The following is a 57,671-nucleotide window of genomic DNA, read 5'->3' as shown; positions in this document are numbered from 1 at the left end:
TCAAAACGGAACCCTTTACATTGTGCCAGCAGGCTCTTTTAATTTTACAATCCGTTTGTACCTCTATTTTCTTTCAATGACCATTACACCTTTAAAAAACACCCTTTTAATCTTTTCCACATCTGTTATCTGGAGTCCGGGAATGCCTTCTGCTACGAGGAAGTTGGCGTCTTTTCCTGTTTCCAGACTTCCGTATTTGCTTTCTTTCCCTAGTATTTTCGCTGGATTGACTGTTAATAGTGCTAGAATTTCATTTTCCGTATAATTATTTTCTTCAAGTAATCTCATAGCTGGATGAGCGATCAGCATTAAGGTGTCAGGGCCCTGCATTTTACTATCATGAAAAGGGAGCCATGTGGTTCCTGGATAAGGGGGCAGATATGCGTCTGTTGAAATGGAAACTGGAATATTGTTTTTAACAAGTGACAAAATGTTTTCCGGAGAGTTAGGTTCCAAATGAGTGCCGCCCATAGGTGTGGCAACAACGGAAACGTTCTGAGTTGCGGCTTTTTCAATTAGTTCATATGTGATGCCATGTGCATGGTGAAGAACATCTATGCCCACATCCAAAGCCATACTGATTCCTTCTTCTCCGGCTACGTGCGCTCCAATCCTTTTCCCAGCCTGCTGGTAGATATCTGTAATTGATTTTAATTCTTCAACAGTATAAATGATTTCTCCTGCCCTCGGGACTTGATCGGCAGTGAAATTGGCGGGAGTTGCATTAATGAAGATATTCTCACCTGGATACTCACTTTCTGCTGCAATCCTTTTTACTAGGTCGGGATCCGATAAAGTCCGTTGATCAACCGGCCGGGACTGTGTGACGAATGTGAAATGAGCCATTTGTTCAAACCCAATTGAGATGCTAGTTGCCGCAAATGTAACATCAAGGGGTAGACCTTTGATGGCATTTTTGTAATCAGTTATAGAAAAGTTACATAGCGGATGTCCACAAACCTGTTCCCCTAATGCTGTTATGCCCGATGATAATGCTTTTAACAGGATTGCTTTTCCCGCCATGAAATGAGTTACCTGAGTTACTGGATACAGTGAGCTTGGGGCAAATTCCAATAAATGCGTATGGCAATCCACAAGAGAAGGGGTTATCACAAAATCAGAATAATCCCGAACCGGCAATGTAGGGTAACGTTTTCTGATTTCATTCCAGTTGCCGACCTCTAGAATTTTTCCGTCCATGATGGCCATCGCTCCATCGTGGATGGTTCCCGCATGGCTGACAGTCACAATCTTTTTTCCGCGCACTAAATAGGGTTGATCCATAACGCATCACACCAGGAATGGAGTCAGAAAGATTCCGAGTGCCAGTGCAGTCACAAATCGAAGAACCATCCCAATGATGGCGGCCAGTAATGCTTCCCGTTCATTCAAGCCAGAGGATTCTGCCCATGTGACAGGTATCTGGCCAAAAATGACGGATAGAGGCAAGCCTGAATTGGCCAGTACAAAGGAACCGACAATTAGGCGTGGGTCTACAGTGGCACTTAGTTCAGCCAATTGGGCAACAGCGAGGGTAGGTGCTGCAAGGATAGAAACAATTCCAGTGGAAGGCTCAATGCTCATAACAGTTAAGATGGAAGAAAGACTAGACTCAATGAAACTCCAAACACCGAGGTATTTAAGTGCACCAATTAAGAAGAAAACTGCCGCAACTGCTGGAATGATAATAAGAAAAAGAAGCTCCACACCTTCTTTTGCCGATCCAAAAATCGTCTGTAGAAACTTGGTTTGCGGTGTAAACCTTGGCAGTTCAGTCAATTCAACTTTTCTTATATCGCGGTAAATAGTCTTGGATAGAAGAAATGGGACAATAATAATTGGCAAAATAATTGAGATGATTACCAGTGGAAAAGCATTTATTCCGAAGGCAGATAAAGCGATAAGCCCCAAAACGAATGTCGCAAAAGACTGAGGTGATTGAATCATTGTTGCAACAGCGATCTTTTGCTCGGCCTTGGTGGCACCAGCTTTTACGAGGATTGGACCGGCAATTTTTCCGGCAGCGTTGATATCACCGAGGATGTTGTACACACTTGGAATAATGACGGATGGATTGATTCTAAACCACTTCATAATTGGCACAAAAATTCGGATTAAGCCATCCGTGAATCCCAGCCGTTCCAAGATTCGGCCAACAATCACACTAATAACAATTGCAACGCCAATTTCACTTGTAAGGAAAACATCCACAACGATGGGTTTTACCTCTTTAATTATAGTGTCAAAAAGACTTGAGAGTGAATTAGGCTTAAATAACAGGATCAATAAAGACGATACCACTAAAACGATTCCAACCAGTTCGAAAAAATGCCATTTCAATCTGGGATTTTGGCCTTGCGGTTCAGGCTGTTGTCCATTCCCCATGAAAATACCCTCCTATTGGTTTTTACCTATTTTATGGTGATAAGATGAGATGGGTGAATGTCTAGTGGGCAACAATCTAATTAATCCCGAAGCTGGAGAATTTATCCTTTCCCCATGCTATAATTGAATCAGGGTTAATTTACTGCAATTTTAGCCGTTTAGTTAAGATGAAATTCAAGAGCTCTAAGAGGACAAATGGAGGTGTCTTGTTGTCCACTATATTTTTTGTAATCATTTTTATAGTCGGTATTTATTATTTGATTCGGAAATTTTTCAACCTTAAGAAGGCAATTGACCTGGCTGGAAATGCTATGTTCCCTGTGACAGAGGAGGGGTTTTCGAGTGTCCTCATCGTTCCAGAATGGAAAACGGCGTCGAGGCTTTCGAAACAGACAAGATCCTATCAACTTGTTAAATGGGGAACAATTGTCGCCCTGATTATTTTGGGAGTATTGATGGTACTTGTCATTTATATCGATTGGTTATCTTCATCTCTCTTCAGTTCTGCGTATTTGTTCTATTTTATTCTAAACACAATCAAGCACCCCGGTAATTTTTTCGTTGTGCCCAATGGAATCATTCTGGACAGCAAATTCATAGCTTTTTCGGATATAAAGGAATACTCTGTTGAAAGGATCGTCCGCTGGCATGCTTTATATGGGCTCGACTCACGGGCCAATAATGGATTTAAGGTCAGTTTCCACTTTAATGGCCGGCTTAGCCCGGGAGATTATGTGGTGATTACTGAGAAGAAGGAGCTCGAGACGGTTATCGAACTGCTGGATGCCCAGGGTATACCGTCAAAAATACAGATAGATGATCCTGCAATTGCTGGGATTCGAGGAAATAAAGGATAAGGCCTGTGCAAGGGAAAAGATAGCACTGGTCTTTTTATATCGCACAATACAAGAGGGCGTCCATGAATTGGGCGCCTTTTACTTTATTTCCGGGACACCATAAAACACACACTAGATGGTATTGGTATAATCGGAGAATTGTAGATAGAACCCCTTCACCTTAGGTAAATTGTGGTATAATCACCTCAAAGAAAAACTATTGAAAATCAATTATAAATTGATATTCGAGGAGGAGGATCATGGGAAATACTTCAATGGAAAATTCTGCGAATGTCCACTCTAAAACTACTATAACAGACGATAGGTTTTATCGATCATTATTTGAAGATAACCCTGATATGATCTTCTTTTTAGATAATCTAGGAGTCATTGCGAAAATGAATGACTTATTTTCTGAAACGCTCGGATATACTCAAAAGGAAATGGTATTAAAGCCGTTTAAGCAATTTGTTTCATTAAATGAAATGTCAAATTATAAAGAGCTTATTAGAAAGTCTCTTACTGGAGAAAAACAAACTGCTTACACGACGTTAGTACATAAAAATGGGCAGTCTGTTTTGATTCTTTTAACTATCATTCCTGTAAAATCTGAAGAAAAAGTGATTGGTATTTTTGGAATAGCAAAGGATATTACCGATATACAGGAATCTGCAAGGGTGCTTGCAGAATCTGAATTGAAATTTAGCAGTATTGTAGAGGAAGCCCTTGCTGGAATTTATATTGTTTCAGAAGACGGAAATGTCTCATATGGAAATAAGAGATTTTACGAAATTTTAGGTATAGCAGAAGGAAGAACCAAGGTAATTTTTCATGATTATGTTCATCCAGACGATCTGTCTGATTTAATCTCTCTCGGTAAAGAGTTAATCAATGGTGAAAGCGGCAGGACTCATACTTTCAGGATCATCAGGAACGATGGTGCGATTCTGGATATCGAGTCCCATTCCAAAAAGATTTATCTTCAAGAAAAGCCATTTATAGTAGCTTCACTTCAGGACATAACAGAACGCAAAAAGGCAGCAGCATTGAGTGAACATTTGGCTTATCATGATTTTTTGACCGGTCTCCCGAACATCAGGTTATTTTATAAAAAATTGGAACAAGAATTAATCAACAGACAAACATCCCGGCAGCCATTGACCGTCATGGTGCTGGATTTGGATCGATTCAAGTATATTAACGATACACCGGGCCATACGATAGGAAACGAATTACTCAAAAAAGTTTCCGAAAGATTAAGCCTGTGTATTGGGGATGATGGCGTCCTTGCCCGGATGGGTGGAGACGAATTTGTTGTTTTATTGCCAAATACAGGCGATATCGATCGCGTTATAGAATATGCAAAAACAATGATAGAATCCTTGGAGCAGCCTTTCGATATTGAACAATATGAACTTTTTATTACAGCAAGTATTGGGATCAGCACTTTCCCACAAGATGGAGAGGACACTGAAGCCCTCATGAAGCATGCCAACTCTGCTCTGTATAAAGCAAAAGATAAAGGCAGGAATACCTATCAAATCTTCAACTCTGCCTTGAATACAGAAGCTTATAAACTATTTACGCTGGAATCCGACCTTCGAAAAGCATTGGAAATGAATCAGTTGGAGTTATATTATCAGCCGAAAATATCTGCGGCCACTCATGAAATTATTGGTGCCGAAGCGCTAATTCGCTGGAATCACCCAGAATGGGGGATCGTCTCTCCTGGTGAATTTATTCCAATCGCAGAAGAAACCGGGCTTATTCTGGAGATAGGAAAGTGGGTTAAAGAAACGGCATGCACCCAAAATAAAGCATGGCAGGATGCTGGTTTGCCAGCGGTTCCTGTATCAATCAATCTCTCGGCCCATCGCTTTTTACAAAAGGAATTACTTGAAAATATTAAAGAAACATTAGCAAAAACCCAACTGAATCCACGCTATCTTCAAGTTGAAATAGTCGAAACCTCTCTCCTGGAAAATGAGAAAGTCGTTTTCTCAATGCTGGATGAATTAAGGAAGTTGGGGATTAAAGTTCTCATGGATGACTTTGGTACAGGTTATTCGTCGCTTTCTTCCCTTAAAAAGTTTAAAGGAAAAATTGATACGTTAAAGATTGATCGCTCCTTTATTAACGATTTAAGCCGGACAGACATAGACAGCTCGAATTTTTTCACCAAAACCATCATCGAATTGGCGCACCATCTCGAAATGGATGTGGTCGCTGAAGGTGTAGAAACAGTGGAACAACTGGAAATATTGAAAGAATACAACTGCAATATAATCCAGGGGTATTTATTTTCCAAACCAGTCGCTGCGGATGAGTTTGCCGCTCTATTAAAGAAGGGAAAAATAGAACTTCACTATAGTGATAAGGAAAAACCTGTTATTGAGAAGAAACGAAAGTACCCTAGAGTTAATCTTGACTTTCCTTTAAGTGCATCGATGGCCTTAATACGAATTCATGGCAGAAACGTGGAACTTGGAAAGACAAATGTGTTGATCCAAAATATTGGACTGGGAGGTTTACGGTTCCTGTCAAATATAAGATTGCCCGTTCATCGCGATATCATCTTGGAATTTGAAACTGAGATATTGGGCAGCACAATTAAAATGGTTGGGTCTGTTGTATGGATGAGGGAAATGAAGTCCAACATTCACCAATATGGGATAGAATTCTCGATTGACGAAATAGAACGATCAGTTTTAGCCCCACTACTTGAGGAGTTAGCATTCCATCTAAGAAAAAATCCGCTTATCCCGGATGGCAGCTTTGTTACAGTGGATCCATACACGTTCTTTAAGCAGGTTTAAAGTGAGCCAGTGCAATTGCACTGGTCTTTTTTTATAGTGCATAGCAGAGGATGTCCATCGTCCGGGCGCCTTTTGCTGTTTCTGCCGGACGGATAAGGGGAATATGAAAAGAGAACGATACTGGTAAAAGGAGGCGGTAGCATTGAATGATGATAAGAAAAAGCTTGAGGAAGTCCTGTCACATTCGCTTGAAGTGGAAGAGGACTTGATGCGGACATATTTAATCACAGCCGACAATATCCATGATGATGCCGAGCTTAAGAATCGGCTCGAAAACTTCGCGGAAGGCAATGCGAAGCGTACTGACCAGTTGATGAACGAGCTTAAGGAGCTAAAGGATAAATAAGTTGGAAAAGCTGCTGCGGAACAGGTCCGCGGCAGTTTTTTATTTGGTGCAAGGCACCACCCTATTTTTTAAAAGTATTACACAATGAAGCCATGCCCAAGTTTGTCCTCGGTTACAATAATAACTACTACTTTTTATTCTCCTCACTCTAGTATCGCATTACCCAAATAATCTGACTTACGTAAAAATTCCTTCCCATTCACTTCCATATCCTAGTAAAATAGAGGAAAGCGCTTTAGATTTACGAAGAGATGGAGTGGTAAAAATTGAAGCCGGAACAGCATGATAGTGCCCGTGAGTTATTTAGTGCCGTAAAAGCGGGTAAGCTTCTAGATGTGAAAAGGCTGCTGACAGACGGAGCAGATCCGAATTCTGAAGTGAATGGCAGCAATGTTCTTAGTATCTCAGTTGTCTATAACAAAAAAGATATAGCCTTGTTGCTTCTTAATGCCGGTGCAGATCCGTACCAAAAGAATGCATTTGGTGTATCCCCACTTGAGCTGGCAAAACGGGACAACTATGTGGATTTTATAAAATTATTCAGTACATACAAAGTAAGAAAGAGTTCCAAATCTACTAAAAAGAAAAAGTATTTTGCATATCAAAGCGGGATGAGCACGATGAATGCTCATCTGGAGTATCTCGCTTACTCCCGAGATCAGTTGTTTGAAAGGCAATATTACAAAGATACCATTGAATTACTCCATAATGAAATTAAAGGAATTCGTAGTAGAGTCAGGGGCGGGGAACTTGGTGGCGCTGATAGAAGGACGAATGAAATATTGGCAGAGCGAGAGTCAAGGCTCATTCCAATCATCGAGGAGCAAGCTAAGAAGCCTTATTTTGGAAGGCTTGATATTAAACATGAAAATGGAGACACCATTTCGTATTACCTTGGTTCCAAAGGTATGGGTGAGCGAGTTTATGAAGCACAGTCCTATTTGGGGAGCATTTTTGCCCAAAAGCTTATAGGCAAGCAATTTATCAAAGGTGTTGGAAATATTGAAGTTACACTGCTTAGACAGATTGATAATGCCAATGGGAAGATTGGTAAAATTACAGATAAAGAGTGGGCGGAAGCCACAGGCTATATCGATCCAATTCTAATGGACAGGCTGAATGATAATGCTAAGACGAAAATGAATGAAATTTGGGAAACAATCCAGGGAGAGCAGGATTCAGTTGTCCGTCAGCCAATTACGAATCCTATCATAGTCCAGGGGTCGGCAGGCAGCGGTAAGACTATTATCGCTCTGCATAGATTGTCTTATCTTTTATACAATTACAAAGAAATTCTTGAAGAACAGAAGATTGTCATTTTTGGACCTAGTATGATGTATATCAAATACATCCAGGAAGCAATGCCTCATCTTAATATCGGCGACATTACCCAGACTACATTCCAGAAATTTGCACTGGAGAGAATTCCAGCAGCAGAATATGGATTCAGGCTGCTCAGTTCCAACACCCCTATTCAAAAAGGGTTGCCGGAAAGTGAGAAACTGTCTAGTAAGGTGAAAGGGTCTTTATTTTACCAAAAGAAATTGAATGAGTTTCTTGAATCAAGGAAAGAAACTCTTGTTCCTGTTAACGGTCTGTTTGTCCCAACAGAATTGGGGGATTTCACTTTCGATAGTAAGAAAATACGCGCAATGTTTATGACATCACTGGAAATCAGCACACCTGAAGCTTCAAGAACTCGCGTCATTGAAATGCTGAAGGCGGAAGCTAGCCGTTTTAACGGTTCTGTCAATTGGGAGACAGAAGGAAGCAGGAAGCTAACAGCTAAAATAAGAAGAAAGCTGTCCTCAAAAGTTAATGAATATGCAGGCGCATGGCAGCTGCCGACTGCGTTTGACCTGTATCAAGAGTTTTCATGCAGCCCCGAGCTGTTACAGGATTTCTTTGCCGAAGTGGAGCATCTGGATGAGTTTGTTCAAGGAAACCAGGCGAATTTTGCTAGGAAGGTAATTACGGTTGACGATCTTCCTCCGTTACTGGAAGTTGAGAAATGGCTGACAGGGAGGATCGGTGCCTATGATTCACATAACAGGACTGAGCTGACCAATAAGAAATTCCACTATGTCCTGGTCGATGAAGCACAGGATTATAGCCCTTACCAATTTGCAGTCATCAATTCTCTTGTTCTCCCTGGTCGCATCATGCTGCTAGGTGACCTAGGGCAGAGTATTTATGATTTTAGGGGAATTAATAGCTGGGAAGAAGTGCTGCCAGCATTGAATCTAGAAGGCAAAGATGACTATACCCATCTTGAACTGTCCAAAATCTATCGTTCTACGGTCCAGATTGTTCAATTTGCCAATAAAGTAATCCGGCCTTATGCGCAAGGGCGCTATACCCTTTCAGAGCCAATTGGACGGGATGGAACCGAACCGATCATAAAAGAGGCCTTGAATAGAAAAGATCTGTTTGGAAACATTGAAATGGCAATTAGTCAGTACCGTGATAAGGGATACAGTAACATAGCTGTCATTACAAGAGGATGGGAGGAAGCCAAAAGTTTACATGGCACACTTCAGAAGAAGATTCCGGATATCGGATTGATTACCAAATCATCCAGTGAGTATGAGGGCGGTGTGATTATCGTTCCGGTATTTTTGACGAAAGGGATAGAATACGACGCAGTCATTCTGGCGGATGCCTCGATGGAGCGGTACAAGGATGATGATTATAACAGAAAGCTTCTGTATGTTGCTGTTACAAGGGCTTTACATGAGGTGAAAGTCTTTCATCACCAAACCCTTGCGCTTCCTCTCCTTGATGTGCTGAATCCCAAAAAAGCGGAAGCTGTCAGGGAAGAGTTAAAACAACGCAGGCTTGAGGAGGAAAGAAAGCTTAAGGAACAACAGCGTCTGGAAGAGGAGCGGAGACTTGAAGAGATAAGGCTAAAAGAGGAACGAGACCTTCATGAGCTGGCTAGCAAGGAGCAAGTTGACCACGCTTCAGATTTTCTAAAAGTTGTAGAAACTGAGTTTGCTAAAGTTATGGCTTCCCACGTAGAAGAGGTAATAAAGCTGAAGCAGAATATTTCAAAACTAGAGGCACAAATAAGGGAACTGCAGACTAGACAGGTGGAAGAACAGGCACTAGTTGAGCCTGATGATGATGAATTATTGCCGAAAAGGGAAACAGCGATGGGCTTAACAAATTCATTTTTCGAAACCCAGATGGAAGCTTTGTTCAGTTTTGTTTTTGCCAAAGGAAAACCGAATCAAGTTTCTGCCTATCTGGAATCCCTTGTTGATTTGGATAAAGGAACAAGAATGAATGTTCAGCTCGTTACTCTGGAAAAGTTCCTTTCGACAGATAACTATAATGATGCACTGATTGTAATGGAATCATTGTGCGGCCTATTGCAGGCGGGTCACAACCCCTCGATGGATAGCATCAAGTTCCTGCTAGATATCTATTCTCGTTACTTGTTGGATTTCGCATTGGATTTAGAAGAGATTGACCTGCTATACTTTGCATTTTTTGCCTTATTGGGTGATCTCGATGAAAGTAAAGCTAATGGACCCTTTGGAACGTTTTTGGATGAAAATGCTGATTATTTAATTGAGGTTGCCTTTGAGATTAATGAATTACCACTTTTGCTAAAAATAATTCAGGTTTACTGGGCCTATGAACTAAGTGAAACTGTGTCCACGATTATGACAAGATTATTCGTGGAGTGGGAGTTTTTCGAAAGTCAATTAAACAATGAGTGTTTCGTTAAACTTCTCTGGTATTCGTATTATTTTAACCTTGATGAATTCATTCTTGATTTTGTCAATAACCAGCAGGTTGATTTAGAAGATTCGGAGATTCAACTTTACTATGGTGTTTATGACTTTGTGAATCAAAGTTCCCCTCGTGAAATTCCCGACTTAATTATGGGGTTAAATTCCTTTACGCCAAAGGAGAGAGCTCTCTTACAAGAGAAGCTTGAAGCGAGTGTACTAGAGCGAGTTTGATTTAAATAGGCTGTCCGATACTGGATAGCCTATTTGCCTGGCCTTCAGATCCCTTTAGAATATTATGCCTTTCACTCCTCAAATTTTGTCGAAGGTTGATTCATTTTTTTGAGAGGGGATATGGTACCATAGAGTTGCAGCCGAATATTGTGAGGGTGGTTGGTTGTCTCTTTCTTCTTTCCGTTTTGGAAGGGAGGTGATAACCATGGAAACATGTCTTGAATTCATACGTGAGATTCTGAAGGGAATAGTGCGGGAGCTAACCGCATATTACATTCGGAAGAACGTACTTGAAAACGAGAAAACCACCCCGCGCCGTCACAAGCAAAAGGGTGGTTCTCAAAAGCATAAAACCTAATGACAACCACCACTCTGACGGTAGAGGTTGCAGGGAGAAGTGTTACCAGCACTTCTCTCTTTATTTATATATCCATTATAGATGGAAATATTCGAAATGTGAAGAAAGACCTCTGCTTAAGAATATAGTGCCTGTGTCACTACCTGCTTTTTGTCGAATAAATTTATTGGACATTTTGAAAAAAGGGGAGCGGCCAAGGAAACCCAAGTTTATTAGATTAAATACCTCCGCCGACACAGCTATTAATCTAATAAACAACCTATTTTAGATTATTTGCCCTTTAGCTTGCTCAATTAATCTAATATATATACTTTTTTGGATTAATTGCCTTGTCCATACTGCTACTTAATCTAATAAAATTCTTATAGCTGAACTGCTGTGTCCCTATTTGGTGTGTTGGGGACTTTTATTTCTTGGACGAAGAGCCAAACCTCTCAAAAGGGCCCTGGCTCTTATTTTTTATTTAACTTGTCACTCATTTCACTCTGTGATTTGTTAAAAGTCTCTTCAATTTGCTTGTATTTCGTGTTGAATAATTGATCTTTTTCTTTGTACATTGCACCATAAAAATCTACGAGGGCGTCATGTACGTCACTTTGGATGTCAGCGTCCAGATTGCCTTCCATATATAGGTTGCTCAGTGCTTCAAGGCTAGTTCGGTGGAACAGTTGCATATTTCTTACTGTCTCATCATTGAGGTCACCAAGCCGTTTTTTGTCCTCCGTCAGTTGGTCGCTCACTTTGGAGATGTTTTGCTTATACCAGTCGGACCATTGGCTGAGTGTATCGGTTGATGTTTGGAACTCCCTGTCGAGTTCATGTTTGTTCTTTGCATCGATGTAACGTCCACCGGCACTATCGGCAATCTGCTTTAGCTGCGCGGCATCTTCGCCGTTTACGGATAAGCCAATCACGTTGATGATCGGGTTTATGTTTGATTTCGCCAGGGCTTTCGCTTCTTCGGCTGGGTTGCCGTCACACGTTTCTTTACCGTCCGATACTAGATAGACTACATTTGTTGCATTGGGATTGTTCCCGAGTTTTTCGCCAGTCAGCTTGAGCGATCTGGCCATTGAGGTCCAGCCGCTTGGCGAAACGGAATTCAATGCTGAGTTGAACGATTCTGCGTTATAGGCGGAAAGAGGATAGATTTCCTCAATGCTCGTGCAGGAAAGGGTCTTATCACTGTCCGCGCCGGTTCCCTTATGCCCATAGACGGTCAATGATACATTGGCGTTTTCAGGGAGGCCTGAGCTGAATTCACTGATCGAGTCCTTGGCCATTTCCATTAGGGTTTTGCCGCCATTCACCTGTTTCATCGACCCTGATGCATCTAGGATGATCGCTACATTGATTTGTTCCTTCATTTCCCTGCCATTTAACTTAATGTTCGATTCTGCTTCGACTTCCTCAAGGTTGATTTTTCCTCTAGGTTCAAAAGTCGAAAGTCCGGGCAGGTCGGGAAAATATGTTCCAGCCAAGAATTGCTTGATTTGGCTGCCTTTTTCTTCATTGCTTAAGGAAGAGGCTGCAATTGATCGCAACTTTTCCGCGACTGCATCCTTTTCTTGTGCAGTTAACTGCTCATTCTTCAATTTCGTCCACCAGACGCCTTCCTGATGGTTTTCTGCTTCACTCATCGAAGTAGGAAGTGTGATACTTTTTCCCGCTTCCGGCTTAAATGCCTCAGGCCACAAAAGCTCTTCGTCAGTTTCTGTATTTTGTTCTGGTTCGTTTTCTTTATTGACGGCGGCTTCCGTTTTCTTTTCTTTGGCATCGGCCGGAGCTGTGTTCTTTTTATCATTGTCAGCGTTCGAACAGCCTGACATGATAAAAATCAAACACAGGAAACCTGCCAGTAGATTCTTTTGCAAAAATATCACCATCCCGATAGTAAATACCATTTCATTTATACCTGTTATATGAATATTTTTCCAATCTCAAGCCTTTGAATTGCAAAAATAGGCCGTAATTCCTAAATAAGGCCTAACTGCTTAATCAAAAAGAATCGAACCTTATAAGAAAAATGGTGTTGTTTGTAAAGGAGGGTGAAAAATGGAGTGCACAGTCTTCAATAGAGTTCTTGACGACCCTGCAGATAAAAAAAAGGAGTACGCGGTCGTCAATAAAGGTTGTTGACGACCCTGCGGTTAAAAAATAGAGTGTACAGTCGTTAATAGAGGGGCCCGATAGCGGAGGAGAGACTGTTTATAGAAAACCGACATTCAATAAGCAGGAATTTTTTATAATAAAATTTAGTAGTCTATTACTATTAAAATATTACAGTCTTGAAATATTTCTCTTTTCTTTTGTAATAGAAATAGCTTCCTGTTGTAATCTGGCTGTTACATTGAGTTGCTATGATGTTTTTAGCAAAAGTAGGAAAAGGGGACTAGAACTTGAAAAAGACGATAATTAGTATTGTTACAGCCATTGTAGTACTTTTCAGTTTTTCGAATGCTTCTTTAGCCGCTGGAACTACATATAAGGTGCAAAAAGGTGACAGCCTTTGGGGTATCGCCAAGAAAAAAAAGGTAACTGTCAATCAATTAAAATCTTGGAACAAATTAAAATCAGACATAATCCACCCGAATCAGGTATTAAAACTAACAGGCACAAAAGCAGCAGCGAAAAAGCCAGCAGTAAAAAAGCCGGCTGCGAAAAAGCCAGCTGCCAAACCAGCTTCGTCACATAAGCGATTTAAAGAAATTACTGTAAAGGCAACAGCCTACACAGCCAGCTGCAAAGGCTGCAGCGGCATTACTTACACAGGCATTAATCTGAAGAAGAATCCGAAAGCGAAAGTAATTTCGGTTGACCCTAAGATAATCCCTCTCGGTTCAAAAGTATATGTACCAGGATACGGCGAAGCCATTGCGGGCGATAAAGGATCTGCAATGCGCGGAAACAAAATTGATGTCTTCATATCTGATAAGAAAAAAGCTCTTCAGTGGGGAAAGAAGACAGTAAAGATTAAAGTTTATTATTAATAATTAAGAGCCTGCTGGGTATTCCCGGCAGGCTCTTTTTTTAATATGTAATTTATCCGATCTATTAGTAATTACCATGAGTGAAATTGGAGGAGTAGTATCAATCAAATTCGTCCATGTCGAAAAAAAGCTTAATATAATTCAGAAAATCCAGTTGACCCATCAACCTGTCAATGGTATTATTCTATTTGTAAGCGCTTAACTATGTAATAACTTTCCAATCAGGAGAGAAGTTACATACTTTTAGTTTAGAACTCTGTCAATCTACTAAATAGGGGGATTTGGATGAGAAAAGTACTTGCTATTTTTGTTGCGCTCTTTGTATTAGTCATGACTGCATGTTCATCTACAGGTTCGGACACAGCCAGTGGGAAAAAAGGAAAAGATGGAAAGGTTGAAATAACCGTCGGGCTTTGGGATGATGCTCAGGCCAAATCGTATGAACCTGTTATTAAAAAGTTCCAGGAAGCCAATCCAAACATTAAAGTAAAAATGCAGGTGACTCCTTGGGATCAATACTGGACAAAACTTGAAACAGCAGCCACAGGGAGTGTTCTTCCGGATGTATTCTGGATGAACGGCCCGAACTTCGTTAAATACGCTTCAAATGGCATCCTTTTGCCGCTTGATGATTTGATTAAAGATAGTAAAGTCGATCTCAATAATTTCCCTGAATCAATGAATACACTGTACAACTATGATGGAAAACAGTACGGAATTCCTAAGGATATTGCAACTACAGCTCTTTTTTATAACAAAAAGCTCTTTGATGCAGCGGGCGTAAAATATCCCGATAATACATGGGATTGGAACGACATGATTGAAGCTGCAAAGAAGCTGACGAACGTGGATAAGGATGTATATGGAATCGCAGCGAAGCTTAATAACCAATCAAATTACTACAATACGATCTATCAGGCAGGCGGAAAAGTCATTTCCGATGATTTGAAGAAATCTCATTTTGATGATGCTGGAACAATTGAAGGGCTGAAATTCTGGACAGATTTAATTCATGTTCATAAAGTATCACCGACTTTGGAAACCATGACGGACAATGAGCCGCGTTCCCTGTTTGAATCAGAGAAAGTCGCGATGCTTTGGGACGGTTCCTGGATGGCGGGTCCGTTTGCGGCAAACGAAACGCTTAAAGGGAACGTTGATGTTGCAGAACTACCTCAGGGAAAACAGCGCGCAACAATTGTACACGGCTTGTCCCATGCTATCTCAGCAAATACAAAGCATAAGGAAGAAGCGTGGAAGTTCCTTGAATACCTTGGGACGGAGGAAGCCAACCAACTATTCTCTGAAAGTGGTGCCTTCACTCCAGCCTATGTAGGAACAGAAGAAGCGTGGGTGAAATCCATCCCGGAAATGAACCTGCAAGTATTTATCGATAGCCTGGAATATGCGGTCCCTTATCCTTCTTCCAAAAATACACCTGCATGGCAGGGTGTTGAGGGAGATTATCTCTCTAAAGCATGGACAGGTGAACAGGATGTAGCAACAGCGGCAAAGGCTTTAGCGGATAAAATGAACGAGGTATTGGCCGAAGAGTAAGCCTCGGCTTTCTCATTAAATTAACGGGCCCCCTATTCAATTGAGGGGGACCCGATTTCCTTTTGAGGTGGTAGGGATTGAACATTAATGGACCAATGAAAGTACCTTCAACCAGTCTTCCGGTCAATACATTCGTCCAAAAAAAGAGCAAACTCAAGCGAAATGATTGGATATGGGGATATTTCATGATTGCCCCTACCTTAATTGGCCTATTAGCTCTCTACATTTGGCCCAGCTTCCACACGTTTTATTTAAGTTTTACAAAATGGCAAGCGTTTGGTAACTACGAATGGGATGGATTGGCCAATTATGAGAGAATGCTTCAGGACGCTGAGTTACTTAACACGTTAAAAAACACCTTTACCTATACAGTTGTTTCTGTGCCAGTCAGTATTTCGATTGCCATTGTTATTGCTGTGTTCCTTAATCAAAAAATTAAAGGACTCTCCTTTTACCGGACGATTTATTTTTTGCCAGTCGTGACAATACCAGCTGCAATCGCGATGGTTTGGAAATGGCTATATGCAGACAAGTACGGCTTAATAAATTATATCCTTGGCTTGTTCTCGATTGATGGCACAAACTGGCTTACAAATCCGGATACAGCTTTATTTTCAATTGTTGTCGTAAGTGTCTGGATGCATGTCGGGTATTACACCATCTTTTTTCTTTCAGGACTGCAGGGGATACCGCAAACTCTATATGAGGCAGCTTCTATTGATGGCGCGGGAGTATTCCGGAAGTTCTTTAAAATTACACTTCCGCTATTAACGCCGACGATATTTTTTGTTGCTATCATATCACTCATTGATGCGCTGCAGGTGTTCGACCTCGTCTTCATGATGATCGAGCCGACGAGCCCGGTGCAAGGGCAGACTCGGACGTTGGTTGTCCTGTTTTTTGAGCAGGCATTCGAGGCGAACAACAAAGGATACGCATCGGCCATTGCATGCTTCATTTTCTTGATTATCTTTATCATAACCCTGATCCAGGTCAAACTGCAGAAAAAATGGGTCCATTATGAATAAGAAGAAGGGAGTATGATTTGGATGAATGCTAAAACCGCGGCCTACACTAGATTGAAAAAAGTATCAATCCACCTTCTCTTGTCATTTGGCGCTTTAGTGATGATGGCACCATTTATATGGATGGTTCTCACTTCTTTCAAGACAATGTCAGAGTCAACAAGAGTTCCACCGGTGATTTTTCCAAATGAAATGCAGTGGAGCAATTATAGCGACATTTTCTCTTCATTGCCTTTCGCCCAATTCTATGTTAATACCCTTTTGATGACTGCGGGTATTGTGATTGGACAGCTCATTTTTTGTTCTATGGCGGGATATGCTTTTGCCAGGATTGAATTTCCTGGAAGGGATGTGTTATTTGTCTTATTTTTATCAGTCCTGATGATCCCGTCCCAAGCCTTCCTAATCCCACAGTTCCTCCTGATGGAAAAGCTGGGCTGGCTCGATAGCCTGCATGTATTGATTGTCCCAGGGGTGTTCAGTGCATTTGGAACATTTTTAATGAGGCAATTTTTTATGAGTCTGCCAAAGGAACTTGAAGAAGCGGCGAGAATAGACGGCTGCAATCCTTTTCAGACATACTGGAAGATTATGCTTCCGCTTGCAAAGCCAGGATTGATTGCACTTTCCATTACGTCCATTTTATTCAGTTGGAAATCGTTGATGTGGCCGTTGATAGTAAATAACTCGCTCGAGAAAATGCCATTGTCAGCAGGGTTGGCTTTTTTAAGGGGCCAGCATACGACTGACTATCCAATCCTGATGGCTGGAGCTGTTCTGGCCTTATTGCCTGTCATCGTCATATTTATCATCCTGCAGAAGCACTTTATTGAAGGTTTATCCTTCTCCGGATCAAAGGGCTAATTGCAGAAGCGAACAACAGGTATTTTCTACGGTTGGAGGAGACTGAATGGATTCATGGGTGATTGAAACTAGGTGCATACATTCTTTAATTAAAGTGTTTCCTGATCAGGACCTTAGAGCTACACCTTATAAAAAGGGTTCAGCCTTATCAAATGAAACCTTTTCCTTTCAGGTTGCATACCGAGCGAAAGGAAAAATGATCAAGGATATTGGTATTGAGATTGAAACACAACTACTAGACAGCTTGGAACGGAGGGTAGTTGGCCTGGTGCCGTCGGAACTTCCTTGTTATGAAGACCCGGATGAGTGGATTCTCAGATCGACACCCGGACTCTACCCAGACCCGCTTCTTCCGTTAACTGAAGAAGGGGTAATAGCATTCCCAAACCAATGGCGGTCGGTATGGATAACTATTCATCTTGAAGGGAAATCAGTTGCTGGCCTCCACCCGATAACGGTACGATTCGTAAATCAGGAAGGCGAGGTGCTCGGGACGGAGGAATTTAAGCTGACGATTTTTCCTCAGCTACTTCCTGAACAGAAGCTGATTCATACAGAATGGTTCCACACAGATTGCCTTGCGCTTCAGTACAATGTCAATGTGTTCAGTGAAGAACATTGGGAATTGATCGAAAGTTACGTGGAGACTGCTGGACGGCATGGAATAAACATGATTTTGACCCCTTTGTTCACACCGCCGCTTGATACGGCAGTGGGGTCTGAACGTCCGACTGTGCAGCTTGTGGATGTACGAAAGGAAGGGGAGAACTATTCCTTTTCTTTTGAAAAAGTCGATCGCTGGGTTGAGCTTTGCAAAAGAAAAGGGATTAAGTACTTTGAATTTGCCCATTTTTTTACTCAGTGGGGAGCAAAAAGCGCACCAAAAATTATTGCCACTGAAAATGGTGAACAAAAAAGGATTTTCGGATGGGAAACTGATGCTGCAGGGAATGAATACAAAGCCTTCCTGGCGCAGTTTTTCCCTGAATTGAAAAAGTATATCAAAAGTCGCGGGTTGGAAGAATGCGTTTATTTCCATGTGTCAGATGAACCGAGTTTGGAGCACCTGGAATCTTATTCAAAGGCAAGCCAACTCGTAAATCAGTATGTAAACGAATATCCGGTTATTGATGCGCTTTCAGATTATCAATTTTATGAGAAAGGTCTCGTCCAAAACCCGATTCCTTCGAATGACCATATTGACCCGTTCATTATGAATGAAGTGCCAAATTTGTGGACGTATTATTGCTGCTTGCAAACAAAGGATGTTTCCAACCGGTTCTTTAACTTCCCTTCATCAAGGAATAGAATCATCGGTTTTCAGCTTTATAAGTTCGGTATTGCCGGCTTTCTTCACTGGGGTTATAATTTCTGGTTCACGAAATTATCAAAAGCTAAAATTGACCCATTCAGGAACACGGACGCAGGTTATAGCTTTCCATCTGGGGATGCCTTTCTTGTCTATCCTGGGGAAACTGGTCCGATTGAATCGGTCAGGATGGAAGTGCTTTATGAGGCGCTTCAGGACTTGCGTGCTCTTCAACTGCTTGAATCGGTAATAGGCAGGGAAGAAGTCATTCGATTTATTGAAGAAGGGTTAGAAAAACCATTAACCTTTTCAGAATTTCCGAGGGAGAATGACTGGATTCTAATCAAAAGGGAAGAACTCAACCGAATAATTGGAGTTATGTTCAACAATAAAATAGCGGCAGAGAGCCAATAGTATTACTATAAAGTTAATGGATAGTTTTTTAGGCTTTGGAAAGGAAGAGGAACATGAAGATGTTGGATTCAAGCAGCTTTGTGCCGCTTTATCATCAGTTAAAGGAAATTATTTTGGAAAACATTGAAAACCACACCTGGAAACCGGGGGATAAAATCCCTTCAGAGCATCAGCTGGTGGACCAATATAATGTCAGCCGCAATACAGTGATAAGGGCAATCGACGATTTGGTGAAAGAAGGCGTGCTGTATCGTGTACAAGGGACCGGGACCTTTGTTAATAAACCGAAAATCGAACAATCCTTGTCAGGGTTTTACAGCTTTAGCCAGGTATTGAAAGAGAAAGGCCTGAAACCGAAGGATATTATCCTTGAAATAAGCGAGGGTAAGGCAAGCCAGAAAATTGCCAACGCGCTAAAAATTAATAAAGACGAGCCTGTTGTTTTATTAAAAAGGCTTCGCTGTGCTAATGATGAACCAATCATTCTTGAATCTTCTTTTCTTCCAAAGGCGATTGTAGATGATTTATCAAAAATAAAAAAGGTAGGCAGCGTTCCTTTATACGACGTCCTGACAGCAGATTTCGGCGTCCAGGTAACATCGGCGAAAGAAACGTTCGAGCCTGTACTGATACTGGATTATGAAGCGATTCAACTAGGAGTGAAAGAAGGCAATCCGGCATTATTGCTCGAAAGGATTGCATACAATGAAAAAGGTCAGCCGGTGGAATATTGTAAATCAATTGTCCGCGGTGACCGCTGCAGGTTTTACACAGAGCTGATTTAAGCTCTGTTTCAAGTGTACTTGACCCATCAACCCAACAACACTTTTTTTAAGAGGCGGGGAAAAACATGGCTTTAGTATCAAGCAGGGAAATTATTTACGACGCGTATCAGAACAATTATGCGGTTGGGGCTTTTGCGGCACACAACCTTGAAATCTTAAAAGCTGTCTGTGATAGGGCAAACCGGTTGGGCGCGCCGATTATTATTCAAACCACACCAGGCACAATCAACTATCTTGGATTAGAAAGAACCGTTAGCATGGTTAAAGCAACTGCTGAAAAAGTGGCTATTCCGGTCGCGCTTCATCTTGATCATGGTGATTCTTTTGAAACAGCAATGAAGTGCCTCCGGGCAGGATATACGTCCATTATGATTGATGGCTCCCATCTTCCATTCGAAGAAAATATCAATCTCGTAAGAAGTGTTGTCAACGCGGCCCGTCCAATGGGAGTCCCGGTGGAAGCGGAGCTTGGTACAATTGGCGGGGTTGAGGATGACCTCGATGTAGATGAGGCCAATGCTATGATGACGGATCCACAGTCAGCAAAAATCTTTGCGGAACAGACCGGAATTGACTTTTTCGCCCCAGCTTTCGGTACAGCGCACGGGCTATATAAAAAAGACCCCGAGTTGAACTTTGGCTTGCTTGGGGAAATCAAAGAGCTTGTCTCTTTGCCAATTGTCATGCATGGTGCTTCCGGCGTTCCAGAACATGATGTTATCAAAGCATTGTCTTATGGTGTTGCGAAAGTCAATTTTTCCACTGAATTGAAGGTGGCTTTTGCCACTGCGTTAAAAGGATTCTTTGACGTACATCCGAACGAAAGTGACCCTCGCAAGTATTTCGTTCCAGCAATGGAGGCTGTAGCCGACATTGTCGAGAAGAAGATTGAATTGCTAGGCTCTTCATCAAGGGTTGCCGTGAAATGATCCTGACTGTAACACTTAATGCCGCTATCGATAAAACCTACTGGATCCCTGGATTTAGTCTTGGCGGTACGAACAGGGTATTGAAGCAGGCAGCCGAGCCTGGAGGTAAGGGTGTAAATGTGGCAAAAGTCCTTTCGTCCCTTGGCAAAGAGGTGAATGTCACCGGGTTTGTAGGTGGCGATACAGGCAAGGAACTGCAGAGGCTTCTTGGTGGATTCAATATTGGCCAGAGATGGTTTGAAATTGATGGAGAAACACGCACCTGCCTGAATATCATTGATGAAGAGTCAAATCGGGAAACAGAGATTTTGGAACAGGGGATTGAAGTAAGCAGGGAAGAGTGGGCTAATTTCCTCTCCGGCTTTAAAACGCTTGTTTCAGAGTGCGAAATGGTTCTTATATCCGGAAGCCTGCCTGCAGGATTGGAGCATGGTTCATATCGGGATTTGGTAGAGGTGATTAAAGCTCAAGGAAAAACAGTTGGTCTTGATACGAGCGGCTTGGCTTTCAAAGAAGGCCTGAAGAGCAAGCCGAGTTTCATTAAACCAAATATTGCGGAGCTGAATGAGTTTTGTGGAAAGGTGCTTAAGGATGAAGATGAAATCATCCATGAGGCTGTAAAGTTATACAAAAGCGGGATAAACCATGTTTTTGTTTCTTTGGGAAAGGAAGGAGCAATTGGTGTTTCCTGTGAGGGTGTTTTCCGGGCGAAGCTTCCTCCGATAATCCCATTGAACACTGTGGGCAGCGGCGATGCCACTTTTGCAGGGATTGGTTATAATCTGGCCCGGAATGGCAATACGGAGCAATGCCTTAGGAGTGGAATGGCAGCGGGAATGGCCAATGCACTGCAGCAAAGGGCTGGACGTATTGATCTGGACGATTACATGGTTTTTGCAGCAAGTGTAGAAACACAAAAATTAGCAGAGGTGAGGTCATGAGTAATTATACATGGAAAGAAATTACTAGCCAGGGCGAAGCTTTACTAAAAACTTATGAGTTAATGGAGAAATTTACCCCGCAAGTGATGAAGGATAACGAAATCCACGTTTTTACAGGGTGCGGTACTTCCTTTTACCTTGCACATGCGGCTGCAAAATACTTTCAAAAAGTCACAGGAAAAACAGCTATGGCAGTTCCGGCTTCAGAAATATTTATGGATCCTGATACGGTATTTTCTAAGGACTCTTTCTACAGGCTGGTCGCGATTTCCCGCTCAGGTACCACATCCGAGGTTGTCAAAGCTCTCAAGCATGTAAATGGAAGCGAGAACATTAAAACCTTGGCCGTAACGTGCAATAAAGGGAGCCAGATAACCGCTTTCGCAGAAGCAGCGATTGAACTGGATTTTATTAATGAAAAAAGTGTTGTTATGACGCAATCGTTCTCTAATATGCTTTTTTCTTTGCAACTATATGCCGCTTTGGTTTCCGGTAGTAAGGAAAAGATGTCCATACTGGGAAGCATGCCTGCATTGGCTGGCAGTGTTCTTGCTGATAAGGACCAACTGCGTCTCCTTGCTGAAAATGATAAGTTTAAAAGGTTCATCTTCCTCGGGGCTGGTGTGTTTAACGGTCTGGCAAAGGAAGCAACCTTGAAGCTTAAGGAAATGACCCAAACAGAATGCGAAAGCTATTCGAACCTTGAGTTTCGTCATGGCCCGATATCGATTGTTGACAACGTGACTGTAGCTGTACTCCTGAGTTCCGATTCTACCTTGGAATATGATGAGAGCCTTATTGCTGATATACAAGGAAAAGGAGGGACAGTTGTAGTTCTTGGCAAAGAAGGTACTGGCCTGGCGGGAGATATCAACGTCCCAATCCCTTCATTGGAACCATCGGATGACTTGGCAGCAGCCTTCATGCCGCAACTCCAGCTCCTTGCCTACTACAAAGCTCTCGCCCTTGGACTGGATCCTGACAAGCCGAGAAATCTTACCCAGGTTGTACAAATCCAGCTGTAAACAAAGTGGAGGGGATCAGGTGGGATATACACTGTCGGTTGATATTGGCGGAACGAAAATTGCCACTGGAATACTGAATGAAAACAAGATGTGGGTTGCCGAGCATGTTGAAAAGAGCAACTGTGCCACGGAAGAGACAATGTACTCATCTTTGCTCGCATCCATTTATCAAGTTCTAAACAAATCGGGGCTTATGAAAAATCAGTTAGACAACATGGGCGTTGCTATCCCGGGACAGGTTGATATGACAGAGGGGATTGCCATTTACTCGAACAATTTACCCTGGCGAAATTTTTATTTAGGTGATTTGTTGAAAAATGAATTTCCCACTGCTGTGGTTGGTTTTGAACATGACGTTAGGGCGGCAGCTGTTGGTGAAGCTGAAATCCGGAACTTCCATACAGGGCTGTTTGTATATGTTACTGTCAGCACAGGCATAGGTGCTTCCATACTGTTGGACGGGAAACCCCTCAAGGGATGCGGGATGGCAGGAGAAATAGGCTTTTTCCCGGTTAATGGGGGGACCCTTGAAACTTCGGCTTCAGGATCGGCCATGGAGAGAGAAACTGCTAAAGAATATGGCTGTAAATCTTTACAAGATGCTTTTGAACAATGGAACCAAGGTGACAGCTGTTTAGATGCTTATTTTGATAAAAAAGCATCTGAGATTGCCAATGCGATTTTTCATGTTTCTGCCCTCCTTGATCCGGCAAGGATTGTTTTGGGCGGCGGTGTCATAAACAACCAGCCCAATTTTTACGAATTAGTAAAAAAGCATTATATTTCACTGTGCCATCATGCTCTTCACCAGGATTGGCACGAAAGGCTGGAACCAAGCCTCTTAAAAAACAAATCTGGCCTTTTTGGCGCCGCCTGCACAGTATTGCGGAGCCTGGAGGAAAATCTTCAGCCATAGCTTTAGAATTTGGCTTTTTTACAGGAGGATTATATGAAACTCGGAATAATCGGCTACGGGCTGCGTGCCAGCCATGTTGTCAGAGAACTAATAAAAGCCGAACCATCCTGCCAAATCAAGGCAATTGCGGATCCCAATCATGAAACAATCAAGAAACAGCTGGAAGAGAGTGGCAGCCGGGTGAATTTCTATGAAACCGTGGAAGAAATGCTTGGTAAGGAACATCTGGATGGAATTGTTATTGGAACGAGGTGTTCTCTTCACACCGAGATGGCATTAAAAGTGTTCCCGACGGCCATACCACTCTTTCTTGAAAAGCCGGTTGCGATGAATATGGAAGACTTGTTGCGGTTAAAAAAAGGCTACAATAATTCTGCTTCGCCCGTTATCGTCTCGTTTCCGTTAAGGTTCACGGATATTGTCCAGCAAGTGAAGGCAATCATTGACTCAGGCCAAATTGGAACGGTCGAACATATCCAGGCGATAAATAATGTGCCCTATGGCGGGGTCTATTATCAGAACTGGTACAGGGATGAAGCGGAAACTGGCGGGCTTTTTCTGCAGAAAGCTACCCATGATTTTGATTATCTTAATTTTTTGGCTGGCTCGATGCCGGTTACTATTTCAGCAATGGAATCCAAACAGGTTTTTAAAGGGGATAAACAAGCCGGGCTGATGTGCATCAATTGTGAGGAACAGCTCGTTTGTGAGGAAAGTTCGGTTTTGAAAAGACTCAATAATGAGGAAGTTCACGGTGAATATTGCTGTTTTGCCACAGACACTGGCAACCATGATTCAGCAAGTGCCTTGATTCAATATGAAACAGGGATGCATGCTGTATATTCACAAAATTTTTATGCGCGAAAAGGTGCGAAAGCCCGTGGTGCCAGATTGATTGGGTACAGTGGGACAATCGAATTCGATTTTTATACAAGCATCATCAAGGTATTCATGCATCACACGAACCGGATCGAAACCCACGAAATCGATACAGGAAATACAAATCATTTTGGAGGTGATGCCAGGCTTGCCCGAAATTTTATTCATATGATGGAAAACCGTGCTGAGTCGATTGCGCCACTTGAGTCAGGGATCCTTAGCGCCCTGATGTGTCTAAAGGCTAAGGAATCTGCGGAAAATAAACGTTTTGAAACCATTGTACTGTAGGGATGGCATTGGACAAAGGAAAAGGATGAGAGCAAACTTTCAATTCCAAGGAGGAGTATGTTTGAAGACTACTTTATCAAGAGTTAAATACGTATGCCTGACTGCCATTTTGCTGATTTCCATTTTTGTGCCGCTGCAGGGGCCTTCTGCCAAAGCTGAAGGAGAAAATCCAGACGGTCTTGTGAATCTTCAGTTGCTGGGAATTACCGACTTCCATGGGTACATACAGGCACTGAATGATACTAGTAACGGAACGATACCTTCACCTGATGGGAGATTGACAGTAGGCGGAGCTGCCTATATGGCAGCCCATTTAAACAAACTTGAAAAAGGGCACAGCAATTCCATCCGGCTCTCTGTAGGGGACAATTTCAGCGGCTGGCCGTTTGAAGTGGCGGCCTTCAGGGATGAACCTACGATAGAATTGCTGAATAAGCTTGGAATTGAAATGACTGCTGCCGGAAATCATGAATTGGATGAAACAGCCGATTATCTTACCAAGTATATTTCAAGGGGTAAATGCTTCGGTAAGCGTGGAGTCGATAGCTGTTTCGAGGACTCCGATGGCAATCAATTCGCTGGGGCGGCATTCGATCATCTCAGTGCGAACATCCGCGATGCCAAATCGGGCCAACTAATCATGAAGCCATATACAATCAAATATATTCCTGACGGAAAAGGCGGAAATCTCCCGGTCGGCTTTATCGGACTAACTACGGTGGAAACAATTCTTGGTACAACCTCCTATCAAGAAGGCGCATTGATAGCCGATCCTCTTGTTGAAGCAGCAGAAACATATACAGCAGAACTAAAAGCACAGGGTGTTGAAACGATAGTTGCGGTTATCCATGAAGGCGGCACCCAGGACGGTGCAGGAAATTACAACACATGTTTGAATCCTAGGGGGCCTGTCATCGATTTTGCGAAAGCCGCGTCATCTGAAATCGATGCAATTTTTACTGGCCATTGGCATGCGGCATTTAATTGCTTCATAGACGATCCTGATGGCAACCCGCGTCCTGTGATTGAAGGAAGTAATCATGGCAGATTGATAAGTGAATTTAATCTTTATATCGATCCAGAAACAAAAGAAGCTGTCAGGGAAAAAACAACTTCAACCAACCATCCTGTTACAAGGGATATTGAACCTGATGCGGATATCGCACGTATGGTATCCTATTGGGTAGAGCGCGGAAAGCAAAGGGCAGCAGAGCATGTGGTAAACATAACCGGAGATATTACCCGCGCACGCAATGCGAATGGTGAAAGCACCCTGGCGAATCTGGCGGCAGATGCACATTATGCCGCAGGAAAGAAGGCTGCCCAGCCAGCTGAATTTGCATTGACGGCTAGCAGCCCGAATAGAGGAGACCTTTGGTACAAAAAAGGCAGCAATGAAGTAGACAGTGATGGAAAAGTACTATTCAGTGAACAATGGAACGCACATGGCTATGCTAATCCGGTTGTCGTTGTAACGCTGACTGGACGCCAGATTGACCAGATCCTTGAAGAACAGTGGGTTACACAGGCGAATGGGACGGTCAAGTTCTCGCCGCTTGCAGTATCCCATAACGTCCGATACACGTTTGATGCTTCAAAACCGGTAGGCCAGCGGGTGGAAACAGGAAGTATCATCATCAATGGCAAAGTATTGGATCCTGATAAATCTTACCGCGTTGCCGCTCTTGCCTACTTAATTCGAGGTAACGATGGATACCCAACATTTAAAGGATATGCCAACCCTGTCAGAACAGAAGTAGATCATTGGGCATTCCTGTCATATCTAAAGAGCCAAAAGGAAATTGACCCTTCTACCCTTGTGAACAGGGTAACTGCGATTGGCAACTGATTAAAATGTTCTAAAAGTACCGAAATAGTAAAGACGCTGGAGCCATGTATTTCTTCCAGCGTCTTTATGCTATGATTTATTTGAAAATGCAGTAATACAGTTGCCTTGTTTATTCAGCAGACAGGTCGTATTCGATACATAACATTCAAGTTCTAAAAGCATTCAGGAAGGAAGGGGAAGTGAAAGATGAGTGATAAAGTCCTGCTGCTTCATGGGAAAGTAGTGGTTGAGGATACAATCATCCCGGATGGCTATATTTTGATTCAAGACGGACTTATTGCGTCCGTTGGAAATGCAGATGATTTGCCTCAAGTTGACCCGGATACAAGTGTCATTGAACTTAAAAGCGGACACGCCGTGCTTCCCGGATTTATTGATCTCCACATCCATGGCGCTGGTGGGGCCGACACGATGGACGGAACACTCCAGGCGTTGGAAACCATTGCGGGTATTCTTCCTGCCGAAGGTACGACCAGCTTCCTAGCAACAACCATTACTCAAGAAAAAGGGGAAATCTGCCACGCACTTCAGAATGCTGCTGCCTATATGGAAACGTACAATACACCTGGCAAAGCAGAGATTTTAGGAATCCATCTTGAGGGGCCCTTTATCAATCCAGTTACAAAGGGTGCTCAGCCGGAAAAATACATAGTTCAGCCTACTATTGAATTGTTCGAGGAATGGCAGAAAGGTTCCGGACATTCCATAAGGCTGGTTACCTTGGCCCCGGAACAAAAAGGGGGACTTGAGTTAATCCGGCATCTTGCTGATCAAGGGGTTGTCGCTTCGATAGGACACTCGGATGCGACCTACAGTAAATGCATGGAAGCTGTTGAGGCAGGGGCTAGACATGTTACCCACCTTTACAACGGGATGCGAGGTTTGCATCATCGGGAGCCGGGGGTTGTCGGGGCAGCACTTTTGCTAGAACAATTAAAGATGGAAATGATTGTGGATGGTGTCCACTCAGCACCTGAGTCGGTAAAGCTTGCCATTAGGGCTAAAGGCGTAGACGGTACCATTTTGATAACAGACGCAATGCGCGCGAAATGTTTGAAGGACGGACAATACGATCTTGGCGGCCAGGAAGTCTTCGTTGAGGATGGGAGAGCGCTTTTGTCAAACGGCACACTCGCAGGGAGCATCTTAAGAATGAATCATTCCCTTAAGAATGTAATTGAATTCTCTGGTGTTACTCTTCAGGAAGCTGTAAAAATGGCCAGTGAAAATCCAGCCAGGCAGTTAAATATCTTCCATCGGAAAGGTAGCATTGCCCCCGGCAAGGACGCCGATTTTGTTATTGTAGATGAAAATCTGGAAGTACAATTAACTTTCTGCAGGGGAAAAGAAGCTTTTCTAAAGGGAAAACCCAGTCAAGCTGACTAATAATCAAGAGTCTGCTGCAATGTCGGCAGGCTCTTTTTGTGTTCCAGTTTATGTGTCCATGATCCCCGAAAAAGAGGGGATGATTTTTCTGAAGTGTTCCGCATTCGGGCCTTTATTAATAAACGACATATATAATGGACAATAGGTTTTGACCATTACAATGTAGTGTCAAGCTGTCAATAATATGTTTTCTAATTCCACTTACGGAGCGGGTTGTTGAATAAAGACTACCTCATTGACGGAACTCAAAACCACTAGGCGCATGGTTCTCCATGCGCCTAATTTTTTTCCAGGCATTCCAGTTCTATGCTGATGGTTGTCCCAATGCCAGCTTGGCTTTCAATTTTCATCTCTCCATTGTGTTCCTGGATAATTTTATTGCTTACTGTCAGACCGAGCCCAATTCCTTTATCTTTTGTTGTGTAAAATGGCGTGCCAAGATAGCCGACAATTTCCGGATCAATCCCTATGCCTTCATCTGTGAATGTTATTTTGACCAACGAGGGTTTTAGATACTCTACCTCTATATAAACATTGCCTCCGTTGGGCATTGCCTCTATTGCATTTTTTAGGAAATTAACAAAAACCTGCTTAAGCTGGTTCGGGCTGCAAAGAAGTTCAATATCCCTGGATGGGAATTTTGTCTTTATTTCGACGTTATGAAGAATAGCCTGCGGCAGCAGAATGTTTATCGTACTTTGTATTATTGATGTGATTCCTGCCTTAACGTATTGTACAGCCTGCGGTTTAGCCAGCGACATGAATTCATTGACAATCATATCAATCCGGTCGAGTTCGCCACGAATAATGTCAAGATACTGCCCCTGTTTCTCCATGTCTGTGTTTTTGGACAGCAGTTTTGAAAAACCCTTCAGCGAGGTAAGGGGGTTCCTGATTTCATGAGCTACTCCCGCTGCCAACTGGCCAATGATCGAAAGCCTATCCAGATTACGAATAGCGGACTCATTTTTAACACGTTCAGTAATATCACGAGCAACTGTTATGTACGAATCAATATCACCCCGCTCATTAAAAATAGGTGAGATATTATATTCAAAGTATAGTGTTTCACCTTCTGGCGAGTTTATTTCCCTTGCAAAAAGGATTGGCTTACCGGTAATTTTCCACTGAACTATTTTCCTTATTAACATTTTTGATTCTTTTTCTGAAATAAATTCTGATATACTTCTTCCGATTATATCGGAAGGAGACAGCCCAAATATCTTCTCATGGGAGGGCGACGCGTAAATAATCGTCCTGTCTTTTGTATTAGATACAATATTAATTAAATCAGTTGTATTTTCTGTAATAAGCCTATAAAGCTCCCGGCTCTTCTTCAATTCCCTTTCCAAATTCTTATGCTGCGTAATATCCCGGAAAATACCAATCATTGCAATGATTTCTCCCTCAGTGTTCCGAAAGGGGGAATAAGAGACTGCTATATCAAGGGTTTTTCCGTGTTTATGATAATATTGAAGGTTCAAATTAGAGAAGGTGTTCCCAGCCTTAACCTGTTCCACAAAGTATCTAACCTTTTCCAAGTTACTGAACTCTTCATACTTTCGCCCCAATAATTCATCCTGACTGTAGCCAAAGATCGATGAATACATAGGATTTACTCGTAAGAACCGGCCTTCCATGTCCACTATGGCAACACCGTCAACTGTACTAGTTAGAAATAAATCTAATAATTTATCTGGATCATATTCAGTAGTATCTAAATGTTTGCCAAAGAGCGGATGACATTCGGACATGGCCTTTCACTCCTTTCCAAAGGTATATACTTTTTTCTTATATATTACAGAATCTAGTCACTATTTGTCGATTATACTTTTTTGTTGAGATTTTAAATTAAAACTAGACCTTAATTGTGAAAACTTTAACAAACTTTATTAATTTGTGAAATAAGTCACAAACTTATTTTTAAAATGAAATTACAATATAAACATAAGGAAAACAATTTAAACTTAGCGGCTTTAAAAACCTGGTATCAAGGAATAGGAGGTCCCTAAACATGGACAAAAAAATAGTCATGATCGGAAGTGGAACGGCCGGTTTCAGTTACTCATAGATTTTCAATATGTGCCCATAGAATGCAAAAAGTGCTCATAGAAATTCGAATAGTGCCCATAGAAGTGGAAAATGTGCTCATAGATATCCAATGACGATATCATCAGGTACAGCTGGAACAGGTATAAACAAAACAACATCGAACTTTTTGCTGAAGTTTGGGAGGGGGCATTAACTTTTGACATATCTGTGAAATAGGTTACGAAATTCATAGATTTGTAAAATAGGCCTCAAATTTAATGGAAATACGCATTTACAATATAACCATAGAGAAAACAATGAAAACTCAACTGTGAGAAAAACTCGCTTTGCAAGAATAGGAGGTCCCTAAACATGGACAAGAAAAAATTAGTCATGATCGGAAATGGAATGGCCGGTGTCAGGACAATTGAAGAGATTCTTAAACTGAACCCTGCACAATTTGACATCATTATATTTGGCAATGAGCCACACCCTAACTATAACCGTATCCAGCTGTCGACTGTGCTCCAGGGTGATACAACGGTTGACGATATCATTATGAACAGCTGGGACTGGTATAAACATAACAACATCGAACTTTTTACAGGCGAAGCGATTGTAAAAATAGATTCAGATAAAAAAACTGTTGTATCCGAGAAGGGGCGTACAGGTGAATACGACGAACTTATCATCGCGACCGGCTCCAGTTCTTTTATCCTGCCAATACCGGGATCCGACAAGCAAGGTGTAACCGGGTTCCGTGATATCCCCAGGATACCGAAACCATGATTAAAGCAGCGGGAACATACCGCAAAGCTGCTGTCATTGGCGGCGGGCTCCTTGGACTTGAAGCTGCAAGGGGACTCTTGAACCTAGGGATGGAAGTGGGTGTCATCCATCTCATGCCGCACCTTATGGAAAGGCAGTTGGATCCTGCGTCATCTGACATGCTAAGGGCAGAGCTTGAAGCACAGGGCATGAACTTCCTGATGGAAAAAGCAACATCCGAGATTCTTGGTGATGAGCGCGTTACAGGTCTTCGGTTCAAGGATGGCTCCGAGATAGATGCTGATCTTGTCGTTATGGCTGTTGGCATCAAGCCGAATGTACAGCTGGCAAAAGAAGCAGGAATTTACGTGAACCGCGGGATTGTTGTCGATGATTTCATGCAGACGAGTATTCCATCCATCCGTGCCGTCGGCGAATGTGCCGAGCACCGTGAGATTGTCTACGGACTAGTGGCACCGCTTTATGAACAGGCGAAAGTTCTCGCTGCAGATATTTGTGGTTCAGACACGAAGCCGTATGAAGGATCAGTTGTCGGAACAGGTTTGAAAGTCTCAGGTGTTGACCTGTTTTCGGCAGGCGAGATAGAGGATGGACCGGGACTAAAAGCAATCAAAGTCCACAATGAATTTGATGGTGTTTATAAAAAAATTGTCATCCGCGACAACCGTGTTGCCGGGATTGTACTTTATGGTGATACAAAAGATAGCTCAAGGCTGTTCCGAATGATGCTGAAAAAAGAAGATGTCAGCGGCATGACGAGTGTAAATATCCTTGAATCAGGCTGCTGCGGTGGCGGTGCTGGAGCAGGAAGTGATGTTGCGGCAATGGCTGACGATGAACTTGTCTGCGGCTGTAACGGTGTAACAAAAGGAACAATCGTTGGCGCAATAAAGGAAAATAGCCTGACGACTGTTGACGAAGTTGGCGGCTGTACTAATGCCGGCCGTTCCTGTGGACGATGCAAAGGACTTATTTCTGAAATCCTTGCCTATACACTTGGTGACCAGTATGACAAAACAGCGAAAAAATCCGGTATGTGCACTTGCACCACTTTGAGCCGCGATGAAGTTGTCGCTGAAATCAGGGGAAAAGGTTTGACAAGTGTCAGGGAAGTCATGAATGTCCTTGACTGGAAAGCTGAAGAAGGCTGCTCAAAATGCCGTCCGGCTCTGAACTATTATCTTGGAATGATCAATCAGGAGCAGTACAAAGATGACCGCAATTCCCGCCTTGTGAACGAAAAAATGCACGCCAACATCCAGAAAGACGGCACTTACTCCGTTGTTCCAAGGATGTATGGCGGCGTAACGACAGCACAGGATTTGAAGAAGATTGCCGAAGTTGCCGAAAAGTACGATGTTCCGCTCGTGAAGCTGACTGGCGGACAGCGGATTGGGTTGTTCGGATTGAATAAAGAGGATTTACCTGCAGTATGGGAAGAGCTCGGAATGCCTTCGGGTTATGCGTACGGAAAAACGCTTCGTACCGTAAAGACATGTGTTGGCGCGAAATTCTGCCGCTACGGAACACAGGATTCAATGGGACTCGGCATCGAGCTTGAGAAGAAGTTTGAGAGACTCGATACTCCTCATAAAACGAAAATGGGTGTATCCGCTTGTCCAAGGAACTGTGCTGAAGCAGGAATTAAGGACTTCGGAATTGTCGGAATCGATGGCGGCTGGGAAATTTATGTTGGCGGCAATGGAGGTACAGACCTGCGCGCGGGCGACTTACTTGATACCGTAAAAACAAAAGAAGAAGTAATCGAATTGATCGGGGCATTCATGCAGTATTACCGTGAAACAGCGGTTTACCTTGAAAGGACTTCGAAGTGGGTGGAGCGCGTCGGACTGGATCACATCAAGGAAGTACTAGCAGATGAAGCGACTAGAAAAGCCCTTAACGAGCGTCTCGACAAAACGCTTGAACGCTACAACGAACCTTGGCAGGAAGCAATCGAATCAAACGAAATTCAGGAAAATTACTATCAGAAGCGATCTGTTCCAGTAGAGGTGTAGACAATAGAGCAAGGCCGCGGGAATGCGGATGATCCTGCGGCCGGCATTCATGAAAGGAGATGCAAACATGGCGAAGGTTAAAGTTGCAGATTATACAAGCCTGCCTGAAAGGATTGGCCAGGTATTCAAAATAGACGGGGAAGAAATCGTGTTATTCCGGTTATCAAACGGAGAAGTCAGGGCAGTTGAGAACCGCAGCCCGCACCCAAAAGGCGGCACTCTTGCGGATGGCCTGGTTAGCGGTGAGTTTGTTTTTTGCCCGGTATACGACTGGAAAATCTCGCTTGTCGACGGAAAAGTTCAGGCACCTGACGAGGGCCAGGTAAAAACGTTTACGATTGTAAGAGACCGAGAACAGGTATATATAGATTTATAGGTGCATTTAAACAGCACCCGGAGGGATGACGGTATGATGAAGAAAGGAAAAGTGTTTTTAGTGGGAGCAGGACCTGGCGACACGGGGCTAATTACAGTCAAGGGACTTGAAGCAATTAAAGGAGCAGAGGTTATCCTTTATGATAGGCTGGCAAACCCCAAGCTTCTCGAGTTCGCTCCGGCAGACTGTGAACTCATTTATTGCGGCAAATTGCCCGATCGCCATGTGCTCCGCCAGGAAATAATCAACAGCCTGCTTGTGGAAAAAGCGCTTGAAGGCAAAACGGTTATCCGCCTCAAGGGCGGTGATCCCGGAGTGTTCGCCAGGGTCGGCGAGGAAGCAGAAGCCCTGGCTGAGCATGGCATTTCCTATGACATCGTACCTGGAATCTCATCCGGTATTGCTGCACCGGTTTATGCAGGCATACCTGTCACCCACCGGGAATTCGGGGAGTCTTTTGCAGTCGTGACGGCGCATGACAAATCAAAGGACGGCCATCCAGACCTTGATTGGAAGAGTCTCGCCTCCGGTATTGATACAATCGCCTTTTATATGGGAATCTCAAACCTTCCATTCATATGTGAAAACCTCGTGAAGCACGGGAAATCAGCGGCAACCCCGGTCATCCTGATCCAGTGGGGAACGTTCGGGCGCCAGAAGACTCTCGAGGGAACGTTGTCCGATATTGCCGAAAAGGCAAGTGCTGAGAAATTTTCCAATCCCGCAATCACATTGGTTGGAGAGATCGTCTCGCTTAGAAAAAAACTGAATTGGTTTGAGAAGAAACCTATATTCGGTAGGCAAGTACTATTGGCGCGAACAGGGACAGAGGAAAGTGCACTGGCAAAAGAACTTTCCAGCAATGGTGCCGATGTTATCGAATTTCCGAAGTGGAAGCGAAGCCGAGTGGAGCCGGACAAAGACATTCTGGGTTCTATTTCCGACTATGAGCGGATTTTGTTCACTTCCCCGGAAAGTGTTAGTGAGTTCTTTGAGATTTTAATAGGAGAAAAGATTGATATTCGGCGGTTAAAAGCAGAACTGTTCGGGTGTTCAATGAAGTCGTTAGCCGCACTGAATAAGCGGGGATTTATCGCCGAACTTGAGTCCAAGATGAGTACATCCGGCCGTCTCCTGGTTGTGGGGGACAGTTCAATTATGGGCCGTCCGGAATACAAAGATGGCGATCAGTTCATCACAAGCAAAAAGGAAATAGATTGGAACCATATGCAAATTTTTACGAGAATGATAGACGAAGCAGAGGTTAATACAGTCATCTTTCCTTCTGCAGCTTCAGTACGGGTTGTAATGGAACACGGAATCGAGATTGGCGTGATCCCAGCGGACCTACTCCATAGAGCTGAACTTGTGGTGCTTGGTGAAAAAACGACAGGTGCACTGAAGGAATATGGACTAAAACCTAATGTGGTGCCAGCCGAACCGACGAAATCTGCTTTAGTGGAAAGCCTTCGGAATAGCGTGAATGGGATATAGAATCCCGATGCTTCGGGAAGCACAATCGCTGTGCTTCCTTCTGTTTTATCGAAGGGAGGAACCTATATGGAAGCAATCCTTTATATTGGCCACGGCAGCCGTACTCAACAGGGCAATGAAAAGTTTGCTTCGTTTATCAAGGATACGATGAAACTGGCCGATGAACCGATAAAAGAATATGGATTTCTGGAAAATGCCAGACCTTCCATTTTTGAAGCGGCTGAAAATTGCATTCAACAGGGAGCCGACTGCTTGACCGTCGTTCCGGTTCTGCTTTTACCAGGAATTCATGCCAATATTGATATACCTGCCGAGCTTTCTGAAGTGAAAAAAGCCTATCCGCACATAAAGATAAAATACGGAAAGCCAATCGGTGCTCATGAAAAAATCACTGAAATCCCGATCGATAGGCTCGAAGAAAAAGGATTCACCAACAATAAGGAGGAAACTGTCCTTCTAATCGGACATGGGAGCCGTGACAAGGAAGCAGCTGCGGAATTTGACCGCATCGCCGAACAGCTTGGCAGCAGGATTGCTTCAACGGTAGATACAGGCTTTATTGTGTCAGAGCCATATTTTAACGTTAAAATGCAGGGTATATTGAAAAAAAGCCGTACTAAAATATATCTTGTTCCTTTTCTACTTTTTACAGGAAGATTTACTGATAAAATAGAAGAAAGAGCTTCGTTAGCTGCATCTTTATACCCAGGCAGTGAGGTTATCTTTTGTGAGCCGACGGGATTTGATGATCGGCTAATGCTCGTGCTTAATGAACGGCTTGACGAAGCTAAAAGAAGCCAGCAAATAAAGGGGTGACCTGTTTGCTATATCCAATTTTTCTTGAATTAAAAGGCCGAAACACGGTTGTGGTGGGCGGCGGCAAGGTGTCAGCTCGAAAGACGGCAGGCCTGGTAGAGGCAGGTGCGATTGTGACCGTAGTCAGTCCTGAATTAACTTCAGAGTTGGTGACGATGGCTGAGAATGGGAAAATTCAGTGGAGAAAAAAGTCCTTTTCCCCTGAGGATGTGGAAGGGGCACTTCTGATAATTGCTGCCACCAATGACAGGGAAACAAACCTTGAAGTGAAAGAAGCTGCCGGTCCGCATCAGCTTGTCACGATCGCGGATAATCCGGCTGCCTCCGATTTTCACGTACCTTCCGTAGTCAGAAGGGGAAAGCTGAACCTGGCTGTGTCCACTTCCGGGGCAAGCCCGACTCTTGCGAAGAAAATTCGCAAAGAATTGGAAGAAAAGTATGACGATCAGTACATAAACTATCTCGAATTCCTAGATGAATGCAGGACGAAAATCCTTGCAAAAGTAATAGATTCTGAACGCAAACGGCAATTGTTAAAGATCATAGCCGAAGAAGAATATTTGCTGGACAAAGAACGCAGGCTGGAAATGGCTGAATTACTTAACAAAGAAGCAGAAAGATAATTGCTGGTAGTAAAAGACTGTCAACAGCGGATGTTGACAGTCTTTTTAATTTAAATAATTTGAATGAATAAAACAACATTTACCACTTCTGGTCATGCAGGTTCTTTGTTAAATCGTCAAACGCATCAGACCAGCCGTCGTACACGTACTGATCGCCAGGATGACCAGCGAATCCGCGCAGGTGAAAGATCATCTTGGTGCGGTCGCCAAGTTCAGTTAGTGTTAGGGTCACAACCGGGGAGTTCTCAATGGGTGCATCGGGGTAACCCCAGGTGAAGACGAGCCGTTCGAAAGGTACGACGTCGAGAAACGTACCTCCGGTATGAAACTCCTCACCAGTTTCGGTGTTAACCATTGTGTAGCGATAGAGTCCACCTTTGCAGACGTCGAAGGTGATTGACTCCAAGGGTGTCGAAGGTAACCAGGCAGCAAGTTGCTTCTCCTCAGTCCAGGCGCGCCACACGAGATCGCGGCGGGCATTTAAAATTCGGGTGATAGTAAACTCCGGTGCGGATGTATTCATGTTCATTGTTCCTCCTTTTTGGTCATGGTATTGAGGTGCTCTTCCAGTGTGTCGAAGCGCTGGTTCCACTCGCTACGGTGTTTCTCTACCCAGGCAGATGCCTCATTTAGAGGCTCGGTACGTATCGTCAGGGTCCGCCACTGTCCTTTTGATGTGCGTTCGACCAACCCTGCTCGCTCAAGCACTTTGATGTGCTGGGATATCGCGGGTGCGCTTATCTCGAAGGGCTCGGAGACCTCTTTAACTGTCGCCTCACTCTGAGCCAATCTGGTCAAAATTTTTCGGCGCGTCGGATCGGCGAGTGCAGTGAATATGAGGCTAAGTGTGTCCTTTTTAGTCAATTAAGCATCTCCTTAATTAAGTATTTTATTAATTATGCATCCATGTATGTAGGCGTGTCAAGCTGCTAGAAAAGTGAATTGATGTACAGGCCAAAGAATTGCCTGTGCTTAAGGTTGTGGTGAATCGCCGGGTTTTCGATTCATAGTTGGGTAGAGGAAGTGTAGTTGAAAATAGAAAAATTCCCAGTAAATGTCTAAATGCTCATATCGATACGGAATCGGCTCATATGAGGCTCATAAGTATGGTAAAAAGGCTCATAAATTTTTTAGGGCAGGCTTTTTAATTTTAATGATTAAAAAAATATATCATACAGTACCTTGCATTGAACAGTACTGTATGATATATTTTGCATGAAGGTACCCTGTAAACGCCAGTACTGTATAATGAATAGTAGTTGAAAAGTTAAAGAGAGAGGTGAAACTCAACAGTGAACGTACAATTTAAAAAAGGTGTATTAGAATTATGTGTTCTCGTTTTACTGAATAAAAAGGATCGGTATGGTTATGAACTTGTTCAAAAGATATCCGAACAGATTGATATCTCTGAAGGATCTGCGTATCCGCTATTAAGACGATTAACAAAAGAAGGGTACTTTACGACGTACTTAAAAGAATCCACGGAAGGGCCGCCAAGGAAGTATTATAAGTTAACAGATAACGGAAGAACGTATCTTAATGACCTGCTCCAAGAATGGAAAGATTTCGCAAATGGAGTAAATCAATTAATAAAGGAAGGTGTAAATGGTGACTAAAAAACAATTTCTAACTATATTGAATGCTTCTTTGAAGAGACTTCCTTCCGACGAAAGACAGGATATTTTACAAGATATAGAGGAGTATTTTGAAATTGGCTTAGGTGAAGGAAAGACTGAGGAACAACTAGCAGCTTCACTAGGTTCCCCCCAGCAAATTGCTAAAGAGCTGGTAGCAACGTATCGGGTTGAAAAAGTTGAGGAAACTGCCACAGCTGGTAATATTTTTCGAGCAGTATGGGCTGTCATTGGATTAGGATTTTTTAACCTTGTTATTGTGTTAGGGCCGTTTGTTGCTTTAGTAGGGATAATAATTGCTGGTTGGTTAGTGGGAGTCTCATTTGTTGCTTCCCCGATATTGGTCTTAATAAATGTAGCCATATATCCGCAAATTTTTGAGCTTTACGACTTGTTCTTTTCCATTGGCCTTGCTGGTCTCGGTTTGTTTATTGCAATCGGAATGTTCTTTGCAACCCGTTCACTAACAAATGGATTTGTCCGATATTTAAAATACAATGTACGAGTTGTGAAAGGTGGCATGAAACATGTTCAACATTAAAAAGATATCTATTGTTGCCTTAGTTCTTTTATTAGTTGGGATTACTGGGAGTCTATTAACAGTTAATGGAAAGAGCCAATCTGAGTCGATTAAAGAAGAACGAATATTTAACGATGAAAATTACACCAATATTGAGATTAAGGGAGATAACGCTGGAGTAGAAATTATTCCTGCAAACAATTCAACAACGAGAGTAGAGTTAGTAGGGGATGCCAAAAAGGATAGAGAATATACCTTTGATGCTGATATCCAGAAAAATACACTCTCTGTAAATTTAGATGAAAAGCAGCTTAAATTCTACAACTTTGGCTTTTCTGATTCAGCACTGGCTATAAAGGTTTATCTACCAAAAAAATTGTACAACACATTGCGGTTAGATGTTCGCAATGGCAGTGTTAAAGCTGAAGGAATAGACATAAAAGACGCAACTGTAAACACCATTAATGGAACAATTGATCTAAAAGATTTGAAAACTTCTACAATTACCGCCAGGTCTAATAACGGAAAAATAGTCCTTGAAGACATTGAAGGTGATATATCCGGGAGTGTAATAAATGGGAGTATCTCTTTTGTAACAGATCATTTAGATCGCAACATGAATTTTGATACCATGAACGGTAAAATCGAAATTCAAACCAAAAAAGAACCAACAAATGCTACCATCGATGTTGAAATTACCAACGGAAAAGTTGATATATTGGGAGATTCCACTCGAGATTCTGTGTTTGGAAATGGAGAAAACTTGATAAAGTTAATAACCATAAATGGGGACATAACAGTAACGAAATAAGATAAAGAGTAACTAGTTGAATTCAGTGGGTAAATGATAGAGTTGTAAAGGGCTGTTTAGCAGATGGTGAAGGAAACAGGTGAGTTGATCCACTAGGATTAACCACCTTTTTTTATTGTACAAACTAGTTTAATAAGCCTCAAGACCGAGATAAAAATATGTCTTTGGTTCATTACAATGAATTTGTTAACACGTTAAGATAAGAATCAATCTGGCAGAAATAGGAAGTAGTGAAAATCATGAAAGCGAAAAAGAAACTGAGATATATGATTTTTTTAAGAAAAATTTTTTCATCATCCGGCAGAAGATTCCCTCTTCAATTGTGTGCAGGGCAAAGTCCAACAATAAGGGGAGATGAATGCCGGTTGGCGATAGCCAAGGTTTTCCTTTCTATGATATAATTAGAACAAACGTTCCGGTGAAAAGGGAGTGTTTGTGTGATTAAAAAAGCGTATAAATTTCGAATCTATCCAAATCAAAAACAAGAAATCCTGATTAAAAAGACAATTGGATGCGCCCGGTTCGTCTTTAATCTCTTTCTTGAAAAATGGAATACTTCCTATAAGGAAGAGGGCAAAGGACTGTCCTACAACAAGTGTTCCTCCCAGCTTCCTGTCCTGAAAAAGGAATTTCCCTGGTTAAAGGAAGTGGACAGTACGGCCGTACAGACATCCCTCCAGCATCTTTCCGATTCGTTCGAAAGGTTTTTTAAAAAACAGACAAAAGCCCCGCGATTCAAATCAAAGAAAAACAAACTCCAATCCTATACCTCCAAGCACACAAACGGGAATATCGCTATTGTGGGCAATAAGCTGAAACTGCCAAAACTTGGGCTTGTCACATTTGCCAAAAGCAGGGAAGTTGAAGGCAGAATAGTAAACGCCACGATCCGCTGCAGCCCCTCGGGTAAGTACTTTGTTTCAATCCTGGCTGAACAGGAAGTCCAGCCTAAGGTAAAAACGGGTTCAGTGGTCGGGGTCGATTTGGGATTGAAGGATTTTGCCATACTCTCCGATGGCACCTCATACAAAAATCCGAAATTCTTCCGGACCATGGAAAAGAAATTAATAAAAGCACAACGCATCCTCTCCCGAAGACAGGAACAGGCTATAAAGAACAAGAAACCTTTGAATGAAGCCAAGAACTACCAAAAACAGAAACGGGAAGTCGCGAGGCTACATGAACAAATCGTGAATGCGAGGACAGACTACCTGCAGAAAATCTCTACCCAAATCATCAATAACCACGATGTCATCGGTATTGAGGATCTGCAGGTTAACCATCTTCTCAAAAATCGCAAACTTGCCAAATCCATCAGTGAAGTATCCTGGTTCCAATTCCGCACCATGCTGGAGTACAAGGCAAAATGGTATGGAAAGAAAATTGTGGCGGTTTCAAAGACCTTTGCCTCCAGCCAACTCTGCTCGAATTGCGGCCACCAACACAAAGACGTTAAGAATCTCAACCTTCGCAAGTGGGTGTGTCCGGAATGTGGCATGGAACATGATAGGGATATTAACGCAGGAAGAAATCTCCGGAACGAAGCCATTCGTCTCCTAACTGTCGGGACGACAGGGATAGCCTAATCAACTAGAAACTGATAGGTTTCTTTACTTAGGAATCCCCTTCCTCATTCAGCGGCAGCTAATAGGTGGGGGTAGTTCAAGAAACGCAGTTAACTAATAACCCTGCTAGTAAGATAGTTGCATTACAGGGGCATCATTATCTACATTGGACTCGTTATAAGGAAATGAGCAAAGAAGTTAATGAGTTCATAGAGGAGGTAGATAGGATAGTGCAGTAAGAACAGCCACTATTAGTGGTTTGGATGTTACATTAGTAGGAGACGGACATTCGACAACAGGCAGCGATACACTAAGTGCAGAGCAATTTATAAAACGCGACTCTGGCGTTCCAGCATCGGATTAAAAACAAACATGCTCAAAAAGGATATTATAAGCAATAATCTACATCCAGTGCTTATACGTAACAGATTAGTCCATGAAAGAAACCCTCACAATGTTGTCCGACTTATAGGAGGTTACAACTGTGGATTATAAGTTTACAATAGTCAAAGCTGATAAAATAGATTTAGATGTAAGAAAAATGATGGCTGAAATTTTTGCAGAAGGCTTTACACAATGGCTTATCTTTTTTTCCAAAGATAAAAACGTTATTGCAAAGGCTTTTGCTCATATGTTTATTTTAGAGCAATTTTATGTAGCTATAGCAAATGGCGAAATTGCTGGAGTTACGGCATGTACAGATGGAAAAAAAAGATCGGTAAGATTAAATAAAAAAGAGTTGAGAAAGTACTTAGGCTTCTTCAAGGGAACCATGGCAGGCATCTTTTTAAAAAAGGAATTTGAAGCTCCTTATGAAAACTTCCCTCCAAATACAGGATCAGTTGAATTTGTTGGAACAGCGCAGAAATTCCGTGGACAGGGTGTAGCATCTCAAATCATCCAACATATCATTGAAAATACACCGTACAATGATTATGTCATTGAAGAAGTTGCAGATACGAATACACCGGCAATGAGATTGTATAAGAAACTGGGTTTTGAAGAATACAAAAGAAAGCCTATCCCGGAGAAGGTAGCCAAGAAAATTGGAATCAATAATTTCTTGGCTTTGAAGTATGTAAAAAGATAAGGAGGAAGTAACTATGTCAAAAACAAATCCAAAAATCGTTCCGCATTTATGGTATGACAAGGAAGCGAAAGAAGCAGCCGAGTTTTACGCTTCCATATTTCCGGACTCAAAGATTACGAATGTAACAACAATCCACGACACACCATCAGGAGACTCCGATATAGTCTCTTTTGAGCTTTGGGGGCAGAAGTTCATGGCAATTAGCGCAGGGCCTATTTTCAAGTTAAATCCGTCGGTGTCTTTCATGGTTAATTTTGACCCATCGCGAGAAAAAAACGCGAGCGAAAAAATAACTGAGGTTTGGAACAAATTGTCCGAAGGTGGCAAGGTGTTAATGTCACTTGATAGGTATCCGTTTAGTGAGAAATATGGCTGGATTCAGGATAAGTATGGTTTGTCCTGGCAGTTAATACTTACCAATCCAGAAGGTGAAGAACGGCCTGCAATAATGCCATCACTTTTGTTTGTCGGTGATAACTGCGGCAGTGCGGAAGAGGCTATTAATTTTTATTTATCAGTATTTAAGAACGCAAAGCAGGGACTTATCGCCCGCTATCCCAAAGGCATGGAACCTGATAAAGAAGGAACCATCATGTTCTCTGATTTCATGCTTGAAAGTCAGTGGTTTACCGCAATGGATAGCGCACACGAGCACAAATTCAATTTTAACGAGGCAATTTCATTTATGGTGTACTGCGACACGCAAGAAGAGATTGATTATTACTGGGAGAGGCTTTCTGCAGTTCCTGAAGCTGAGCAATGCGGCTGGCTGAAAGATAAGTATGGCATATCCTGGCAGATTGTGCCTAGCGAGATGGATCAGATGCGAGCAAGGGCACATCAGAGCAGCGTGAGCGAGTAACGAAAGCATTTCTTACTATGAAGAAATTTGATCTTTTGACATTACAGAAAGCATTTATGGGATAACGAGTAAGGGTCCAACTACAGTTGGGCAAATGAAGGAAGTACTTCATTTTCAAAAGGCTGGAAGATACTGATTGGAATATGCTTTTTAGACAGAAACTGGTTCGGTTTTCAAATGCACATACTAAATTCACATACGAATTGACAGTCCAATTTACATCTGAAATGGACTGTTTTTTTGTTTCGAACGAAAACCCGGGCTAGGCCCGGGATTCCCCGTTCTTCATAAGGTAGCCAGCAAAAATAAGCGGAGGTTTTCCTGTTATTTTCAGAATGAAGTTCATTTCGGGATAAATAAAGGGAAAGTTTCCGCTTATCAAAAGCAAAAGCACCTATTTTCATAGGTTTTGAGTTAATAGGCGGAATATCTCCGTCTATTTAAACTATTTTTGATGGTATTTACTCATTAGACGGAATTTCTCCGTCTATATGAGTTAAACAACTGAGTTGCTAAAGAGAGGAGCCTTCATAGAATTGCGTAAAACACAGAAGAACTTTAGATTAATTTATATAGATAATTAATTCGCTCTTTTAAACACTAAAAACCCCTTCGCACAAAGCGAAGGGTTTTATGGTTGTATTAATTTGGAACGGAACTATAAACATCTGTCAGTACAAATTGTCCGCTGCCTTTGTTATTGGCGGTTTCGTTCATGGCTTCCAAATCATTGAAATGCCACCATTCCGAAGCCAAAGGAGTAAGTCCAGCAGTCGTACAGTACGTCTGTAATTTCATTGCAGCTTCATTCATTGAATCTGAATATGTCGCATCCTTCCAGGCTGTTGGAGATATTGATGTAACAGGAGCAGTAAATATAGCTGATGCTCCGCTCAATTCATGAATCGGGGTCGGCATAGTGTATTCAGTGTAATCCGTAATCGCGGTCGCTTTATAACCGCCAATTGATATATCTTTTTTGGAGGTTATTTTGACTAAACTGACATCAATCGCATACCCCTTCTGATGATTAGAAACCCCATTTGTGATAAACCAGGCGATTCCCCATGGAGGAGTGTTAATTCCCCTCATTACCTCCTGATCCTTGCTTGCTAATTTCGATAAACCTTGTACTACCGCAATTTGCACAGAGTAAGGTCGGAATCCTTCGTATATTTTTAGAGAGTCACCCTTGGAAAGGGCAAGCTGTTGGGCGAGATGAATTTTTTTGGACATTGAATAAAGAACAGGGATGATATACTCTTCTTTCCCAAGCCGCTCATTAAATGACTTTGACGAATACAATGCTTTGTTTGAAATTTCAGGGATTGCCTTGCCAGACGAAATAAATTTTGATGAATAAGTATTGGTGTTGTCATAAATAATCGACGGAATAACATCAGGAAGGTTGATAAAGCAATATTGATGTGGCAGCCAGCCAGATGAACCATCTTTTTTAATAAACCACCAATCTCCTTCTTCCCGAAGAATTTCAAAACCTGAACCAGCATTGATTGTTTCGAGGGTTTTAGAATTTGGATGAGCGGAAGCCTTCAGATTTAACTTTACTGATGCATACCCTGTAGCCCCGTTCACGGGTAATTCTAATTCACCTTCATACACTTTACTTTCTTTTGGTTCATCTACTTTCGTACCATCTGGTGTGGGATTTTCCTTCTTTTCCTTTTCAATCTCAGTGGAAGATGGCTGATTACTGCCGGAGTCATCGTCGTTAGGCTTATTTACACAAGCCGTTAGTATAACGATCATGATCATCGCAATAGCCATGATTGTCTTCCATTTATATTTATTGCCTCTTAACATGAATCTTCTCCTCGATAGTCAGACTAGCCAAAAATGACGTGTCTTAATAAATATAAAATTATCAGGTGGCCCGGATAGAAAACATAAAAACCCCATTTGATAAGATTGGATTTTTTGCCCCTCTGACCATTATATAGAGCCATAATAGGTATGAGTAAAAAAATACCTAAACGGAAAATAGTATCCGTCCCCTCTGAAATGATTCCAGGAATGATGTAAAAAATAGTTCCTATAAGAGCGAAACTCAACATCTGCTTATTGAATTGTCCTCTAAATAGGCCAAAGAAAAGTACCCATAACACGGCTATGTAATTCCAGTCAGCCGTCCAGGCGAGAAGACAGCATAAACCAATAAGTATTACTTTCAATAATAGGTGCAGTTCTGTTTGTTGGCTGACCTTCAATGCCACCAGACCCATCAGCAATGACCAGATGACGCTAGTTGCTTGCCACCATTCCAGATCGAGATACATCACAAAAGGAAAGTGCGAAATGACTGCAAAAATAAAAAGCCGCTTTATGTATTTGTTGATATTCGACGTATGAAAATACCCTTCGGCAATCAAGTAACACATTATTGGGGCGGCGATTCGCCCAAAAGCATGGACGATCTGGTCCAATACAGTCCCCTCAGGAACCAGCCATATAGCAGTATGGTCGACAATCATTGCAATAATAGCAATTACTTTAATGGTATTTGCATTCAATGACCATGTGTTGACACCATCTAAACTTAACGCCCTCGCGTTATTAACTTCCATCTTCATCGCTCCTTATTAAAAATACTTATGTAAGAATACTTCTTCATCACGTAACGAGGAAAAGTAACATTGTAACAAGTAATCTAGTAAAATTGCAAAAAAACAATGCTAAACCCTGGGGCTGGAGGTCACTAATACATCAACACTTACTATTCCTTAAAAACATATTGTCTAAACCTGTTTATTTTTGTAAAACGCTTAGCTTGCACGAGGAAAGCCCGTGGGCAAGGATGTAACCTTATTTGCATAACTTGGATTCTTTTTTAATAACAAAATTTTTAAAAAATTTACGCTTTGTTTACGGGATATTAATGGGACCTTTGTATATGTGTTATATGCTTTGAAAGAATGAGTCTGAATGGCCGCTTGGATGGTCTGCAAAGATCCTTGGTTTGATGTAGTAACTGGCGGCTAAACAGGAGTAACAAAATATTAAGGTATCGTCGTGGAGGTATGGATTTGGATTTGTCTATTAATGACTTTATTCATTATTTCAATTTGAGCTTTTTCGTTCTGTTTGCTTTGCTGTATTCATACCATTTGGTTTACATGTTGGTTGCCTTTAAGGCCAAGAAAACTTACAAGCCGCTTGTGGAGGATGTGCATCTCCACAAATATGCAGTCATCATTGCAGCCCGGAATGAAGAGGTTGTTATTGGACAGCTGATTAACAGTATTAAAAAACAGAAGTATCCAAAAGAATTGATTGATATATTCGTAGTGGCAGATAACTGCAGTGACAAGACTGCCCAATTGGCAAGGCAAGCAGGAGCGGTTGTCAGGGAGCGATTTAATAAGATCCAGATTGGGAAGGGATATGCACTTGATTTTATGATAAAAGTCATTGAACGGGAGTACTCTGCCAATGAATACGATGCTTATCTTGTCTTCGATGCCGATAATCTCCTGAGTGAAAATTATATTGCCGAAATGAACAAAACGTTTAATAAGGGATATCGAATCGTCACGAGTTATCGAAATTCAAAGAACTTTGGCCAGAATTGGATTTCTGCAGGGTATGCGCTTTGGTTCCTGCATGAAGCTGAATTTCTAAACCTGCCACGGATGGCGCTCAACTCAAGCTGTGCTGTTTCCGGAACAGGCTTTCTTGTAGATGCAGGGTTGATGAAGGAGAATGGTGGATGGACATATCATCTTCTTACAGAAGACATTGAGTTTTCAGTAGCTCAAATTCTTAAAGGGGAGAAAATCGGTTATTGCAGGGATGCGATTTTCTTTGACGAGCAGCCAATAACGTTTAAACAATCCTGGCATCAGCGCATGCGGTGGGCAAAGGGATTTTATCAGGTGTTTGCTAAATATGGCGGGAAACTGATAAGCAAGTTTTTTCTGGAAAAAAGAAACAAACTCTCCTATTACGATATGGCGATGACCATTATGCTAATCGTCGTCGTAACAGGTTTCAGTATTTTAATAAATGGATTGAGTTATTTGGCAGTCTTATTTGGACTTATTGAGAGTATCGACATTGACACTATGACACTGCAATTTTTACAATCGCTTGGCTGGTCATATGGAATCCTTTTTGTTACGGGTTTGATCACAACGATAACAGAATGGAAGAAAATCCACTCACCAGGCTGGAAAAAAATCACCTATCTCATCACATTTCCAATTTTTATGTTCACCTACATACCTATTTCGATTGTTGCCCTGTTTAAGGATGTTGAATGGAAGCCAATCGCCCACACAGTAGCAAAATCGATTGATGAAGTCCGATAAGTCAAGGGAGATGGGTCTCCCTTGCAAAATAAGCAGGAAGGCCGCCATAAAGTGAGCTATGTTACCGCAAACTTTGCCACTATACAGACAGGAATTGATTATTTTATTAAATTTACTATTAAAATTAAAGAAGGAGCTGGTATCCATGAAAAAGAAATTATTATGGATTCCTTTGTTAGCTGCCTTACTATCAATGGTGGTTTTATATGCAATCGGATCCGTATTTGAAATTTCACTTTTGAGTTGGAATTTTGATAAAGAGAATTCATCTGAGGGGTTTACTTTTGAGGCAGGGGTATCATTTGTTCCTATTATAGTTGGAGTAATCATCGGATTTATTACAGAACGAATACTTAAAAATAAATATACAAAGAAGACTAACTTGGTATAATGCCAAGTTTTTTTTGTACTTCTAAGCACCTCTACAGTCAAGGTACTTCATGACTACCCTTGGGTTCTTATGATATCTTGTTATAATAAACCCGAAAGTTTGAGTACTTCTTAATAACAGTAATAAAGTCAGATAACCTCTTTATTAATTGAATTATATCAACCAATATCTTGAATGGAGGAGAGGAAAGTTTCAATTTTTCGTTCGATCAGGAAAGCTTACCAGTTTTTTGTGGACAAACCGATTAAAAAGGGAACAGTTCTAAACGAACGTTATGAAATAGTGAACGTTATCGGGGCTGGAAGTTATGGTCTTGTTTATCTGTGCAAAGAGTTAAAAACAAACGAGACTAGAGTATTAAAACAGCTTCGTCCAAGTAAGCGCCGCAACAAAAAAGAGATAGCATTGTTTGAAAATGAAATCTCTGTTTTGCGCATGGTTAACCACAAAAATATACCGAGACTATTTGAAGCCTTTACAACTAACGGACACTTCTTTTATATCATGAGCTTCATTGAAGGGGATAATCTGGAAGAACAGATTTTTTTTAGCAAAAAAATCTTTAATGAGGAAGAGTCGTTACAGGTTCTTACTCAATTACTAGAATTAGTAGATTATCTTCACAAAGAAGACATTTACCACCAGGATTTACGTATTCCAAATATCTTAGTAAAGAACACCGAGCTTTTTTTAATCGATTTTGGTTTGACAAAGCATGAAGCAGCTGTTGACCCATTCCATCCATCACCTAACAATCAAAAAAATATCCTGGAGCTGAAACAACAGGACTACTATGACTTAGGAGAAATCCTTTTATATTTGCTTTATACGACGTACTCTTCTAAAAACAAAAAAGCTCTCCCTTGGACAGAAGAGCTTTCTTTAGAAAAGGAAACTGTTTATTTGCTAAAAAGACTACTGGAAATTAACGAACCTTACTTAAATAGTAGTGAAATTTCGAACGATCTTTTTGCCGCACTTAAAGCGAAGCAAAAAGTTACTTAATTGAAGGAAGGAAGCTTAACTGCTGTTTCGACCCTTCCGTTTGTAGTAACTGCTTCCACCCATTGGAGAACGCTTATATCGTTTGCTGCTGCTGCTTCCTCGAGGATAAAACCCTCGTCCACTGCTGCTTCCTCTTCGATAATGGCCATGTCTTCGTTCACTGCTGCCTTGTGAAAGCTGCTTAATTTGTTTCAGGATTTTTTTAAACATTGTTTACCTCTTTTCTTTTTTTGAACATATAGTCTAACATAGTTTAAAGCTCTAAAGCGTTTATTAGCATTTGGATCCAGGAACTAATACAAGGGCAGAAGAAATGTCTTCTGTTAATACGGATGTTCTGCCATTGGAGCAGTTTCTGAAATCAACAGTTGGAACCAAAGGAAAGCAAAGCTAATGGTTCAATTCATGTATACATTTATCTTTCCTATTATGTCTTTCCTTAAACAACCTGCCCCGTTAGCAATTATTATGAGGAGTGTCGGCAGCATTGTTTGAATACTGCCAGGCAGCTTAACCAAGGGCGTCAGAATGTGCTATAATTGCTAAGTTGCTATTTTTTATAAAAGAACCTTTTGGTTGTTAGTAAAGCGGGTGGACACGTATGATCATGACACAAAAAACTACATATCGATGTCCGATTTCTTTGACCAAAAAGGCTAAGGATAAAATGCGAGAGCTTGAGTTGGATGAGCGATCGTTTTTTTTATTGGAAAAATCTTTTCATATTTATATAGAAAAATATCCCCAATCGGCAGATGGACTTGTTTCGGCTGCCTTATTTTTTGATCCCGAAAGAAACGATAGGCTTGCGGACAAGTACAGCAAGTTTGTAATAGTCCTGCATTGCTTGGTGAAACCCGACCGGTTTGTTGTAACGAATGTAACGACGAGGCCGGTGCATATTCCGTTAAGTTCAAATTGGCGCATCTCGGCAAGTCTTGAGTTTGACACTAATGTTCAGAGCGGCGGGCCGGTGCCGATTGAGTTGTTGAAACTGATTCACACGATGCCGGTCGCCCAGGAAAGTTCCATGTACGTGAAGAAGCGGATTGCCAGCTGGGAAGGCTATTTGAAAATTCAGGAGCAGTCTGCGGATATTCCTGATATTACATCCCGCTATTCCTCGTTGATCTTCAATGATGATTTTAGCCGGGTAAAAATAACCGGCTGCCAGATGAGTGAGAAGGAGTGGAAGTCACTCAAGGACATGAGCGTCAAGCTGAAGGGAATTGACAAGGATATCGGCAAAGTCCTGAAAGCGAATCGCTCGGCCTCTACAGTTGAAGTGGAACTGCCCGGATATATGGAAGAACAGGCACGCAGCCAGCGGCTTGATCAGCATCCGAGGGAAGTCATTTTTAGCAATTTCGCCACGTTAAGCCAGGTGAAAAGACTGCGCCAGGGGTTTAAGCAATTGGAAAACGGCCTGGCTGCGAACCCTGAGCTGGAGCGTCTTTTATTTGAAAATAAACCGCCTGTTAAAAAGGTGAAAGAACAGGTTCCGCTGCAGTTCCACAATCGGTTAAATGAGTTCCAGCGGGCAGCTGTCACAGGAGCAATGTCTGCTGAAGACTTGTACGTTATTCAGGGGCCGCCGGGAACGGGGAAGACGACCGTTATTTCTGAAATCTGCCTGCAAAATGCTAAGGCGGGGCTGCGTACTCTTGTAGCATCACAGTCGAATTTGGCGGTCGACAATGCGTTGGGCCGGCTGCTTGCCCATAAGGATATCCGAATCCTCCGCGTCGGCCGTACGGAAAGCATTGAAGAAGAAGGCAAGAAATTCATTGAGGAAAATGTCGGGCAGTATTGGAAGGACCATACGTATCAGGAAGTTTCCAGTCAATACGAAACACGAAAACAGCGTCAAACGGAAATTGAAGCGGAATGGGCGGCCAATGAAAAGGAACAAGAACGGCTTCAGCAAGAGCTTGAACGAGTGAAGGCCGAGCTTGAAACGAAAAAGAATGCCAAGCAGAAGGCTGACGAAATTCAGTCCATTATTGCTCAGTATAAAAAAGACATACAGGAAGCTGAACAGGAAAAGCAAAAAGTTCAGGGGCTTTTGGTGAAAATTGAACAGTCACTTCGTGTATTGAAGGACATGATTGAAAAGGACGAGAAGTTTCTTGAAGAAGAGCCTGACATTGATGCGATCCAAAATGAGTTGGAAAACATTGAGCAAGAAATTGAACGGCTAAAGAACAGTGTAGTGCTTCAAGAGCTTGAAGATGAGATAAATGCTGTGAAACAAGCGATAGATGAAAGTTCCGCTGAATGCGTGAAATGGGAAGAGGTTAGGGGACAGAAGGATGCACTGGCGGAAAGAATAACAGCTGCTAAGAAATTTGACTCTCTAAAATGGATTATGCTCGAACAAAATTTCACGAGGACTTTGCAAGTGATGTCATCGATTGCAAAGCTCGATTCTCTTCGTGAACGTAAAAGCCAGCTCGATAAGCTGCAGGGCTATAACGATAAACTGACCGCTGCAATCAGATACCTTGAACAGTTGTTGGGGAACCAGCCGGGACAATTGAAAAACACGTCTCCGATATCGACCACGTCACTTGAAATTGACCAGTTTTTAGATAAGCTAAGAAGCGAATTAAAAGGAAAATCAACCATCCATCGACTTGCAGGATTTCTGGAAGGGCTATATGGCAGGCGACAGAATATCTGGCTTAGAGCGCATAAGTTGAAACTGAATGACAGCGATAAGCGAATGGCACAGGAAGCGATTTTGAAGTTGAAGCAGGAATTAATCATTCAGCTAAAGCCAGTCCAGGATGAATATAAGCAGATCCATCAAAGATATCAGAGACAGCTGGATGAGCAGAACGCCAAACTTTCTTTTTTACAAAGCAGGCAAAAGGAAATGGCTGGATCCTCACAATTCATTCCGAATGCGAAGGAATTGCTTCTTTTAAAAGAATCGCAGTTGCTGGAACTGCAAGGCAAGAAAGAGCAGTATAGCCAAACAAAGCATCGGGTCGAAAACAATCTCCGGAAACAGGAACAAGAATCTGTTCAGCTGCATGAAGCCGAGCAGAACCTTACTGAAATCGTTGCCCGCCTTGAAAAACTCTCCAGCATCCTCAAAGAAAAGGAAGCTGAACTGACGCCATTGAGTGATATCCTGGCTTCTGACCCGGAACGGGAGCATGAAGAAGTATTAAAGCAGCTTGCCAGTATTTCTTTTTCAAGAGAGTCGTTGAAGCAGGAAAAGCAGAAGCTGCCGCTGTTCCAGTCGGTCCAGGGTATGTGGAAGTCCTTGCTGGAAGAAGCCAATGACCATGACCTGAATGAAATCCGTAAGCTATATGTAAAGCATGCCAATGTCATCGGAACAACCTGTGTAGCATCCGCCCGCAAGGATTTCATCGAAAGCTACCCGGTGTTTGACGTTGTCATCATTGATGAAGTATCCAAGGCAACCCCGCCGGAGCTGCTCTTGCCAATGCTGAAGGGGAAAAAGATTATTCTGGTTGGTGACCACCATCAGCTGCCGCCTTTATTGGGAGACGATACCCTTGAGGAAACCTTGCAGGCAATGGCGGAAGAAAGTGATGACTTTGAAGGGAAAGCTGAGCTTAAGAAGCTGTTGCATGAGTCGCTGTTTGAACGCTTGTTTAAAAATCTCCCGAAAAGCAATAAAACGATGCTCGCGATTCAATATCGGATGCATCAAAACATCATGGAAACGATAACGCCATTTTACATGGATGAAAACGAAAAGCTGCAATGCGGCTTAATCGACTCGGATCGAGATCGGGACCACAAGCTCGAATCCCCGCTCCTTCAGCGGAACAATCATCTCCTCTGGCTGGATATGCCGAACGAGCCTGCATTTTTTGAAGAAAGAATGAAAGGCGGGAAAAGTTTGTATAACCCGGCTGAATTGAAGAGGATTGGCGAGTTGCTGAAGGAATTGAATGAGGCAGCAGCAGAGGCGAAAATGGCTGGACGAATGGGAGCCGATGAGAAAAAAAGCATTGGCGTCATTAGTTTTTACGGTGAACAAGTGAAACGGATCGATCGCATGCTTCAACAGGAGCTGCATTTGCCACACTTAACAATCCGAACCGGGACAGTCGATAGATTCCAGGGGATGGAAATGGATGTGATTCTGTTAAGCATGGTGCGCAATCACGATAATAAGCATGATGATATCGGCTTTGCAAGGGATTATCGCAGGCTGAATGTCGCGTTGTCGAGAGCAAGGGAGCTGCTTGTAATGATTGGCAGTACAAAGATGTTTACTGAACGAGCAAAACATAGCGGTGCGAGACAAATGTATACCCATGTGTTGGACTCTGTAAAAAAACATGATGGACTGCGGGTCATGGAAGAGGTGAGTCTGCGTGGATAAATTAAAGAAGAAATTACGTGCGGAATTACTTAAAAATCCGGCTGTTCAAATCAAGAAATCGCTGGTGTGGCAGTTGCCTGTGGCTACGTATTCAGTTTTGTTCAGTCGGGTGAAGCGGTCGAAAATGGACATTCTCATGAAAATGATGCTCCTCACGTTGGAGCAAACCCAAATTCGTCGCGCGGCCAATTTGTCCGAGTTGTTGCTCGTAGAGGAGCTGTTCATTGAAGATTTATTGAAAAAAATGCAGCGAATGGGCTTGATCTGTTTGGAAAATGGAAGCTACAAGCTGACGTCAAAAGGGAATGAGCAGCTAAAAACTGGAATCATGGAAGAGGAATTGGAAGAAGAGTCGTCCGTGATTACATATAGCCCGCTCCATGATGAGATTTGGTCTGAGATGAATGAGCCTTTACCTGAAACGGACGAAGAACTGCCTCTTTATCGGTATGCAGATAATCAAAGTGTTATTGATAAGGAGAGAATCTTGGAGGTTCTCGCCGAGAGGGAGAACGGTGTGGAAGAAGACGGATTTCAAACCGTCGTGACTTCAGTAAATAGCTTTAGCGAGCAAAACGTTGAACAGATCCCATGCCTCGAATTTCAACTATACAACAAAGAACAGGACACATTTTACGCGCGTGTCTGGAATACTTGGCTCGGACGCTGGGATGAAACGTTCGAAAGGCAGATAGAAGAGAAGGAACGCTTGGACTGGCGGGAAACGTGTACAATTATGGAGAAGAAAAATGAAGGATAGATTTTTATCTTAGCAGAAATAGAAAAGCTTTGGGATTTGAACATGCATAAATAAAATGAAAATAGATTCGGCCAAGATACTCCAGGGACACCGGAGTTGTGTGCAGCTCGAAAAAATAGAAGATATGAAGATGTTCAAGATTCTATAATAGTTTTCAACACTAGGTATGCAATGTAGAAAAACTCTTAAGGACCAGGCATTAGTCACAAATTAGAATCATATATAGATGATATCCCTTTCGAACATAATGAGGAGGATATCATGAATCCTATGTTACCTATGGAAAAATATTTCGGTCAGTTAGAACTTGTTTATACATTTTTTGGGGCAATGCCCACGGGTGTTAGTGTTTCAGAAACAGGCCGTATTTTCGTATGCTTTCCGAAATGGGGAGACGAAGTGAAATTTACGGTGGCGGAAATTGTTGGGGATGAATTGGAGCCTTACCCAAATTTAGAAACCAATTTGGTTAAGCCCGGGAATAACACCATTTCTTTCATTAGTGTCCAAAGTGTAGTTGCTGATGGAAGGGGAACGCTTTGGGTATTAGATACTGCGGCACCAAATTTTTCAGAACCGATTATAGGTGAGGCAAAATTAGTTGCAGTTGATTTAGCGACCAATACAATTCGAAGGGTATATACCTTTTCACAGGATGTCGTCCTGCCAACAACTTATTTAAATGATGTCCGGTTTGATTTTCGTGTTGGTAGAGCCGGATATGCATATATTACCGATTCCTCATCTAGAGGACCAGGAGCTATTATCGTGGTAGATTTAGCAAGTGGAACTGCGTTTCGACGATTAAGCGGGGCAAATTCAACTTCTCCCGATCCCTATTTTTTGCCGAAAGTAGAAGGGGAAATTCTGATGAATCGAAACAGAGATGGTTCAACTTCCCCATTTAGATTGGCGTCCGACGGAATTGCAATTTCTCCAGATGGCAAGGTATTATTTTTTTGCCCACTTACCAGTCGTCATCTGTTTTCTATTTCAACAGAGGCCCTAAGAGACCAATCCATACCGGATGCAGATTTAATTTATCGTGTACAGTATCGGGGAGAAAAAGGTGCATCTGATGGAATGATCACCGATGCAAAAGGAATTGTTTATGCCGGAGACTATGAAAATAATAGCATTCGCAGGATTTTGCCGGATGGCACAATGGAAACCATTGCACATGATCCAAGAATACTATGGCCGGATACTTTTTCAATTGGCCCTGATGGATACTTATATGTGATTGTAAACCAATTACATCGGCAGGCCAGATTTCATTATGGAAGAGATTTACGAGAAAAGCCTTATAGTTTACTTCGTATGAAAATTGGCGAATTACCTGCTCCTGCCTTTTAATAGTAATGGCCTACTTCCTTCACGGTAGTAGGCCTTTTAGATGTTATTTTAACTCCTGCTGGTTTCAGTACTTCTCCCTCGGGGTCTGCATCACTTGCACTTCACCATAAGAATGGAAACGAAATAGGAGATGGTTCAGAGCCACCAAGGTTTGTTACTGCTAGCCTCAATGTAAAATTTCTTAAACCAACTCCGCAGGATGTGCCACTAAAAGCAATTGGAACTGTTGAAGAAATCCATCCTAAAAGATGGAAAGTTCATACAGAGGTGTTTGCCAATGATATTCTCTGGGCCCGCGGAGACGTTGTTGCGGTTGTAAATGCCTAGTACGTTTGTAAAATAAATTATTCAGAAAAGATTTTGAGGCTCGTTATTCCTCTTTTTTGTTGAATGAATTAATTCGATAACATGAGGGGGAGTGCCAGGCACCTTTTTCATTGTTGAATGGCGTGCCTAGCACAGGTGAAAATTGTGTAACAGTAAAAGGGCTGCTTTCATTGAAATGGAAGGCAGGCCTTTTTTTGCTCTTAATTTATAGTTGACTTTCCAAACTGTAAATATTATAGTTACAGTAAGGTTGAAAGGGTTGTTGTATTTTTTTTGATAAAACTGTAATTTTTTATTTTACATTTCGATCTGGCCAAACGTTTAATCACTTAGACTACATGCACGGCTGGCTCGATAAAAAAGTTACTAAAAATAATTATAAAGGGTGTGGAAAATATGGTTACGCTGTATGTAACATCAAGTTGTTCTTCCTGCCGCAAAGCAAAAGCATGGCTTGAAGAACATCAAATCGATTATATTGAAAGAAATATTTTAACAGAACCTATTACACTCGACGAGATTAAATCCATTCTTCGCATGACGGAAAATGGCACGGATGAGATTATCTCAACTAGTTCAAATGCATTTCAGGAATTAGACGTTAATATTGAATCTCTTCCGCTGAAAGAATTATATAACTTGATCATGGATAATCCCAAAATGCTGAAGAGGCCGATTATTCAGGATGAAAAAAGATTACAGGTTGGATTCAATGCAGAAGAAATTACAAGCTTCCTTCCGCGCAGGCTGCGTACATTCAGATATATGCAATCGTATAATGTAGCCAATTAATAGGGAAAATGACAGTACCTTACTTGACAAAGAAATCTGTAACACTTATTATTACAGTACTTCTTGCTATATTAAAAGAAATTGTTAACGATGCTTAGGAGGCTGCCCATGAATAGTGATTTCACTCTAGCCATTCATAGTTTAACTTATCTAGCGCTGCAGCCGGACCGCATGTCTACAAGCGATGCTATATCGGAAAGTGCCTGCGTCCATCCAGTACGAATTCGCAAAGTGCTTAGTTTGTTAAAAAAGCATGGATTCATAAAATCGAAGGAAGGAACTGGCGGTGGATTTATATTTGTCCTTGATTTAAATGAAGTGAATCTATGGGATATATATATGATCACATCCGAAGGTTCATTGCAGCCTAAATGTCCTGACTCAAATGAAAAATGTATTGTGGGCGCAAATATGCAAAAAGTTCTCTTTAACATTTTCCTGGGTGCAGAAGAACATCTCGGGGAATATTTAAAGCACTATACCATTAAAGACGTTGTCGATCTTATCAATCACAAGAAATGAATAAGTAGTACAAACGGAGGCAAAGCCTTCTTTTTATTATAAATGTAATGGAATAAATTACAGTTCCTTCATGATTTCGCCAAAAATTTTAAAGAGGTGAATAAATATGAGTGCAAATAAAGATTCAATCTTAAAAACAGGTGATTGGATTAAGGGAAAGTCAATGGATGGAGAGCTGCTAATAGGTTATATTGAATCACTTGCTATCCAGGATGGGGCACTGAAAGTAACGGTCATTACATCTGATAATGAGTTGACCGTTGGAAAAACTATTCTTATGCAGAACAAAGATGTTAAGAAATTGCCGGATTCCAAAGTGTCAAACAAAGAACAAATTCGTTTTCTGATTGACTTGGCGCTTTCTACAGGAGATGAGGAATGGTTTATTGAATTATCTTCTCAGATAAACTCCATGAAACAGCTTGTTGATTCTGTTAGGTAACGTATTCCCGTGTATGAAAGCTGTGTGCCAGTGACTTCCTAAAATTGCTGGTAAAGTTGGGGAGTGACAGGCAGTTTTTTCACTGAATGAGTTACAACCAAAAATGAATCTAGGAGGGACTTTTTTATGAAATTGTTAGTTACAGGCGCAACTGGAAAACTTGGAACAAAAATCGTGGATACATTATTAAACACTGTTCCAGCTGAGCAAGTGGCTGTCAGTGTCCGCAACCCTGAAAAAGCTGCAGGATTACAAGCCCGCGGAGTAGACGTCCGGCAGGGTGATTTTGACAGCCCGGAAACATTGGATACAGCATTTGCCGGAATCGACCGCTTGTTAATCATTTCTGCTGATGGGGACAATGAAACAAGAATCCGCCAGCATACAAACGCGGTCGCTGCAGCGGAGCGCGCCGGTGTTAAATTTATTGCTTATACAAGTATAGCTAATGCTCCAGAAAGCACTAATCTAATGGCTCCGCCTCATGTTGCTACTGAAGCAGCCATCAAGAAAACAGGTATTCCTTATTCATTCCTTCGCAATAATTGGTACCTCGAGAATGAAATTCCAACCATCCAGGCTGTCATGGCAGGGGCACCATGGGTTACATCAGCTGGTAATGGTAAGGTAGGCTGGGCAACACAGCAGGATTATGCAGAAGCTGCTGCTGCAGTCCTTTCCGGTAATGGCCATGAAAACACAATCTACGAACTGTCAGGGAAGTTATTGACCCAGGAAGAACTTGTTTCCGAACTGGGAAATGTCCTGGGTAAAGATGTCAATGTGCAGCAGGTGGATGACACTGCCTATGCGGCTATCATGAAAGATGCAGGTCTCCCTGATTTCGTCATCCCGCTCCTGGTCGGCATTCAGGA

The 57,671-nt window shown here is 42.1% G+C and carries 46 protein-coding genes and 4 pseudogenes (1 of these 50 running past the window's edge); 41 read left to right on the top strand and 9 right to left on the bottom strand.

Annotated elements, in window-relative coordinates:
• Window positions 1-63 precede the first annotated feature (63 nt).
• Both TY16_RS13880 and TY16_RS13875 read right to left on the bottom strand, forming a co-directional pair.
• The gene (locus TY16_RS13880; RefSeq protein WP_043932478.1) at window positions 64-1,284 is read right to left on the bottom strand and encodes an amidohydrolase family protein; all 1,221 of its coding nucleotides are present in this window, start codon (window positions 1,282-1,284) and stop codon (window positions 64-66) included.
• A 6-nt stretch (window positions 1,285-1,290) separates the two neighbouring features.
• Entirely contained in the window at window positions 1,291-2,385 is a 1,095-nt protein-coding gene (locus TY16_RS13875; RefSeq protein WP_043932477.1) for a hypothetical protein, read from the bottom strand.
• Window positions 2,386-2,594: 209 nt separating this feature from the next.
• On the opposite strand from TY16_RS13875, the gene TY16_RS13870 reads away from it, so the two are divergent.
• The 5 genes from TY16_RS13870 (at window position 2,595) to TY16_RS26610 (ending at window position 10,715) form a co-directional block, all read left to right on the top strand.
• The gene (locus tag TY16_RS13870; RefSeq protein ID WP_052342733.1) at window positions 2,595-3,242 is read left to right on the top strand and encodes a hypothetical protein; all 648 of its coding nucleotides are present in this window, start codon (window positions 2,595-2,597) and stop codon (window positions 3,240-3,242) included.
• Window positions 3,243-3,481: 239 nt separating this feature from the next.
• Window positions 3,482-6,037 (top strand): EAL domain-containing protein, encoded by a 2,556-nt coding sequence (locus TY16_RS13865; protein WP_052342732.1) that lies wholly within the window; start codon window positions 3,482-3,484, stop codon window positions 6,035-6,037.
• 142 nt (window positions 6,038-6,179) lie between these two features.
• The gene (locus tag TY16_RS13860; RefSeq protein ID WP_052342731.1) at window positions 6,180-6,383 is read left to right on the top strand and encodes a hypothetical protein; all 204 of its coding nucleotides are present in this window, start codon (window positions 6,180-6,182) and stop codon (window positions 6,381-6,383) included.
• Window positions 6,384-6,649: 266 nt separating this feature from the next.
• The gene (locus TY16_RS13855; protein ID WP_043932475.1) at window positions 6,650-10,357 is read left to right on the top strand and encodes a UvrD-helicase domain-containing protein; all 3,708 of its coding nucleotides are present in this window, start codon (window positions 6,650-6,652) and stop codon (window positions 10,355-10,357) included.
• Window positions 10,358-10,562: 205 nt separating this feature from the next.
• Window positions 10,563-10,715 carry a hypothetical protein gene (locus TY16_RS26610; protein ID WP_197028397.1) on the top strand — a complete coding sequence of 51 codons (153 nt, stop codon included), beginning with the start codon at window positions 10,563-10,565 and terminating at the stop codon, window positions 10,713-10,715.
• A gap of 452 nt (window positions 10,716-11,167) precedes the next feature.
• Here TY16_RS26610 and TY16_RS25260 read toward each other — a convergent pair whose 3' ends face one another.
• Complete coding sequence (locus TY16_RS25260; protein WP_197028396.1) at window positions 11,168-12,589, bottom strand: vWA domain-containing protein; 1,422 nt, start codon at window positions 12,587-12,589, stop codon at window positions 11,168-11,170.
• 525 nt (window positions 12,590-13,114) lie between these two features.
• Here TY16_RS25260 and TY16_RS13845 point away from each other — a divergent pair.
• The 13 genes from TY16_RS13845 to nagA all read left to right on the top strand — a co-directional run bounded on the left by TY16_RS13845 (window position 13,115) and on the right by nagA (window position 27,872).
• Window positions 13,115-13,705, top strand: a complete 591-nt coding sequence (locus TY16_RS13845; RefSeq protein WP_043932474.1) for a 3D domain-containing protein — start codon at window positions 13,115-13,117, stop codon at window positions 13,703-13,705.
• A 285-nt stretch (window positions 13,706-13,990) separates the two neighbouring features.
• A complete protein-coding gene (locus tag TY16_RS13840) occupies window positions 13,991-15,262 on the top strand; it encodes an ABC transporter substrate-binding protein (RefSeq protein ID WP_043932473.1) in 1,272 nt (423 codons plus the stop codon).
• 95 nt (window positions 15,263-15,357) lie between these two features.
• The gene (locus tag TY16_RS13835; RefSeq protein WP_043934736.1) at window positions 15,358-16,290 is read left to right on the top strand and encodes a carbohydrate ABC transporter permease; all 933 of its coding nucleotides are present in this window, start codon (window positions 15,358-15,360) and stop codon (window positions 16,288-16,290) included.
• 21 nt (window positions 16,291-16,311) lie between these two features.
• The gene (locus TY16_RS13830) at window positions 16,312-17,151 is read left to right on the top strand and encodes a carbohydrate ABC transporter permease (protein ID WP_043932472.1); all 840 of its coding nucleotides are present in this window, start codon (window positions 16,312-16,314) and stop codon (window positions 17,149-17,151) included.
• A 46-nt stretch (window positions 17,152-17,197) separates the two neighbouring features.
• Complete coding sequence (locus tag TY16_RS13825) at window positions 17,198-18,874, top strand: DUF4091 domain-containing protein (RefSeq protein ID WP_043932471.1); 1,677 nt, start codon at window positions 17,198-17,200, stop codon at window positions 18,872-18,874.
• Window positions 18,875-18,927: 53 nt separating this feature from the next.
• Window positions 18,928-19,659 carry a GntR family transcriptional regulator gene (locus tag TY16_RS13820; protein ID WP_043932470.1) on the top strand — a complete coding sequence of 244 codons (732 nt, stop codon included), beginning with the start codon at window positions 18,928-18,930 and terminating at the stop codon, window positions 19,657-19,659.
• Window positions 19,660-19,724: 65 nt separating this feature from the next.
• Window positions 19,725-20,588: a class II fructose-bisphosphate aldolase gene (locus tag TY16_RS13815; protein WP_043932469.1), complete on the top strand. Its 864-nt coding sequence runs from the start codon at window positions 19,725-19,727 to the stop codon at window positions 20,586-20,588.
• On the top strand, window positions 20,585-21,529 hold the full coding sequence (locus TY16_RS13810) for a 1-phosphofructokinase family hexose kinase (RefSeq protein WP_043932468.1): 945 nt from the start codon (window positions 20,585-20,587) through the stop codon (window positions 21,527-21,529). The genes TY16_RS13815 and TY16_RS13810 overlap by 4 nt, the downstream gene beginning before the upstream one ends.
• On the top strand, window positions 21,526-22,554 hold the full coding sequence (locus TY16_RS13805; protein WP_043932467.1) for an SIS domain-containing protein: 1,029 nt from the start codon (window positions 21,526-21,528) through the stop codon (window positions 22,552-22,554). The genes TY16_RS13810 and TY16_RS13805 overlap by 4 nt, the downstream gene beginning before the upstream one ends.
• 19 nt (window positions 22,555-22,573) lie before the next feature.
• Window positions 22,574-23,470: an ROK family protein gene (locus tag TY16_RS13800; RefSeq protein WP_043932466.1), complete on the top strand. Its 897-nt coding sequence runs from the start codon at window positions 22,574-22,576 to the stop codon at window positions 23,468-23,470.
• A 33-nt stretch (window positions 23,471-23,503) separates the two neighbouring features.
• Window positions 23,504-24,637, top strand: coding sequence for a Gfo/Idh/MocA family protein (locus tag TY16_RS13795; protein ID WP_043932465.1), 1,134 nt, complete (start codon window positions 23,504-23,506; stop codon window positions 24,635-24,637).
• 61 nt (window positions 24,638-24,698) lie between these two features.
• Complete coding sequence (locus TY16_RS13790) at window positions 24,699-26,486, top strand: bifunctional metallophosphatase/5'-nucleotidase (protein WP_052342729.1); 1,788 nt, start codon at window positions 24,699-24,701, stop codon at window positions 26,484-26,486.
• Between the two features lie 186 nt (window positions 26,487-26,672).
• Window positions 26,673-27,872: an N-acetylglucosamine-6-phosphate deacetylase gene (nagA, locus tag TY16_RS13785; protein WP_043932464.1), complete on the top strand. Its 1,200-nt coding sequence runs from the start codon at window positions 26,673-26,675 to the stop codon at window positions 27,870-27,872.
• A 278-nt stretch (window positions 27,873-28,150) separates the two neighbouring features.
• On the opposite strand, the gene TY16_RS13780 is transcribed toward nagA, so the two are convergent.
• Window positions 28,151-29,626, bottom strand: a complete 1,476-nt coding sequence (locus TY16_RS13780) for a PAS domain-containing sensor histidine kinase (protein WP_043932463.1) — start codon at window positions 29,624-29,626, stop codon at window positions 28,151-28,153.
• A gap of 649 nt (window positions 29,627-30,275) precedes the next feature.
• Here TY16_RS13780 and nirB point away from each other — a divergent pair.
• The 5 genes and pseudogenes from nirB (at window position 30,276) to TY16_RS13755 (ending at window position 36,019) form a co-directional block, all read left to right on the top strand.
• Window positions 30,276-32,710: pseudogene (gene nirB, locus TY16_RS13775) on the top strand (nitrite reductase large subunit NirB).
• A 67-nt stretch (window positions 32,711-32,777) separates the two neighbouring features.
• Entirely contained in the window at window positions 32,778-33,086 is a 309-nt protein-coding gene (nirD, locus tag TY16_RS13770) for a nitrite reductase small subunit NirD (RefSeq protein WP_231505615.1), read from the top strand.
• Between the two features lie 33 nt (window positions 33,087-33,119).
• On the top strand, window positions 33,120-34,580 hold the full coding sequence (gene cobA / locus TY16_RS13765) for a uroporphyrinogen-III C-methyltransferase (RefSeq protein ID WP_231505614.1): 1,461 nt from the start codon (window positions 33,120-33,122) through the stop codon (window positions 34,578-34,580).
• A gap of 66 nt (window positions 34,581-34,646) precedes the next feature.
• Window positions 34,647-35,396 (top strand): sirohydrochlorin chelatase, encoded by a 750-nt coding sequence (locus tag TY16_RS13760; RefSeq protein WP_052342728.1) that lies wholly within the window; start codon window positions 34,647-34,649, stop codon window positions 35,394-35,396.
• Window positions 35,393-36,019: an NAD(P)-binding protein gene (locus TY16_RS13755; protein WP_155922250.1), complete on the top strand. Its 627-nt coding sequence runs from the start codon at window positions 35,393-35,395 to the stop codon at window positions 36,017-36,019. Before TY16_RS13760 ends, TY16_RS13755 begins: the two co-directional genes overlap by 4 nt.
• A gap of 79 nt (window positions 36,020-36,098) precedes the next feature.
• On the opposite strand, the gene TY16_RS13750 is transcribed toward TY16_RS13755, so the two are convergent.
• Window positions 36,099-36,548 (bottom strand): SRPBCC family protein, encoded by a 450-nt coding sequence (locus TY16_RS13750; RefSeq protein ID WP_043932461.1) that lies wholly within the window; start codon window positions 36,546-36,548, stop codon window positions 36,099-36,101.
• A complete protein-coding gene (locus TY16_RS13745; protein WP_043932460.1) occupies window positions 36,545-36,883 on the bottom strand; it encodes an ArsR/SmtB family transcription factor in 339 nt (112 codons plus the stop codon). Before TY16_RS13745 ends, TY16_RS13750 begins: the two co-directional genes overlap by 4 nt.
• A 428-nt stretch (window positions 36,884-37,311) precedes the next feature.
• On the opposite strand from TY16_RS13745, the gene TY16_RS13740 reads away from it, so the two are divergent.
• The 7 genes and pseudogenes from TY16_RS13740 (at window position 37,312) to TY16_RS13715 (ending at window position 42,566) form a co-directional block, all read left to right on the top strand.
• Window positions 37,312-37,635 carry a PadR family transcriptional regulator gene (locus TY16_RS13740; RefSeq protein WP_043932459.1) on the top strand — a complete coding sequence of 108 codons (324 nt, stop codon included), beginning with the start codon at window positions 37,312-37,314 and terminating at the stop codon, window positions 37,633-37,635.
• Window positions 37,628-38,194, top strand: a complete 567-nt coding sequence (locus TY16_RS13735) for a DUF1700 domain-containing protein (RefSeq protein WP_043934731.1) — start codon at window positions 37,628-37,630, stop codon at window positions 38,192-38,194. Before TY16_RS13740 ends, TY16_RS13735 begins: the two co-directional genes overlap by 8 nt.
• Window positions 38,181-38,984 (top strand): DUF4097 family beta strand repeat-containing protein, encoded by an 804-nt coding sequence (locus TY16_RS13730; RefSeq protein WP_043932458.1) that lies wholly within the window; start codon window positions 38,181-38,183, stop codon window positions 38,982-38,984. Before TY16_RS13735 ends, TY16_RS13730 begins: the two co-directional genes overlap by 14 nt.
• A 437-nt stretch (window positions 38,985-39,421) precedes the next feature.
• Window positions 39,422-40,570, top strand: coding sequence for an IS200/IS605 family element RNA-guided endonuclease TnpB (tnpB, locus tag TY16_RS13725; protein ID WP_043932457.1), 1,149 nt, complete (start codon window positions 39,422-39,424; stop codon window positions 40,568-40,570).
• A gap of 205 nt (window positions 40,571-40,775) precedes the next feature.
• A pseudogene (locus tag TY16_RS26910) lies at window positions 40,776-40,883 on the top strand (cysteine hydrolase); the annotation flags it as partial.
• A gap of 207 nt (window positions 40,884-41,090) precedes the next feature.
• Window positions 41,091-41,639 (top strand): GNAT family N-acetyltransferase, encoded by a 549-nt coding sequence (locus tag TY16_RS13720; RefSeq protein ID WP_043934730.1) that lies wholly within the window; start codon window positions 41,091-41,093, stop codon window positions 41,637-41,639.
• 13 nt (window positions 41,640-41,652) lie between these two features.
• Window positions 41,653-42,566 (top strand): annotated as a pseudogene (locus TY16_RS13715) (VOC family protein).
• A 577-nt stretch (window positions 42,567-43,143) separates the two neighbouring features.
• On the opposite strand, the gene TY16_RS13710 reads toward TY16_RS13715, so the two are convergent.
• Together TY16_RS13710 and TY16_RS13705 are read right to left on the bottom strand one after the other, a co-directional pair.
• Window positions 43,144-44,325 (bottom strand): hypothetical protein, encoded by a 1,182-nt coding sequence (locus TY16_RS13710; RefSeq protein ID WP_043932456.1) that lies wholly within the window; start codon window positions 44,323-44,325, stop codon window positions 43,144-43,146.
• A gap of 23 nt (window positions 44,326-44,348) precedes the next feature.
• Complete coding sequence (locus TY16_RS13705) at window positions 44,349-45,086, bottom strand: TraX family protein (RefSeq protein WP_043932455.1); 738 nt, start codon at window positions 45,084-45,086, stop codon at window positions 44,349-44,351.
• A gap of 459 nt (window positions 45,087-45,545) precedes the next feature.
• Between TY16_RS13705 and TY16_RS13700 the strand changes: the two genes are divergently transcribed.
• From TY16_RS13700 to TY16_RS13690, 3 genes are all read left to right on the top strand, one after another.
• Window positions 45,546-46,829 (top strand): glycosyltransferase family 2 protein, encoded by a 1,284-nt coding sequence (locus TY16_RS13700; RefSeq protein ID WP_442853219.1) that lies wholly within the window; start codon window positions 45,546-45,548, stop codon window positions 46,827-46,829.
• Between the two features lie 145 nt (window positions 46,830-46,974).
• Window positions 46,975-47,220, top strand: a complete 246-nt coding sequence (locus TY16_RS26275) for a hypothetical protein (RefSeq protein ID WP_155922249.1) — start codon at window positions 46,975-46,977, stop codon at window positions 47,218-47,220.
• 231 nt (window positions 47,221-47,451) lie between these two features.
• Complete coding sequence (locus TY16_RS13690) at window positions 47,452-48,225, top strand: serine/threonine protein kinase (protein ID WP_043934729.1); 774 nt, start codon at window positions 47,452-47,454, stop codon at window positions 48,223-48,225.
• On the opposite strand, the gene TY16_RS26270 is transcribed toward TY16_RS13690, so the two are convergent.
• On the bottom strand, window positions 48,222-48,386 hold the full coding sequence (locus TY16_RS26270; protein WP_231505613.1) for a hypothetical protein: 165 nt from the start codon (window positions 48,384-48,386) through the stop codon (window positions 48,222-48,224). The two genes, TY16_RS13690 and TY16_RS26270, sit on opposite strands and share 4 nt — an antisense overlap.
• Before the next feature lie 440 nt (window positions 48,387-48,826).
• Here TY16_RS26270 and TY16_RS13685 point away from each other — a divergent pair, with 440 nt between their 5' ends.
• From TY16_RS13685 to TY16_RS13655, 8 genes and pseudogenes are all read left to right on the top strand, one after another.
• A complete protein-coding gene (locus TY16_RS13685; protein ID WP_052342726.1) occupies window positions 48,827-52,597 on the top strand; it encodes a DEAD/DEAH box helicase in 3,771 nt (1,256 codons plus the stop codon).
• On the top strand, window positions 52,590-53,357 hold the full coding sequence (locus TY16_RS13680) for a hypothetical protein (RefSeq protein WP_043932452.1): 768 nt from the start codon (window positions 52,590-52,592) through the stop codon (window positions 53,355-53,357). Before TY16_RS13685 ends, TY16_RS13680 begins: the two co-directional genes overlap by 8 nt.
• A gap of 261 nt (window positions 53,358-53,618) precedes the next feature.
• A complete protein-coding gene (locus TY16_RS13675; RefSeq protein ID WP_043932451.1) occupies window positions 53,619-54,713 on the top strand; it encodes an L-dopachrome tautomerase-related protein in 1,095 nt (364 codons plus the stop codon).
• A 78-nt stretch (window positions 54,714-54,791) separates the two neighbouring features.
• Window positions 54,792-55,056 (top strand): annotated as a pseudogene (locus TY16_RS25720) (PaaI family thioesterase); the annotation flags it as partial.
• A 380-nt stretch (window positions 55,057-55,436) separates the two neighbouring features.
• The gene (gene spxA, locus TY16_RS13670; protein WP_043932450.1) at window positions 55,437-55,832 is read left to right on the top strand and encodes a transcriptional regulator SpxA; all 396 of its coding nucleotides are present in this window, start codon (window positions 55,437-55,439) and stop codon (window positions 55,830-55,832) included.
• A gap of 108 nt (window positions 55,833-55,940) precedes the next feature.
• On the top strand, window positions 55,941-56,354 hold the full coding sequence (locus tag TY16_RS13665) for an RrF2 family transcriptional regulator (RefSeq protein WP_043932449.1): 414 nt from the start codon (window positions 55,941-55,943) through the stop codon (window positions 56,352-56,354).
• A 106-nt stretch (window positions 56,355-56,460) separates the two neighbouring features.
• Window positions 56,461-56,796, top strand: coding sequence for an IDEAL domain-containing protein (locus TY16_RS13660; RefSeq protein WP_043932448.1), 336 nt, complete (start codon window positions 56,461-56,463; stop codon window positions 56,794-56,796).
• Between the two features lie 126 nt (window positions 56,797-56,922).
• Window positions 56,923-57,671, top strand: the 5' portion of a protein-coding gene (locus TY16_RS13655) for an SDR family oxidoreductase (protein WP_043932447.1). Its footprint extends 124 nt past the window's final position; the window shows 749 of its 873 coding nt (coding positions 1-749); it begins with the start codon at window positions 56,923-56,925; the stop codon falls past the right edge of the window.

This window comes from Bacillus sp. EB01 (genome assembly GCF_000613125.1).
GTDB lineage: Bacteria > Bacillota > Bacilli > Bacillales > Cytobacillaceae > Bacillus_D.
The sequence above is the reverse complement of the archived record's forward strand: the minus strand, read 5'-3'. Positions and strand labels throughout refer to the sequence as shown.

Coding starts and splice junctions, on each gene's coding strand:
- TY16_RS13660 (WP_043932448.1), top strand. CDS start 56,461: ATGAGTGCAAATAAAGATTCAATCTTAAAAACAGGTGATTGGATTAAG.
- TY16_RS13780 (WP_043932463.1), bottom strand. CDS start 29,626: ATGTCCGAATGTCATCCGCTCTTTGGCAAACATTTAGATACTACTGAA.
- TY16_RS13675 (WP_043932451.1), top strand. CDS start 53,619: ATGAATCCTATGTTACCTATGGAAAAATATTTCGGTCAGTTAGAACTT.
- TY16_RS13685 (WP_052342726.1), top strand. CDS start 48,827: ATGATCATGACACAAAAAACTACATATCGATGTCCGATTTCTTTGACC.
- TY16_RS13815 (WP_043932469.1), top strand. CDS start 19,725: ATGGCTTTAGTATCAAGCAGGGAAATTATTTACGACGCGTATCAGAAC.
- TY16_RS13865 (WP_052342732.1), top strand. CDS start 3,482: ATGGGAAATACTTCAATGGAAAATTCTGCGAATGTCCACTCTAAAACT.
- TY16_RS13835 (WP_043934736.1), top strand. CDS start 15,358: ATGAAAGTACCTTCAACCAGTCTTCCGGTCAATACATTCGTCCAAAAA.
- TY16_RS13705 (WP_043932455.1), bottom strand. CDS start 45,086: ATGGAAGTTAATAACGCGAGGGCGTTAAGTTTAGATGGTGTCAACACA.
- TY16_RS13760 (WP_052342728.1), top strand. CDS start 34,647: ATGGAAGCAATCCTTTATATTGGCCACGGCAGCCGTACTCAACAGGGC.
- nagA (WP_043932464.1), top strand. CDS start 26,673: ATGAGTGATAAAGTCCTGCTGCTTCATGGGAAAGTAGTGGTTGAGGAT.
- TY16_RS13720 (WP_043934730.1), top strand. CDS start 41,091: ATGATGGCTGAAATTTTTGCAGAAGGCTTTACACAATGGCTTATCTTT.
- TY16_RS13810 (WP_043932468.1), top strand. CDS start 20,585: ATGATCCTGACTGTAACACTTAATGCCGCTATCGATAAAACCTACTGG.
- TY16_RS13840 (WP_043932473.1), top strand. CDS start 13,991: ATGAGAAAAGTACTTGCTATTTTTGTTGCGCTCTTTGTATTAGTCATG.
- TY16_RS13820 (WP_043932470.1), top strand. CDS start 18,928: ATGAAGATGTTGGATTCAAGCAGCTTTGTGCCGCTTTATCATCAGTTA.
- TY16_RS13805 (WP_043932467.1), top strand. CDS start 21,526: ATGAGTAATTATACATGGAAAGAAATTACTAGCCAGGGCGAAGCTTTA.
- TY16_RS13750 (WP_043932461.1), bottom strand. CDS start 36,548: ATGAACATGAATACATCCGCACCGGAGTTTACTATCACCCGAATTTTA.
- cobA (WP_231505614.1), top strand. CDS start 33,120: ATGATGAAGAAAGGAAAAGTGTTTTTAGTGGGAGCAGGACCTGGCGAC.
- TY16_RS13880 (WP_043932478.1), bottom strand. CDS start 1,284: ATGGATCAACCCTATTTAGTGCGCGGAAAAAAGATTGTGACTGTCAGC.
- TY16_RS26275 (WP_155922249.1), top strand. CDS start 46,975: ATGAAAAAGAAATTATTATGGATTCCTTTGTTAGCTGCCTTACTATCA.
- nirD (WP_231505615.1), top strand. CDS start 32,778: ATGGCGAAGGTTAAAGTTGCAGATTATACAAGCCTGCCTGAAAGGATT.
- TY16_RS13665 (WP_043932449.1), top strand. CDS start 55,941: ATGAATAGTGATTTCACTCTAGCCATTCATAGTTTAACTTATCTAGCG.
- spxA (WP_043932450.1), top strand. CDS start 55,437: ATGGTTACGCTGTATGTAACATCAAGTTGTTCTTCCTGCCGCAAAGCA.
- TY16_RS13710 (WP_043932456.1), bottom strand. CDS start 44,325: ATGTTAAGAGGCAATAAATATAAATGGAAGACAATCATGGCTATTGCG.
- TY16_RS26610 (WP_197028397.1), top strand. CDS start 10,563: ATGGAAACATGTCTTGAATTCATACGTGAGATTCTGAAGGGAATAGTG.
- TY16_RS13795 (WP_043932465.1), top strand. CDS start 23,504: ATGAAACTCGGAATAATCGGCTACGGGCTGCGTGCCAGCCATGTTGTC.
- TY16_RS13825 (WP_043932471.1), top strand. CDS start 17,198: ATGGATTCATGGGTGATTGAAACTAGGTGCATACATTCTTTAATTAAA.
- TY16_RS13730 (WP_043932458.1), top strand. CDS start 38,181: ATGTTCAACATTAAAAAGATATCTATTGTTGCCTTAGTTCTTTTATTA.
- TY16_RS13875 (WP_043932477.1), bottom strand. CDS start 2,385: ATGGGGAATGGACAACAGCCTGAACCGCAAGGCCAAAATCCCAGATTG.
- TY16_RS13830 (WP_043932472.1), top strand. CDS start 16,312: ATGAATGCTAAAACCGCGGCCTACACTAGATTGAAAAAAGTATCAATC.